Below are 57,671 nucleotides of genomic sequence, written 5' to 3'. Positions count from 1 at the left end.
CTTACGAGCATGGCCTGGATGTGATGGATCTGAAAACCAATAAAGTAATCCGGCATTACACCACCAGCATGCCCAACACTTTCGGGAGCAATTTTGTGGTGACGCTTTATAAAACGAGGGCAAATGAAATCCTTGTCGGAACGTGGTCGGGCCTATTTAAATACAATCGCAGCACCGATGATTTTGCACCGATGACCTTCGTCAATACGCAGGTGCAGAGCATTCACGAGGATAAAGAGGGCACATTGTGGGTGGCAAGTTATGGCGGCGGGATTTTTTATTTTAATCCAAAAACAGGAAAAAAAGGAAGGATACAGTATGATGCCGGCAAAAAAGGCGGACTGCTGGACAACTACATCAACAGCCTTTATCAAAGCAAAAATGGTGACTTCTGGTTCTGCACCGAACATGGATTATCGCGGTATAATGCTGTTACGCGGCAATTCAAAAATTACCGCATTGAAGATGGCTTACCCGATAATCAGGTTTTCCGGGTTTTGGAAGATGATATGGGCAATTTCTGGATCTCGACTTCGCGTGGTTTGTCGATGCTGAATGTCAAGACTGGGAAATTTACCAATTACAATGAGGCGAATGGGCTGCTCAGCGAACAGTTTAACTACAATTCTTCTTTCAAAAATGACGACGGAACGCTGTTTTTCGGCACAGTAGCCGGGCTGATCAGCCTTAAACCCGCTTTATTTAATAAAAATACGTACGTGCCGCCGGTGTACATTACGGGTATCCAGGCCAATAATCAGGAGCTGCATATTGGCGGTAAAAATTCGCCGCTCACCGAATCACCGGTTTATACGGGTTGGATCAAGCTGCCTTATGATCGTTCGAGCCTCAGTTTTGATGTAGCAGCGCTCAGTTATGTGATCCCGGAAATGAACCGTTATAAATACAAAATGGAGGGGCTTGAACCGCAGTGGATTACATTAAGCAACAGCAAAAAAATCTCGTTTTCAAAACTCCCGCCGGGTCATTATGTGTTAAGGATCATGGGGTCGAACAACGACCAGGTGTGGAATGACCGGGAAACCAGGCTGAACATTGATATTCTGCCGCCGTGGTGGGCTACGGGATGGGCTTACATGTTGTACAGCACCATTGTGGCCGCCATCGGCATTACGGTTTTCCGCTATTATCACCTGGCAATGGGCGAAAAGAACAAGCGTGAGATTGAAGCCATTGAAATTGGCAAAGAACGCGAAATTTATAATGCTAAAATTGACTTTTTTACCAACGTTGCCCACGAAATCAGAACGCCGCTGACGCTCATTAAAATGCCGCTGGACAAGTTGATGGCCGACGAAAATGCCGGTGCAGAAACATTTGAGAACCTGAACATGATCAATAAAAATACCAATCGCCTCATTGACCTGACCAATCAGCTGCTTGATTTCAGGAAAGCGGAGGCGAATAATTTTAGCCTGAACTTTACGAAAACTGACATTAACGAGCTCCTGAGCGATGTTTTTTCGACGTTCCGGCCAGCAGCCGAACAGAAGAATCTGGCTTACAATATGGAGCTTCCCCGCATCACCCTGAATGCCTTCGTCGACATTGAAGCCTGCAAAAAGATCATCAGTAACCTGATTAACAATGCGATAAAATATGCCGATAACTCGGTTAAGGTAAGGCTGTTACCATTCAGCAGCGATGACCTGCTTTTTCATATTGAATTCACGAACGATGGCCTGGTCATTGGCGATAATGAAAAAGAGAAGATTTTCGAGCCGTTTTATCGGGTAGAGGCGAGCCAGAAACAGGAGGGAACCGGCATTGGTCTTCCGTTGTCGCGTTCGCTTGCCGAGCTCCATAAAGGCAGTCTAGAACTGAAACACCGGGATATGCATTCCAATACATTCCTGCTTTCGCTGCCGATCCATCAGGACTATGAAATGGACCTGAAAGGGGTGAGTGAGGAAGTATCAGGTGATTTTCTGGTAACAAACGAGCAAAACGAAGCCGCCGATCCGGCCCGGCCTGTGGTCCTGATCGTGGAGGACAATGTTGAAATCCTGGGTTATCTGAGCCGGGAGCTGAGCGGTTCTTATCATGTCATGCGCGCGCTGGACGGTCAGCAGGCCATTGAAATTTTGCAGCACGAGAACGTCCAACTGGTGATCAGCGACATTATGATGCCCGTTATGGACGGCATTGAGTTGTGTAAAAAGATTAAAAACGATGTGCAGTTCAGCCACATTCCAATCATTCTGTTAACCGCCAAAAATTCGATCAATTCCAGGATCGAGGGGCTTGAAGTGGGCGCGGATGCCTACATTGAAAAGCCGTTTTCACTGGATCATCTGGCTGCGCAGATCACCAATCTGATCAACAACAGGAACATTATCAAGGAATATTTCGCCCGCTCGCCGCTTACCCACATCCGGGGCATTGCATTCTCGACGGCTGATAAGCAGTTTTTGGAACAATTAAACACCATTATAGGCCAACGGATCGCGGACACCAACCTGGACGTGGACCTGCTTTCGTCCCTGATGAACATGAGCAGGCCCACATTATACCGCAAGATCAAAGGCATTTCGGACATGACGCCGAATGAGCTGATCAACCTGTCGCGGCTGAAAAGGGCCGCTGAGCTGCTCGCTGAGAATAAATACAAGATCAACGAAGTGGCTGATATGGTCGGATACAGCATTCCCACCAACTTTTCGAGGGATTTCCAAAAACAATTCGGCATCAGTCCGTCCACTTATGTTCACGAGCTGCGCGGTCGTCATGTTTGAGTTTAGCAGGTTGGATCAGCTTATTGACCTATTTTTTCAAAATCCCTTTTACGACGCTGTCATTGATCAGTTGCTCGGCATACTGCCAGATTGATTCGGAACCCTGCTGAATGACCTGCTTTTTGGCATACACCTTTTCATAACTGACGCCGAACTCGGCCCAGGTGCCGCCGTTATTAGAAGTATTTTGGAGCAGAGGTTCCAGGCGGTCCATAGCCCGTGCAAATTTTGCTTCATGGGTCTGCCCTTCCTCAAACTCTTCCCATATTGCGATCAGCTCCGTCGCTTGCTCCTCCGGCAATAACCCGAAGATCCGGTTTGCAGCCAGTCTTTCTTCGTCGGTGTTGGTGTGGTTTTTCTGCGTATCATAAATAAATGTATCACCGGCATCTATCTCGACAATGTCGTGGATCAGAAGCATCTTGACAACCCGGAGCAGATCAATGTCGGAATTGGCATGCCCGGCCAGGATAATGGCCATCAGCGACAAGTGCCAGCTGTGTTCGGCGTCATTCTCATTCCGGTCGCTATTAAAAAGTTTCGTTTTGCGGAGGATGTATTTGAGCTTATCCACTTCCTTAATGAACTCGATTTGCTTTAACAGGCTGCTGGTTTCCATCTATGAATATGAAAAAAGTGGTTGAATGTCTACTTATTTCCCTTCCGTCACCTGCCGGATGACGCGCAGCCAGTTCAGGCCGAGGATCTTTTTGATCCGCTGGTCGGTATAGCCCAGTTTTTGCATCGCCATGGTAATCTGCGGGAAGTCGCTGATGTCTTTGATTTCCCGGGGCAGCTCGGGGCCACCGTCCAGATCGGACCCCAGTGCTATGTGGTCTTCGCCGACTAAAGTAACCCCATAATCAATGACGTTGGCAAGCTGGTCCACATGCATCCAGTATTCATCGGGAATGGTCCCGTTGAAAGTGAACGGCAACTCACGCGCAAATTCCTTGTCGACGTCTTCAATAGTTTGAGTGGTATTTTGGACGCTCAGGATGCGTGGTATTTTAGGCTGCGGACTCGGCTGCACTTTGACGGGATTGTTTGGTTTTTGCCAGGCCCAGTATTTTGGGTTATTAAAAAGGCTGCCGAAATGCACGCCGATAACACCGCCTTTTGATGCGATTGCTTTTGCAGCTTCGTCTGTAATGCAGCGCGGATGGTCAACGATCTTGTGAAAACCGCCGTGACTGTAAATGACCGGATGCCGACTCGCCGCCGCCGACTGCATAATGGCATCATTCGATGCATGAGCCACATTGATAACCATGCCGAGATCGTTCATTTCCTTTATCACCGCTTTTCCATGTGTATTAATGCCGCCCCAGGTGTACACGTCATTGCAGGCATCAATAAAAGCATTTGTAGTGCTATGCGCAGTCAGCTGCATGGAGCGCAGGCCCAGTTTGTAAAGTGCGCGCAGCAAATCCAGGTCACCATGCAGGTCGTAACCACCTTCCAGATCCAGGAATGCGGCTATTTTACCCTTTTTATTGATACGCTCGATGTCGGACGCATTGAGCGCGAGCTCAATCAATGCATGGTTCTTTTTGATCTGGTCCAGCGCAAGGTTTACGACACGAAAAGTATTTTTGATCTCAAACCTTCCCGGATAATAGTTTTCAGGGGTGTAAACCGAAAAAAACATCGCATCCAAGCCGCCTTCTTTTGCCCGGGGAAGATCCACCGTCCCATCTTTATAACGCTGGCCAATGTCGGTTTTCAGAATCAGCTCCCGGCTCATTACATGCGTATGCCCATCCATCACAAACGCATCCCGGTGCAGATCGGGCATCGAAGTATGCTGTGAAGCAACAGCCGGCTGTTTTAATAAAATATCACCCGCCGCGGGTAAAAGGGTCAGGCTTTTGATAACGTCTCTACGATTCATTGTTGTGTTGGTTCGGTCATTCAAATGGTCATTGGGTCATTGGTCGCCACCCGACCGCTCATTCATCGCAGCGGCGACCGCACATTAAATCATTCACTAAACCCCCGCATATAAGGAACATCCGGCGGCCGCTGGCCTGTGCTGAACTGCGCTCCCCGCGCGGAGCGGTATCGCATGTTCATAAACGGCGTGTCGATGCGCCGTCCTACTGCTGAATATTTGCCGTTTTCCCAATTAGATTCCATATTATAAGCCATAATCCCGGTGGACAAAAGCAACCGTTCTGCATTGAAAGGCTCTCTGCCGGTCACCATCATTTCAGTGATCCAGTGCGGCTGCGCATTGGACGCATGATATTGGGAAAACGGGCCGGGCCAGTCTAGCATCGACATTATAGCTGGTTCCTTACGACCTTCAATGTCCCCTGCAAAGGTCCAGCCCACACCCTGGCCTGAATACACTGCTGCTTTTGTGCCATCATTGTATTCAATGATGCAGACATTCGGTTTCCCGATCTCCTGAAAATGTCCCGGTTTCAGGTCAAAGCTTTTACGCACCGCTTCCAGCAATGCGGCCGCCCAGGGGTTTTGTTCGGTCCACTTCCACGTCTCCGGGCCGCGTATGCATTGCACCGACTTTACGCCAGTTTCGCCACCCTTCCGTCGCTCGACAAAAGCCTGCAATACATCTACACAATGAAAAAGGGCACCTTCATCGGGAGCACCGCCGATCACCACCGATGCTTTTAAAGGCGTGTCTATATCCAGTTCTATTTCCGGCTTGCGGAAGTAGACCGGTATGGAAGAGCCGCCGGTTAGCGGGAAATTCAGTTCACGGGATTTATCAAACATCCATTTGGCTTCGTCCCAGCTATAAGAAAGGTGTTTGTCATTAAAAACGGGCACAGAGCGCTTGCTCTGCTCAAAAACCCGGATCACTTTTTCATAGATCCACCAGCGCGGCAGGAGCCATTGCCCTTTGAGATTGGTAGGGTATTCCCCGTGCTCGCCCACGATCACCACGCCATCCACTGCCAGTTCCTTTCCGCCCAGTGTAACCGCTTCTCCGGCTATTTTGAAAATCGGAATGTTCTTGGCCTTGCATATTTTTTGGCCGAGTAAACTTGTTTCAAACTGATGAATATAAACGGATACAACTTCTACCCGCGAGGGAGTGTGAGCACCTTGCCACCAGTAGCCGTCGAGCAGCTTGGTGATGATCCAGTCGGCGTGCGACCTGGTGGCGCCCCAGTATGTAACGAGGCAGGCAATGCGTGGCCGTTTTGGTACGGAGTGCGGGGCAGCGACGGCAGGAAAGCCTGTTAATGCGGTCAAACCAGCCATGCCGGTTATTCCAAGCATTTCACGCCGGGTCATGGATAAGTCTATTTTCATGGGTTTAGTGATTTCAGGATAATATACCTCCAAAGCGGCTTAAAATGCAAATAATGATCGAAAACTTAGGGATACGACCAGTGGGCAAAAAATTTTTTACACTTTATTTCGTCCACATTTGCACGGATAAAATATTTACATAATATTTGTCTATTAAGTTAGTAGAGTAATCTTATTACCACCAGTAAGATCTCGCATTAGATATTCGCTTTTGAAGAAAAGTAAATATTTAAACCTGCATTCATGGAAGCCTCCTCGGCCTAAGTGGATGCTGAAAAGTAATTCCCATAAAAGTTGATAATAAGCTTTGAAGACCCGTGCGGTCTGTTCAAAAGACAGCTATATCCGCTTTTATCGATTCTGATAGACTATTTAATCTATATACTAAGGCAAATATTTTATTACTTAAACGACTCGAATGTATGTTTTTTACAAAAAAGGAGCCATCGCCTGGTAAACTGGCAGGTCGCCTTATCAAAACTGCGACAACTATGGCTATGCTGCTTTTTACCCTGGCCGGTTACAGCCAGCAGCAGGGCCCGGGGAAAGTTCAGGGCAATGTGACCGACGCTGGCGGCGAAGGGCTGCCGGGCGTTAATATTCATTTGAAAGGGACCAATATCGGGACCACCACCGATGCAAAAGGCGGATTTAACATTGATGCTGAGGCAGATGCAGTCCTTGTTGTCTCGTACATCGGCTATGCGACGCAGGAAATAAAACCGGGTAACAAAGGAAAGCTGTCCATCACCCTGACATCCGATCAGCGCCAGCTGAATGAGGTTGTGGTGGTGGGATATGGCACGCAGGAACGTAAAAATGTAATTGGTTCCATCACAAAAGTGGATCCTACGGATGTGAAAAACATCCCGGCGGGAAGCTTTGATGCGCAGCTGCAAGGCAAAGTGCCGGGCGTGCAAATTACATCCAACACGGGCGTTCCCGGCGAAGCGGTTACCGTCCGGGTGCGGGGCGCCACTTCCATCAATGGTGATAATGACCCTTTGTATGTGATTGACGGCGTATTTATGAACAGCAACAGCATGCAGACCATCGGAACCGGTGGGAAAGCAACTTCACCGATTGCCGACATTAATCCGAATGACATAGAAAGCCTGGAAGTCCTGCGCGACGCCGAAGCCACTGCACTTTACGGCTCGCGCGGTGCCAACGGTGTGATCCTAATCACCACTAAACGAGGCAAATACAACCAAAAAGCAAAGGTTAGCGTGAATGCTTCCTATGGCCTTGCCAAAGCGGAAAAACTATGGGACCTGACCACCGGCCCGGAGCACGCACAACTCGTGAACGAATGGTGGATCAACACCGGAAAAGATACGCCATCCTTAAACCGGACGGAGGCGAACAGACCATTTCGCCCCGCTTCCGAAGGCGGCCGCGGCCTGCCCAAAGAGCAGCAAACGTACGATAGACTAGGCGAAATATTCCAGACGGCGCCCGTCCAGAATTACGATTTGTCCGTTTCAGGCGGGACGGCTACAACGACATATTACATCGGCGGAGGCTACAACAGCCAGGAATCGATTTTGAAACCGATTAATTTTAACCGCGCCAGTTTCAAGGTTAACCTGGATCAGAAGATTTCGGACAAAGTGCAAATCGGGGTGAGCAACAGTTTTGCCCGCACATTCCGTAACCAGGCACGCGCCGGCGATGGTCCCGCGGGCGGGCTTCTGCAGGCTGCATTGCATACGCCTACTTATTTGTCGCCAACCAATGAAAACGGTGAACTCGTGGGCCGGGCGGGATTTGACAATGTTACCCTGCTTTTGCAGCATTACGATGTCAAGTCGGTGAGCTTGCGATACATTGGCAACCTGTATGCGGAGGCCGATATTCTTCCTAACCTCAAATTCCGCACAAGCTGGGGATTGGATTACAACAATTATGACGAAAATGAATACTGGAACACATTCCTCATTTCCGGAAGCCCGAACGGGCTGGCAACGGCAAACAATGGGCAGGCTACGACCTGGATTAACAAGCAAACGCTTACTTACCGACAGAAAATCGGCACCAAACACAACTTTGGCATCCTGATCGGTAACACCATTCAAAGCGATCTGAACACCGGAACAACCTCAACGGGACGTGGTTTTGCGAGTAATTCTTTCAAACTGATCTCTTCCGCAGCTACAACTACGGGCTCCAACAGCTGGTCTAAAAAGAACCTTGCATCCTTCTTTTCACGGATCGACTACAATTACGGCGGCAAATATCTGATCGATTTCAGCATTCGTGCGGATGGTTCTTCCAGTTTCGGTGCCGACAGGCGATGGGGCTATTTTCCTTCGGTGGGCGGAGCATGGCGGGTTAAGCAGGAGAATTTTTTCAAAAATGTGGCCGTGCTAAGCGATTTGAAGATCCGCGCAAGCTATGGCGTTACCGGCAATCAGAATGGTCTGGGCAGTTTTGCAGCATTGGGCCTTTGGGGCAGCGGCTTTCCTTACCAGGGCAATCCTGGGATCGCCCCGCAGCAACTTGCTAATCCGGATCTGCAATGGGAGCGGACCAGCCAGTTCAATGCGGGTGCAGACATTGCCTTCTTTGGCGACAGGCTTGGTATTGAAGTGAATGTTTACAGCAAATACACCAGCAACGGCCTGCTATCACTCACACTGCCTGCCACAACCGGCTTTGCCAATTATCGCAGCAACACGGCCGAGATCAGCAACAAAGGATTTGAGCTGGCGATCCGTTCAGTGAATTTCCAGAACAATACATTTTCCTGGACTACGAGCTTCAATGTCGCCCGGAATATCAACAAGATCGAAAAGCTGGAAAATCCGCTCGAATATGGCAGCCGCAGCCTGATCCTATTACAACAGGGCCAGCCACTTTATTCTTTCTGGGTTTACAAGCAGCTGTATGTTGATCCGCAGACGGGTAACACGGTTTATGAAGATGTGAATAAGGATGGCAAGATCACCGTTGCCGACCGTCAGATCAACGGCAGCATATGGCCTAAATTTTTCGGCGGACTTACCAATAGCATTACTTACAAAGGGTTCGATATCAATGCTTTCCTTGCGTTTCAATATGGGAATAAGGTTTATAACCATAACAAATTTTTCGGCGAGGGTGGCGGTGCGCGCGATGCGGCGCGGATCATTTTTGCCAGCAATAACGACCGCTGGCAAAAGCCCGGCGACATCACGGATGTGCCTCGCCCGGATGGTGTGAATGTCAATAACTATCGTGATGGCGGAAGTCGCTGGCTGGAAGATGGGTCATTTATCAGGCTGCGTTCGCTTGCCATTGGCTACACGATTCCGGTGCGCGGGATTTCTTCACTACGCCTTTACGTAACCGGGACCAACCTTTTCACGATCACAAAATACACTGGTCTGGATCCTGAATCGAGCTCTTCCAGCGCGCAAAATGAACAAGGCATCGACCTCGGCACACCGCCGCAGCCCAGAAGCGTTCTGGTTGGCGTTAACCTGACATTCTAAAATTTACCCACATGAAAGCACTTAAAAATACCTCCGTACTCGCGTTTTTGCTGCTCCTGACGTCCTGCGACCAGTTCCTGGACGTGCAGCCGAAAGCATCCATTTCCGATCAGCAAACCATTGTCGACAAAGCTTCCTCGGAAACTGCTCTGAACGGGGCATATGACTCATTCAGAAGCTATTATAGCGTAAATCTGCAATCCATTGGCTATTTATCAGGTGATAACATTCAATGGACTGGCTCGCAATCGCAGGTGCAGGAGTTTATCAATCACCGGGTTAATGCTGAGAACCCGACTGTTTCTTCGGTTTGGACAGGCATTTACAGCATGCTCAACCGGGCTAACCACGTGCTTGATAAAGTCCCTGCGGTGCAGGATCCGTCATTGAGCGAAGCGCAACGAAACAAGATCATCGGAGAGGCTTATTTCCTCAGGGCGTTTGCCTATTTCGATCTGGCAAGGATATGGGGCGGCGCGCCCATCATTACCAAACCTACCTTAACGCCACAGGATAATCGGGGCATTGCACGCAGTTCGCAGGAAGAAGTTTATGCGCAGGCACTGGCCGACCTGAACGCCGCTGAACCGCTTCTTGCGGAAACAACGGACCGTTTCCGGGCCACGCGCAAAACGGTGTGGGCGTTGAAATCGCGGTTTTATTTATACCAAAAAGATTACGCAAAGGCAGCTGAATATGCCGACAAAATTATCGCAGATGCGGGGAACTATCAGCTTGTGAAGCCTTATAATGCATTTTTTGCCAATGATGCCAGAGGCACAACCGAGTCGGTATTTGAGATTTTTTACAACATCAATGAAACCAACAGCCATCGCGGACAATGGCAGCCGCAGGAAAAAGGAGGAACGCGGCAGTGGGCGCCTAATGATGCGTTAGTAGCATTGGCCAATGATCCGAAAGTGGGCGGAAACCGCAGCGCGCTGGTAGCCAAAGACAACCAGGGAAGATGGTACGGAAACCTGTATTACCGCAGCCCGGCCACGGATCCGACATTCGTGATCCGCATTGCAGAACTATACCTGATCCGCGCTGAGGCAAGGGCGCAGACCGGAAACCTTACGGGCGCTTTGGCTGATCTGAATGCAGTGCGTGAACGGGCCGGGATCGCGAAACTCGCCGCCACAAACAAGGCAGCATTGCTGCTTGCGATCGAAAATGAGCGTCGGATCGAATTTGCGCTGGAACCGGACCGCTGGTTCGACCTTGTCCGCACAGGCAGGGCCACACAGGTCCTGAACATCACCGACGAAAGTAAGTTACTGCTTCCGGTGCCCGCCGAACAGCGTTTGATTGACAAAGCATTGAAACAAAATCCAGGTTATTAATCCAAAATCAAAACCCTATGTCCAGCGCAGCTATTTATGAAGCCCAGGTCCGCTCCGGCGGGGCCGTGGCTTCTGCTCCCGGTGAATGGAAGCCGTTTGAAAAAGTGCTATTCCGCATTGCATTCATCTATTTTATCATTCAATGCGTTCCGCTTGACTGGAAATTCTATCGCCAGGTTTTTCAAATAAACTGGCTCGCCCTTACTTATGGGGATATTTTTGAGCTTTCGAGGTATCAGCCGCGCTTTTTCTCGGGGCCGGACACTTGGGCCAACTGGGCGGTGATCTTACTCATTGCGATCGTGGGAGGCATTGTTTGGGGCAACAGGGATAAGGACAAGAAAGAATACAACCAGCTCTATTACTGGCTGCGCGTGATCGTGCGTTACCGGCTCGCGGCGGGGTTGATTGCCTATGGTTTTATCAAATTTTTCCCTTTACAGGCGCCGCCGCCTTCTCTGAGCAATCTGAACACGGCTTATGGCGATTTTAGCGCATGGAAATTATTTGCATTAAGCCTGGGCGTTGTGCCTGATTATCAGTCATTTTTGGGTCTGGTTGAATTAGCCGGCGGTTTGCTCTTATTGCACCGTCGTACCACCACATTGGCCACGCTGATCATTATTCCGTTTACTGGCAATGTGTTTATTTCAAATCTCGCATATGAAGGCGGGGAGTACATTTATAGTTTTTACCTGATCGTATTGGCATTGTTCCTGTTTGCTTTCGATGCCAACCGGCTCAATAATTTGCTTACGCTCGGAAAGCCGACTTTTCCGAACCGTTTCAAACCTGTTTTTACCCAAAATAATGTCAAACAGGCTCGTATCGCAATTAAATCGGCATTTATCCTGTTTTTCGTGGTCATTTATGGATATAAAAGTTATGCAGGATATCACAATTATTCTTATCAATACCCAACCAAGCCAGGGTTAGCCCAAGCCGCGGGGCTTTATAATGTGGAGCAGTTTGTCCTCAACGGCGACACGCTTGCTTACTCGCCGCTCGATAAGGTGAGGTGGAAAGATGTTGTTTTTGAGAGCTGGGCCACATTGAGCATCCGCTCATCGCCACCGGCAATTATCGATTCAGCCAATGTTGAGCACATTGACTTTGATGACGCCAGGCGGAACTACGAGCAGGCAGGCTCGGGAGGCAGACATTATTACAGCTACGAGCATGATCCGGGATCAAAAACTTTGAAACTGACCAACAAAGTGGATGCTTCGGACCGACTGACATTGCATTACTCCCGGCCCGATTCCACGACGATCCTGCTTTCGGGGGTGGGCAAATCAAACGACTCGCTGTATGTGGCTTTGAAAAAAATCAATAAAAAATACTTGTTCCAGGAAGTTCAGAAAGTGGGACGCCGTGGAGAATTCAAACTTTAATCATTGGTCAAAACCGAATTGAATATGTTGTCAACGATCAAATTAAATACAGCAACAGAATTGCCCGTGGTTGAAGAGACCAGGCCTGTGGACGTGCAACCAGAGCGTGCGGGATCGGCAAGGTGGCCCGAGTGGCAGAAAACGCTGTTCCGCATCGCTTTTGTTTTCTTCATCGCCATGAGCATTCCGAACAGTGCAGAATGGTATACGGCGCTGTTCAATTTTGAATGGACGCGGCTGCATTACCGCGATGTGTACGACATTGCCAGGTTCGGCAGCGGTCTCGATCTCTTCGGCCGCACCCTGTTCGGAAGTCCGCTTAACGGTTATGCCACCTGGATCATCACATTCTTCGCTGCAACGGTCGTCGGCCTAATCTGGACGGGGATAGACCGGCTGCGCAAGCCCCAGCCGGCCAATTACAATCTGCTTTACTACTGGCTACGGGTGGTGGTGCGTTACCGGGCGGGGATCGGCATCATTGGTTTCGGTTTCACCAAATTGCTCCCTACGCAGATGCCATACCCTTCGCTGGGGTTGCTGAATACGAATTTCGGTGATTTCACATTGCAGAAAATTTATTGGCTTTCGGTCGGCATTGTGCCCTGGTATCAGGTGTTTGCAGGCGTCGTAGAACTTGCCGCCGGGATTTTGCTCTTTTTCAGAGGCACAACCACATTGGGTGCAATACTTCTGCTGGGTGCACTTGGAGACATCGTTTATGTAAACTTCGCCTACGACGGCGGGGTGCATGTTTACAGTTCCTACTTCGTGCTGCTAGCCGCATTTCTACTGATCAAAGACACCCCAAAACTCTGGAACCTGATCGTCCTGGAACGCTTCACAACCCCCGACAACACATTCCCGTCCTTTTCAAAGGACGGAAAATACTTACGATATGCGTTGAAAATCAGTGTATTCACCTTATTTCTAGTGCATTTATTTTATCTACAATATATAAATTTCAAATACGATCCTTACAAGCAGCCATCCACTGCCGGAGTGAAGACATTGCGGGGAAATTACAATGTGACGGAATTCAAAATCAATAATCAAACCATTCCATATTCACCCACAGACACTCTTCGGTGGCAATGGGCTACTTTCGAGAACTGGACTACGCTGACTTTCAAGGTGAACAAGCCGCAACCGCTGGATCTTTCCAATGGCGGCGGCGCACCAATGCGCGACATCGGACGCACATTTGAACTTACGGGTACGGCCGGAGGGCAGCGGGTTTATCATTATCTTGCAGACACCATTGCGCATACATTGTATTTAAGAGATAAATATGCGAAAGGCGGCGCCAGGGACGGAGTAGGGCAGGAGCAAAAACCGCAACCAAGCCGTGCTGAAAAGGGCAAAGAGGCGCGCGGCGAAGGCGATCGTGCGGATAAAAATTGGATCAGCAAAGCCGCGCTGGCGCGTATCGGGGATGAGAATAAGATGATTGATCCCATTGCTTACTCGGCCAGGCGTGATAAGGAATTTGCAGCAAAGCCCCGCCGCGACAAGCGCAACCGAATGATTTTGAGTTACACCACACAAGACGGCTCTCGCGTGATTTTAAGCGGGATCAATGAAAATAAAGATTCGATTTACGTAGTCTTGGATAGGGTTGAGAGGCCTTACGTTCTGGCAAAAAGTACATTAAATGCGGGAAAATACGATTAGATACGGCATATGGCCGATCCTGGCCATGCTCTTGCTGGTGGCCGCTGTGAAGCGTGAAAATCATTTTGATAAAACTAGGAAAAATGCCAGCGACACCCTCGACTGGCCCAAGAGCTTCGGCTTCGGTAAAAAGGCTTCTGCAATACAAATTGCAGCATGGGACATTGACATCTCGCCCGACGGAAAGGGATTGCCTGCGGGCGAGGGCAATGTGTTACGGGGCCGTGAAATCTATGCATTAAAATGTGCAGCCTGCCACGGAGCAACCGGAACCGAAGGTCCCAATGACCGCCTCGTAGCAGCGCCGGATTCTGCTGGCAAAAGCACGGGCGCCACAGGTGATGCCAGGCGCACAGACGTAAAGCGGATCAAAGCCATTGGCACTTACTGGCCATACGCCACAACCGTTTTTGATTACATCCGCCGTGCTATGCCCTTCAACCAACCTGGTTCCCTGACCGACCAGGAAGTGTACAGCCTCACTGCTTTTTTGCTTAATGCCAATGGGTTATGGGATGAAAAAGTAACATTGAATGCTAAGAACCTGCCAAAAGTAAAAATGCCGGCAAGAAATAACTTCGTCCCGGACGACCGGACGGACGGGCCGGAAATCAGATAATAATGGATAAAAGAGACGATAAAAACGCTTCTGCAGGAATCAAGATCAGCCGCAGAAATCTCCTTGCCGGGGCGGCTGCGGCGACTGTTGTGCTGGTGCAAACTGCGCAGGGGAAGGCGTTTCAGGCAGCGCTTACCCAAGCCGAAAGCATTAGCGACGACCCTGCCAAAGTGCCGGGTGTGCCTCCCGGAACATTAGGGACGAGGTCGGCATTTGAAAAGCCGGTCAAGACACCATCGGACACTTCTTCGCGTACACCTTTACAAGATTTATACGGCACTATAACACCGTCTGACCTGCATTACGAACGGCATCACGGCGGCGTTCCCGCCATTGATCCGTCCAAATACGAACTCGTCATTCACGGCATGGTCGATAAGCCAATGGTTTTCACCCTGGCTGATCTCAAACGTTTCCCGTCCGTGTCGCGGACTGCCTTTCTGGAATGTTCGGGCAATTATCGCGGCAGTAATGATGGGAAGCTCCGGCCGCAGGAGATTTGCGGGCTGGTAAGCCAGAGCGAATGGACAGGCGTGAAGCTCTCGACCTTGTTTCGGGAAGTGGGTGTGAACCCAAAAGCAAGCTGGTTCCTGGCCGAAGGAGGCGATGCCGCAGTGATGACACGCAGCGTTCCCGTCCGGAAAGGATTCGATGACGCCATCATTGCATATGCGCAGAATGGCGAGGCTGTGCGGCCCGAGCAAGGTTACCCTGCAAGGCTTTTCCTTCCGGGATGGGAAGGGAATGCAAGCGTCAAATGGCTGCGCCGCATGGAGCTTTCGGACGCGCCGTTTATGACCCGTGAGGAAACTTCCAAGTACACGGAAACGGTTGCCGGCGGAAAAATAAGGCAATTCAGCTTCACTATGGATGCCCGGTCTGTGATCACTTACCCGAGCTATCCGGCCAAAGTAGAAGCAGGCTGGATCGAGATACGAGGCATTGCCTGGAGCGGTCGAGGCAAAATCGTGCGGGTGGAAGTGAGTACGGATGCAGGAAAAAGCTGGAAAACGGCTGCGTTACAGGAACCCGTTCTCGACAAAGCAATTACGGCATTCAGGCATCTCTGGCAATGGGACGGCAACCCCACTGAGATCATGAGCCGTGCCGTAGACGAAACGGGCTACGTCCAGCCCTTTCTAAAACAATTATTAGCAGCAAGAGGCGGTAACATGGGTTACCATTTCAATCCCGTAACGGCCTGGTATGTGCAAAAGGACGGACAGGTTTTGTTTAAAGCGACTTGATGGGTAGGGCTGCTTCTGTTACTTGCGGTTGTTGGTTCGACTTAACTACAATCATTTGAATGCAGGGAGGATGTTGGTTTCCATTTCCTTCCATAAAATACTCCGTCTGCCGTTTCCTTCGGTTGCATTGTGGTGTAAGGTCAAAATCACTAGGTCCAGATCCGGAATGACACACAGCACCTGGCCTCCATATCCTGCTGCATATATTGTTTTAAATACCTTATTCTCAGCCCGAAGCACGCCACGCCACCATTGATATCCATATCCCCACTCCTTGTTTGCCTTATTTACAGGTAAATTAAATGCCGTGGATTCTTTGATCCAGGATGCTGAAACAATCTGTTTGTCATTCCATTTTCCCTCGTCGAGCACCAGCTGGCCCAACTTCAATATATCCCGCGGCTTCATGAACAGTCCGCCGCCTGTATGGATTTGCCCGTTCATAGCGGTCCAGGTAAATTTGTTTATTCCCAGATCTTTGAAGAGCGTTTGCGTTGCGTATTGATCGGCTGGTTTTCCGGTTGTATTGGCAATAACACCTCCCAGCAAAATGGAGAGTCCGCTGTTGTATTCAAATACTTCTCCTGGTCGGACCGTTGGGTCAGGTTTTTTAGATAAAACATACTGAAACATATCCTTACTCTGGTTCATCAGGACTGCATCGTTTCGCAGATCTGAATAAGGAATATCCTCACGCCAATCCAATGCTGCTGACATGGTTAATGCATTGCGCAGAGTAAACGGAGGCATTTTTTGTTTTGTGGAATCCCCGTAAGCCGGAAAAAAGGTGTTCACAGGCGCATCGAGATTCTTGATAAGGCCATCGTCATGCGCAATACCAATTAATAGCGAGGTCACACTTTTCGTGCACGACTGTATACTGTGAATCCTTTCCCGATCGCCCATATAAAAGTATTCCTCCAACAACAATTTTCCATTCCGGGCAACCAGGATTGCATCGAGCCCATTAAAATTACCTTTCAGGATATTCTCAAAAAGATCCCTCAAAGGCTTTGAAGCTTCGGTTGATGTGTTGACCGTGCCAACTTTCCATCCGTCGTGAATTTCCGGGGGCGCCTGATATGCCCAGATTTTTACAGGTTGATTATCCCTGTCGCTCCTTGCGGGCCGCTGCGATGACCATTTTTCTATTTTGGTAAAACGCAGTGTCTGCTTCTCGATGCCGGGCACGTGGAGTACACCCGATATTTCCTGCTTATTATTTGCAAGATTGCCTTTGAACATGGCGCCCTGGCCAAGATCAAGCGTTATTTTGGAGCCATCAATATTTACACTGGATAAGTTTCCTTCGGTCATGGTTTCGGCAATTTCGAACCGCCCGCTCCATTTATCCCCGAAAAAATCGTGATTCAATTCCAGATCAAATGCGCTTTTTAGTTGGGGTATGGCTTCCAGTTCGGTATGCCAGATGCCGGTAAGTTTTGACTCGTCTGATGAACAGGACGCAGCCGATGACAGCAAAGCCAGACTTATCGCGCATTTGTAAATCACTTTCCGCATAATAACGTTATTTGTTTCGGTTCGATGTTGTTGTCCAGCGTAATCTAGTTGCCACGTGTATGCACGTGACCTGATCAGACGGACAGCATTTTTTTGAACTTATCGATACCAGCAGTCCTGATTTTCCTGCATTGATTTTGCTGGATGTAAATATGCCGCGGATGGACGGACTGGAAACACTCAGCAAAAACTGGCCCGGCCGTGTTTAATCCAACGCGGTCAATTGTTTCAGCTCACCAACCAGTTCAGGAATTGAACCGGTCTTCTCGATAAACTGGTCAACACCGATTTGCTTAAAACGTTCCCGCCACTCTTCCGGGATGGGGCCGGAATAAATGATGATGCGGGGGCTGTCGAATTCCTGCAACTTTTGCAGGTGCACCAGACATTCGTCCCCAGGTATCCTGGGCAGGTTGAGGTCAATAAACACATATCCGGGCGCAGAGGCCGACTGCTGGCTGAAATATGCGACGGCCGACTCACAATCCTTGAAAAAAAGACATTTCAATGGCTTGACAAGCTCGGATAGCGCCATGCTGAATATTTCATGATCGTCTGTGTCATCATCAATCATGACAAATAATTTTTTATCTCCCATAATCTCGTTCGTGTGTCCGTTAAGCAGATATCCTGCTTTCGCGGATGCATATTAATAGTGTGCCAACAAACGGGTGATTATTGATCCTCAGCAGGCGATAAGCCGGTTTTTTTGTTTTTTTTGTCTAGTGAGCTCAGCCAGATGTAACCGATTATTCCGGAAATGATGGAGGCAGTTAAAATGGAAAATTTGGCTTCTGAAAGGATCAGGTCCTTGCCGGCAAAGGAAAGCAGCGCAATGAAAATGGACATGGTAAAGCCGATTCCACCCAGCATTCCGACGCCTATAATATGGAGCCAGGAGGCGTTATTGGGCATTCTGGCAATCCTGAGCTTCACTGCAACCCAGGAGAAAATGGTAATTCCAACGGGCTTTCCTATGACAAGCCCGGCCATGATTCCGATGCCAAGTACGGTGGTCAATCCTTCCAGCATACCCGCTTCAAACTGAATGTTGGTATTGGCCAGGGCAAAAATGGGCATAATCACAAAGTTGACGGGGTTGACGAGAAAATGTTCGAGTTTTTCCAGCGGGGACTCGGTTGCGTCCGGGGTTGTGGGAATTGCAAATGCGGTCAAAACACCCGCAATAGTGGCGTGTACGCCAGAGTGGTGAATAAGATACCAGATAAATAGCCCGGGAATAAGATATGCCGCGAGGCTTTTTACCTTCAACTTATTTAGCAACAAAAGGAATAGGAAGATCCCAAACGCGTATAAAAGGTAAGTGTAATGTATATCAGAGGAATAAAAAATGGCTATGACCAGGATCGCCATCAGGTCGTCGACAATGGCCAGCGCCGAAAGGAAGACTTTGAGGGACGACGGCGCACGCTTTCCAAGCATGGAAATGATCGCAATGGCAAAGGCAATGTCCGTTGCCATGGGTATGCCCCAGCCGCCAGCCGTTTCCGTGCCGGCATTGAATGCATAATAAATCAGTGCAGGCGCCAACACGCCGCCTATGGCTGCGAGGATCGGAAGAGAGGCTTTTTTGAAAGATGAAAGTTCACCTTCCACCATCTCGCGCTTGATTTCCAGGCCTACTAAAAGGAAGAAAATGGCCATTAACCCGTCATTGATCCATAGCAGAATAGGGTAGCGTAAGTGAATGCTGCCCAGATCAGCTCCGATTTCCCTAGCCAGAAATGCTTCAAATCCCGGTCCCGCGCCGGAGTTGGCTATAAACAGTGAAATGATCACGCAAATGATCAGTATGAAACCGCCGATGGAGCTCGACTGAAAAAATTTCTTAAACGAATGGATGTTTATCAATTGTGCCATAGCCGTAAAACTAGTGAGTATGGCTTAGAAATGCACCCAAATTGAACAGTGTTAGACTATTTTGTTTTGTTAAACTGTTTTGAGATACAAACTTTCCAGCTCGTTGGCAGAGATTGAGGAAGCATCAAGCACCGATTGTAAAGTTCCTTCTTTCATAATACCGATCCTGCTGGCTACTTCTTTTGCCCTGAAAATATCATGCGTTGCCATCAGGATCGCGGTTCCATTCTTGGAGAGGGTTTGGATGATCTGAGAAAATTCATTGGATGCTTTCGGATCAAGCCCGCTGGTAGGCTCATCGAGAAGCAGAACCTTGGCTTTTTTGGCTACTGCAATGGCAATGCCGACTTTTTGCCGCATTCCTTTGGAGTATCCCGCCAGTCTTTGTTCATATGCCTGCGATTGCAGGCCGGCACTTGCAAGTAATCCGCCCAGCTCTTTTTTGGAGTAATCAAAACCGGCCAGCGATGAGAAATATTGCAGGTTTTCGATGCCGGTCAAATTTGGATAGAGCATAACAGTTTCGGGAATGTAAGCCAGGTATTGCTTGATCGCCTGGGGATGCTCTGCAACGGATATGCCATCGATCGATGCGGTTCCTTCCGTGGGTTCAATAAAACCCAGAAACAAATTGATAGTTGTGGTTTTCCCGGCTCCGTTTTGACCCAGCAGCGCAAAAATCTCGCCTGGCTGGATACTCAGGTTAAGGCTGTTTAAGGCTGTATGGTTCCCGTATCTTTTGGTAAGGTTTCTGGCTTCAAGCATTTTGAATGTCTTTAATTTGAATAAAATTTCTTTTGAAAAGCACTAGCGCTGCTACCAATGAGCCCACAGCCCATACGAAAATCGCCGCCAGGCCATTAACGACCGGTTCGCTGACATATGAGGTTGGCTGATAAGCCGGGTAACCGCTCCAATTAATACTTTCCGTGGGTGTTCCTTCAAAGATGAAAGGGTAAAAATATTCGCGCACCTGCCTGTGATGGTTTTTAACCGATTGCAAATAGCGAATGTGGCTGGTAAGGTCCGTATTGGCGATCTTATTGAGAGACTGCTGGGCGGCGATAACAGGATTAAATACAGCGATGTGCTCTGACCATGTTTGCCTTTGCATCAGTTTATCAAATAATTTTTCCGAAGAATGAGCCGATTCCAGATCCCCGGAGAACTGCATGGCATAGTACCAGCCTGGCGAATACTTATCTTCCGGAATCGGGTATTTGCGATACTGCGGATACACGGCGTAGAATTTTTCCATGGTCGGCATTTTGGGTTCGTCCCACTTGGCATGGTAACCTTCCCGTTGCCGGATGGCCGTTTCCGCTGCTTCAGGCACGGGTATGCGCTTGTTGACAGCGATGTTGGCAATCCCGGGAAAAAGAATAGCCAGAAAGATCCAGATGCAGACGAGCGTGGTTGCGTTGAAGGCAGAACTTTTACCAAGGGCAACAACCAGCAAAGCGACTATAAACCAGAACAACACATAAAGCATGACCATCGCCAGAAGCTGAAATGTCGGGACGGAAAGGGGCAGGTGCAATGTCACGACTGCGGCTCCGAATACGATAAGCGCTACTGCTGTAACAATTCCAAACCGGATCAGCATTTTACCCGCTATGGCTGCACCAATGCTGTCGCTGGTGGTCCTGACGATCTTCCAGACGCCGTTTTCCTGTTCTTCGGAGAGCGCATTGTAGGTAAATGCAATGATCAGCAATGGAAAGAGAAATATAAATACAAATGATGCATCCAGGTTCCCGACCAGCAAGGTAAGCGGGTTGGTCAATTCCGAATCATAAAGCTGCCCTTCAATGGCCAGCATCTTTACCTTCAATGTAAAAGGGTTTACGTCGCGCTGACCAATGGAGAATCTGGCCCATGGAGAGGCAGGATTGGCGGTGTAAAAAAATGGATAGTATGCCGTTGTACCAACGGCTTTTCCCGTTCCATGCGCAACGATTTCCTGTAAATGTTGCTTTTGCACCGCCGGTACGGAAGCGATGGTCTGTTGCTGACGGCCAATCACCTGGCTGCCATGATAAAATCCGTAAAAGCCAAAAAGAAGAAGGTTGATCGCGCCAATAAGCACGTTACTTCCTAACAGAAAGTTTTTAGCTTCCAGGAGCAATACTTTTTGCCGGGTTTTCATAATTGATATTTGCGTTTGGAAGAAATGTAAGTTAAAGCGGCCAACGCGGCCACGATCCAGAAGCATAAGGCACCCAGGCTGAACTTGCCGGCAGAGAGGTTTTCGGTGATCGTTACGGGCTTAAAAGCGAAGTCGGGCTGTTGCTGCCAGTTTTTCGCGCTCACTTTTTGTTTGCTGTCATTCTGAAATTTGATCTGCGTCAAATGAATGTCGTTGAGCTTCTTTGTTTTCTCAAACCGGTATTTCTCCGTTTGCTTCTGGAATGCTGTGAAATTGTCGAAGTCGGTGCCTGACAAATTCATCGAAATATTGCGGATCGCCAGATACGGGTCGGCAAAGCCTAATATAGTAGACACCGCGTTCTGCGATTGGTAAATGCCGATCAGGTGATCAAAATGCTTGTTGAAGATATGGGATGTGATATTTTCCCCTTCCTGCATCACCAGCGCGCCATAATTGACGGGCAGGGCCGAAATCGAATCCACGCCGTATTTCTGTAATGTTTTGGCTTTCAAATTGGCGAAATGCGGGTCGTCGGGATTATGTGAGTCACCCTGCTTGCTCACATCCGCTTCGATCGCCTGCTCGAAAGCGATCTTGTCCGGTGCAGGAAAGAAGCTGCCACCGAATGTCTGTGCGCTTTTTGGAATGACTATAAAAAAGAGCATCCAGATGAGGACAAGGACCATCAACGCACTTTTTGAGGATTTGCTCATCGCCGACACGATAACAACCAGCATGGTGATGATCAGGAAATAAAGAGCATATACAGTAGTCAGCAGCGCAATGCGTACCAGGGCATCCTGGCTGATCTGGCCGTCAATGAGCAGGTTGCCGGCGATCAGGACCGAAAGCAGCAAGGGTAGGAACAAAACCCAGACTACGGCAGTCAATCCTGCTGTTTTTCCCATCAGGATATCCAGGTAGGACGCCCTTTGGCATAACAGTATTTTTAGCACACCATTCTGTTTGAGCCCCGCTACCGTCTGAAAGCCAACGAAAATAATAAACAGTGGAACGAGCAGCTGTAAAACCATGGCCATACTCAGCTCCCCAAAACGCAGCATCCCGTTGGAAAAGCCTGCTTCGCTCATATTCACCGTATTTTGCCGGTGAGCCTCCAAAAAGACAGAATTCCCCACAAAGCTGTCGAGGCCAAAATCGAAGAAGCTCAGCGGCGATTTCTGCCGAAAAACCATATAGCCGTAATGCGCAACGCGGTGCGGGTGTCGGTTGGGCTGGCTCATCCATTGATCGTGGACTTGCTCATGAGCAGCCTTTTGCTGGGTATTGAACTTGCTCACATACTGCCATCCCGTGAAGGTGGCCAGGAGAGACACAATCAGTAATACGGTAAAAAGGGCCAGCGGGATTTTACTTCGGAAGACAGACGCCCATTCCTGCCGGGCGATAATGGTAATGAAATTTAAATGCATCATATAAATATATTCGTCCTTTCGCTGCTGAGGCGGTTTCACAAATCATAGCATACCTTTTGATGTACAAAAAGTTTGTGCAACGATGTTGCAAGTTAGTAAATCAAATCATTCCTGCATTATATTGCCTTGCAATACATCGAAGAAAAAGACATATTTCCATTTACTAACCACTTTAACATTGACTTCCGTACAATCCTTCATGACCCGGATCATCGATCGGAATCCCGGCGAAAATGAATTCCATCAGGCCGTCCACGAGGTTGCCGAAAATATTATCCCTTTTATTCAGGACAAGCCACATTACCAGAAAGCCAAAATTCTCGAACGGATTGCGGAGCCGGAGCGGGTCATTATTTTCAGGGTGCCTTGGATGAATGATCAGGGTGAGGTGGAGATCAACCGTGGTTACCGGGTTCAGATGAACAGTGCGATCGGACCTTACAAAGGCGGTCTGCGTTTTCATCCGTCCGTCAACCTGGGTACACTGAAGTTTCTTGCTTTTGAACAAATATTTAAAAATAGCCTGACGCAGCTTCCGATGGGCGGAGGCAAGGGCGGATCGGACTTTGATCCGAAAGGCCGTTCCGACCGTGAAGTTATGTTCTTTTGCCAGAGCTTTATGACGGAGCTTTTCCGTCACATCAGCTCGGACAACGACGTGCCGGCGGGCGATATCGGTGTAGGCGCCAGGGAAATCGGCTTTTTATTTGGCCAATATAAGCGGCTTAAAAATGAGTTTACAGGTGTCCTCACGGGCAAAGGCGCCAGCTATGGCGGAAGCCTGATCCGCCCCGAGGCGACCGGTTATGGTGTGGTTTATTTCGTAGAACAAATGCTGAACCAGCGCCGCGATAGCATTAAAGGTAAACGTGTGGTCATTTCGGGCTCGGGTAATGTGGCGCAGTATACATTGGAAAAGTGTATCGAGCTGGGCGCCAAAGTTTTAACCCTTTCTGATTCGTCGGGATACATTTATGATGAAAAAGGGATCGATGCAGAGAAATTTGCCTATATCATGCATTTGAAAAATGAAGCACGCGGACGGATCAGCGCTTATGCAGACCGGTTTGGATGTGAATTCATTGCAGGCAAAACGCCCTGGGAAGTTCCATGTGACATTGCATTGCCCAATGCGACTCAAAACGAATTGAATGGCGATGACGCCCGCATGCTGATCAAAAACGGCTGTATGTGCGTAGCAGAAGGAGCAAATATGCCCTGCACGCCGGAAGCAATCTCTATATTCGAAGATAATGATATCCTGTACACTCCCGGTAAGGCGGCCAATGCGGGTGGAGTGGCCGTTTCGGGCCTGGAAATGTCTCAGAATTCGCTGCGTTTGTCGTGGTCGCGTGAGGAAGTGGATAAAAAGTTGCAGGACATTATGTTCAATATCCATTCAACTTGCCTGCGCTACGGACACAAGCCCGACGGGCGCATAAGCTATATGCAAGGCGCTAATATTGGCGGCTTTGTGCGTGTAGCCGACGCTATGCTGGCGCAAGGGCTGGTGTAGGAAACCATTATCCATCATGGGCTTTGCATTGCAGTCGGTTAACCGGCACAGCGCAAAGCCCATGATTTTATTCAGCCCATATTAATTCCAATTGTCGATTTTGATATCCCGCGGATCCGGCTTGCCTTCACCTTCTTCGATCAGGGATTTTAAACTCAGCAGAAAAACAGCCCATTTTGTACTGCAATGATGCATGAATTCCACCGGTTCACGCCAGTTGGCATGTTTGAAAAGCAGGATAGCGTAATCATTTTCTTGCCTTATGTCGAAGCTGATGGTTGTGCCCACCCATTCAGCAGGCCCGTCCACGACTTCCCATGAAACATGCGTAGGTTCTTCCAGCGCCGTCACTTTCATATCAAAGCCTCCTGCTCCGAATCGGAATGCAATGATATTGCCCAACTGGTTGCCCTGTCCCTGCGTATTGCTGGTCCACCAGCCTGCAAGGCCAGCCTCTGTTGTCAATGCATCATAAATGTCCTGTAACGACTGCGATCTGATCCCGACCCTGTGCAAAATATCTGCCATAAGTGCTAGTTTTTTGGTTTGAAGTAAAATGTTTGATCTGCTAATGTTTTCCCAAAAGTATAGGCTTAGCCGGAAATTTGTTGAGTGTGAAATGGACATTATCACGGGTTGATTTGGACAAAGCCAGTTTATAACTTGCGGTTAAAAACGGATGAAAAATATCACGATCCTTGTTCCCGACGGAGAGAACAATCTGAGCAGCATCGTAGGCGCTTATAAGATTTTAAAGCGAGCGAATTCATATTGGGAAGAAAAATATAAGAAAACATTATATCACATTCAACTGGCCGGGCTGTCCGGGCAGGTGGGCTTTCATGAAGGGTTGTTTTCGGTAAAGCCTCATGTCCATATTTCTGCTGTTTCAAAAACGAACCTGATTGTCATACCTTCCTTAAATCACCAATATGAACAGGCCATAGCAAAAAACCAACCCTTAATTGAATGGATCAGCGCCCAATATCGTGGCGGGGCAGAAGTGGCGAGCATCTGCACCGGTGCGTTTTTGCTGGCGTCTTCGGGCCTAATCAACGGAAAAACCTGTTCTACGCACTGGGCATTCGCGGATCGGTTTAAAACAATGTTCCCGGAGATCAATGTGCAGAAAGACAAATTGATTACGGATGAAAATGGGATCTACACCAATGGTGGCGCGTATTCATTTCTGAATCTGATTATTTACCTTGTTGAAAAATATTTTGACCGGCAAACGGCCATTTTCTGCTCCAAGGTTTTTCAGGTCGATATAGACCGGGAAACGCAGTCGCGTTTTATCATTTTTGCCGGACAGAAATCACATGAAGATGAAGTCATCAGACAAGCGCAGGCTTATATTGAGGAAAATGTGGAGAATAAGATATCCATCGTCGAACTGGCGTCTAAATTTGCTGTGGGAAGGAGAAACTTTGACCGGAGGTTTATCAAAGCAACGGGTAATACGCCTACCGAATATGCACAGCGCGTGAAAATGGAAGCAGCCAAAAAATCCTTTGAAACCAATTCCAAAAACATCAAGGAGGTTATGTATGAAACCGGATATTCCGACATGAAGGCCTTCCGGGAAGTGTTCAGGAAAATCACCGGGATATCTCCGCTCGAATACCGCTCAAAATATAATAGACAGGCGTAGGATAAACCGGAAGCAGTTCAATATCGAATGAACAACTCTGATCATGCGGCTGTCTGCTATGGAATTTGACTTCTGTCATTTTGGATCGTTTAAGGTGTGGGTTATTCATATTTCAAATCACTTACTCACCCGATTGGGTAACGATTTTCACATATGCTTCTGCCACATTGCCAATGGCACTTGGATGTCCGTCGAGTTCTTCGGACGTGGCGTCGTTGTAGATCAGGAATGCTGTTAAGCCTCTGAAAGTGACGGGTTTGATCCCGGAGCCGGAATCGGCAAGTCTGTAAAGATAGGATAGCTCAAATGGCTGTTCTATGGTTCCGCCGACCGGGACTGTGAGCGGGACCGACATGCCGATCTGATAGCTTTCGCCCGGCGTGGTCAGGGCCAGGACGCCTGAGGGATGCTGTGTGTAACGCAACTGATATCCGGCAACAACCGGAAATGATGGCGTCGCAATCCGCCTGATGGTGGCCTTCACATCATATTTTAATAAACCGACCTGATCCACAGCGACGGCCGAGGGATTGGAGTCATCCTTGGCAGCCGACCGGGGTAAAATGATTTCACTGGCAGCAGGCGTGACCTCACCGAGCACAGCGCCGTCTTTGGCATAAAATGTAAGCTTTTCAATCTTGAATTCGCAAGGGTAAGCGCGTGGCGTTGTCATGTTGGTTGCGAGCATGCATTCGGATTCAGGCATGTTCGGAATTTCCGGTATTTCATGGTCAGTACAGGCTAATACCAAGCCGAACACGCAGATGGTGCCCATAGAGATTGCCTTGCGAATGGTGGAATTGGTTTTCATAACATGATCTGTTTAAGTTTTTAATGAGATACGTTATGATAATGATAATCAAGTCTTTACACTTATTCAAGTGATTCGTGGTGGTATCTTTGACATTCTTATTTTACGGCCCGGCTGCGTTGCCGATAACTAAGTCAGGCATCCGATCCGGTGGTCAATAGTCGTTTATCGGGACAGAGAAAATTAAAGTATCTATTAACCAAAACGAAAATACAATGAATGCAAACAAAGCACTTTGGGAAAAAGGTGATTTCACTCGTCTGGCGGCAACGATGCGTGAAAGCGGTTCGGCACTGGTAGCAAAGTTGGGAATCAATGCCGGCGCCGATGTTCTGGATCTGGGTTGTGGCGACGGCACTACTGCCATACCCGCAGCACGGTTAGGGGCCAATGTTCAGGGAGTGGACATTGCGAGAAACCTCGTGGAAGCAGGCAATGCACGGGCAAAGGCAGAAGGCCTGACCAACATTACGTTTCGGGAAGGCGATGCCATTGATCTGAACGACATTGCGGATGAATCGTTTGATCTGGTGGTAAGCGTTTTCGGGGCGATGTTCGCGCCCAAGCCATTTGAAGTGGCAAGAGAAATGTTCCGGGTTACGCGCCCCGGCGGGAAAATAGTCATGGGAAACTGGATACCCGGCGATCCGACGCTGGTCGCGCAGATCCTGAAAGTGAGCTCCGCTTACACGCCGGCACCGCCGGAGGGATTCGTCAGCCCGATGCTCTGGGGTGTTGAAAGCAATGTAACGGAACGTTTCGTTGCGGCAGGCGCATTGCCGGAGAACATTTCATTTGAAAGGGAAACATTTACATTTCAAGCGCCTTATTCACCGGCAGTTTTTCTTGAAACATTCAGAAAATACTATGGCCCGACGATGAATGCTTTTGAAGCTGCGGAAAAAAACGGACAGGAAGGAGATCTGCAGCGTGAGCTGGAAAGCTTGTTTGAAAGCCAGAATCAGAGCCCGGACCGCAACCAGACTTCCATTCCCGCTACTTTCCTGAAAGTCACGGTTCTGCGTTAATAATCGTTCTTTTTCTTAGGTCTGTTCACATTTTGCGTCTGCAATTTGTTGGACAGACCTAATATTTTGAGCGTTAAAGCCTATATTTGGGTTTTAGGCTCGAATATGAATGTAATAAAACGAAATAACGTCAGGATTTTTGGCCACGGTAAGCAAGCTATGGTCTTCGCACATGGGTTCGGATGTGGTCAGAACATGTGGCGCTACATTTGGCCGGCATTTGAAGAGGATTACAAAATTGTGTTGTTTGACTACGTTGGAAGCGGTAATTCGGATGTGGCCGCGTATAATTACGAGCGTTATAGTAACCTGAACGGCTATGCCCAGGATATCATGGATATTTGCCGGGAGCTTGGTTTGATCGACTGCATTTTTGTTGGCCATTCGGTGAGCAGTATGATCGGGGTGCTGGCCTCGATAAAAAAGCCTGAATATTTTGAGCGTTTGATTTTGATCGGCCCGTCTGCCCGGTATATTGACGATCATGAATATGCAGGTGGTTTTCAGCAGCAGGACATTGAGGAGCTTCTGGAAACGATGGAAAAAAATTACATTGGCTGGGCTAACTTCCTCGGGCCTGCTATCATGCAAAACGCGGGACGTCCCGAACTCGGTGCCGAACTAACCGAAAGCTTCTGCTCGACTGACCCGGTTATCGCAAAACAATTTGCACAGGTGACTTTCTTATCCGACAATAGAAGGGATTTGCCCAATGTGACACACCCGACTCTGATTATGCAATGTTCTGAAGATATCATCGCGCCCGTTCAGGTGGGAGAGTTTGTGCACTCACAAGTGGGCACAAGCGCTTACCGGCTCATGCAGGCAACAGGACATTGCCCGCACCTGAGCGCGCCGGAAGAAACTGTGAAGCTGATGAAGGAATTTCTGGATTCATAAACTATTCTGTTTGGGACAAGCTGAGCACATTTTACAGGACCTACCCTGCGGCTGCGTCGTTTTTGATGGAGTCGGGACGATCACATTTGCTAACCGCACGCTGTGCTTGATGCTCAATTACGAGCCGGAAGCGATTCTGGGGCAAAGCATTGAGAAAATCCTTACGATATCAAGCCGGATCTTTCACCAAACCCATTTTTTTCCATTACTTAAATTAAATGGCACGGTCAGCGAAATATTCCTTACCCTGAAACCACTGACTGGCAGCTCAATCCCGGTGATGGTCAATGCTAAAATACAACATGAAAGCGATCCGATTTGTTACGTTTGCGTGTTTGTGTCTGTTTGGGAACGGCGGAAGTACGAGGAGCAGCTGCTTGAAATGAACCGCGTCCAACAGAAAGCACTGGACGAAAATGCTTTGTTGAACAGACTCAAAGATGAGCTGGAATCAAACCAGTTTGCACTTGACAGGAAGATTTCGATTTTGAGCGAGCGCAGTCAGGAGTATTTGCAAATGGGGAAGATATTCATGCATGATATGCAGGAGCCCGTGCGTAAAATAAGCCTCTTCTTCGACACCTTCATGCGCAAAGCCAATATTCCCGAAAACACGGATGATCTCAGACATTTGGCCGTAATAAGAAAATCAATAATGCGTCTGAGATTCATGCTCGGCTCGATGCTCGACTTCGTGCAGGTTAGTAATGCGGCCGATCCGATGACCTTGCTCAAACCCGCAGAGCTCATCACAGAGGCACGTGAACAACTGCTAACGGAACAAAACCTTGCCGATTTGGATATCAGAATTGGCGAACTGCCGGAATTTGATGGCAGGAAGACGCAGATAAAACGGGTCTTTTACGAATTATTGAAGAATGCGGTTGAAAGTAAAGGCCCCAACCGTGAACTGATCGTTCAGGTAACCGCGATCATCTCAGAAGAAAATATTTATAGGAACCATCTGTCAAAATACAAATACGCAGATCATATTAAGATTGAATTTACTGACAACGGAATTGGGTTTGACAGCAGGTTCGATGACTATGTTTTTGGTTTGCTGAATAAGCTTAATGCGGGTTCGCCGGGCTTGGGGGTTGGTCTTGCTTTATGCAAGCAGATCATTTCAAGCCATTACGGGACGATGAAAGTCAAGTCCAGGGTAGGAGAAGGAACCAGCATTATCATTATTTTGCCTCTGAGACAAATACCTGAATACACAAATTAACATTCCGGACATTACCTGGCAGCATAATGGCTGATATAGAAATCCTTGATATTACTGGCAAGTTCACCGATTTGCTCGTAAGTAACGGGTTTTTCAAAGTAACCATACGCCCCGCTTGCAATCACCCTGTCAATTAAAGTTTTGTCGGTAGCTGTTGAGATTGCCAAAACAGGAACGAGCCTGCTGGCCGGGTCAGATTGCATTGCTTTGATCACGTCGAGACCGCTCATGCGCGGCATATTAATGTCCATCAGAACCAATGTCTGTTCGGAGGGCCAGTGACCAACTAAATTTTCAAGAAAGTCGTAACCACTACTGAATTCAATGATATTGACTCTGTCCATTAGCTCACGGACTGCCTGCCTTATAATCATCCGGTCGTCATCGTCGTCATCTACCAGATAAATTGTTCTTTTGTCATTGACCATTTGCATTGTTTTTAAATACCAATTTCACATGACGGCTGTTACAAAGGAGGGGTAAACCAACAGCATCCAAACCACTTGAAAGCAAATTGCGGAATCTGCGCTATTTAGCAAAGCTACTAAGAAATTTCAGATAAGACGTGAAAATGGGTATAGAATGCATTGCGGCGAGGCATTGCCGTTAGTATGTGACCCAATATAACAGGGTCATTGTTTGATCCGTAGGCGGTTGATATCGCTGGGTTTAATTCCGCTTTTATTGGTTGAAAAATTCGACCGGGCATAGGATAGCAGGGTCGCCAACTGTTCATCACTCAGGAATCCGAATGCGGGCATTGCTTCTCCTGGGGGCGATTGCGAACCTTTGAGCAAAAGCGCGATAAGTGCTTCATTGTCACCGGATAGCCGGGCAGATGTTACAAGCGAAGGAAATGATCCCGCAACCCCGCGGCCATCGGCTTTATGGCACGACTGGCAAAAGTTCTGATACAATTCAGAAGCGCCTGTATGGCTTGTTTTCTGCTTGGTTTTAACAGTACGCCTGCTTTTCGGAATAACGCCGCTTTTGCTGATCCGAATGATCCGGTCATCGGTTTTGAGCGGGAAACTGGCTGGCGGGTTCCAGTCGCGGTTGCTGGTGGAGATGTAAATGTCGCCCGAAGGAGAAACGCATACATCGCGCAGCCTGCCAAATTGCTTACTGAATGCAATGTCTTCCTCAACCACTTCTTCCTGCTCCGCGTCCAGTTTCAGGATGCGCAGACTTTGGTCCTTTAATGTACTGAGCAGCAATGCATTTTTCCATTCGGGAATGTTACCATCATAATATTCCATTCCGGCCGGCGCAATGGTCGGCGTCCAGGCTTTCGCAGGAAATGTGCTTTTATGGGCTTTTGCATGTTCCTTTTCCTCCGGCAAATCACCGAATCCGGCCATGTAGGGCCAGCCATAATCGCCATTTTTAACGACCAGGTTAACCTCATCATCGGTGGCATCGCCATGCTCGGCGATGAAAAGGTTGCCGTTTTTGGTAAAGGTCAGTCCCTGCGGAACACGAAATCCCATAGCCCAGGACGCACTTCCGGGATGCGGGTTATCCTTGGGAATTGTGCCATCCAGATTGAACCGGAGCACTTTGCCATTGGCGAATGCCGGATCGTGAATCGTTTCTTTTTGTTTTAAATCACCTGTTGCCCAAAGTAGCTTCCTGTCCTTTGAGATCACAAGCCTGGAACCGTTATGACCCAGGTAGCCGGGAATTTGCTTCAATAAAACCGGATCAATCAGCACCTTACCATTATAGGTATACCTGACGAGTTTTGATACAATGACAGAATCGGGTTGGATATGGGTATAGTTGATAAAAACCTGCGGATGCGTTTTCCAGTCCGGATGCAGGACCATGCTCATCAGTCCAAGGCGTTTTCTGTAATAATCTTTGATCTGCAAAAGCTCCGTGACCTGGCCGGTCTTAGGATTGAGCTTGCTGACCTTCCCGTCGTGATCGGTAAACCATATCATGCTGTCCGGCCCCCATATCATTTCCCACGGCACATTCAGATTTTCAGCAATCGTCGTTACATCCAGAATGGTTGAATCGAGTTCTAATTTTTCTGTCTTAAAGTCGGGCAACGGTTTTGGCGTGTAACCAAACGAGGCCATTACGAATGCAGCCACGCCCGAAAGCGCGGCTAACATATAAATCGGTTTTTTCATCCGGCTATTTCTCAAAATAATGGTAAAAAACTTCCGGCAATTTACCTCCCAGGGAAAGCCAGTCTGCGGCTAGCGGAGCCTTTTTCAGGCCTTCCACCCATTCGTAATTGAGCTCGTACACGAGTGCTTCAATGCCAAATCTTTCCATAAAACCCTCGCCTAATGTTCCCGGGTTACGAAACCCCGGCTTGGTGGAACCTTCGGTATACCAGGTGTATTTCCTTAACAGACTGTCCAGCCTCGCCATATTGGCCCGGTATGCGGTGATATCACCGTCGGGGCGGCTGATGTGCAGGTTACCACCCGCATCGTTATGGACATCAATGCCCAGGTCTGGTTTTTTGCCTGCGGCACCCATTTTGGTAAGCCACTTTTCCAGATAGTAATTTTCTGGCGCAATCAGGGAGTCGGCGGCCTTGTCCCATTTCCGGTTCAGGTCATAACCATTCGCATTGAAACGCGTTTTCCCACGCGCAACGCCATCCTTATTCGTCATAGGCAGAATATACACACAGTAACGTTTGAGATAAAGCTTCATGTCGGCATCATCTTTCAGCAAACGGTCGATGAGGCCTTCCAGCGTCCAGTTGCCACCCGCTTCAAATGCATGCGCGCGGCCGCGGAGAAATATCCTTTTGGGTGCCTTCTCGTTGCCGATTTTGATGATTTCCAGCGAACGGCCTTCGGCTGTCTTGCCAATGGGCGTGATCGTTACCAGTTTGTGGTTTTTGATTCTGGCCAGAAGTTTGTCCAGGTCGCTGATCCGGTATGGTTCAATGCTGGCAATGTAGGCGCTAGGAGCGGTCATTTTGAGTCTGATCAGCATCCGGTTTCCTTCGATGTATTCGGTGGGGCGGCTTTCCCAGGTTTTACCATCGAAGGAGATCACGGCAGGCGACTGTTTGGATATAGGGCTGGCGTGGATGTTGTTCCAGATGTTATCAAAGTTTTGCAGGATCAAAGTCACCTCTTTTCCAACCGGGGCCTCCACCTTGAAATGCCAGTGGTTGTTGGCCCGGTTGAGTGAAAATCGCTCATGGTCATAAACAAGACTGATAATGATCCTGCCGGCGGAATCGGCTTCCCAATTGAGCGGCGAGGCGTTTTCGAAACCTGTATGGATGAAAACGTCGGGTGCAGGTTTGTTATCCTGGGCTGTTTGCCCGATGGCAGCGCTAACGATTTTGAACAAACAAAAAATGAAAACGGCCAGCGACTTGAAAGCATTTTTGAAAAACATATCAGATCTTTTTTAGAAAGTATAACCAGGATTTTGCTTGATCCCCTGCGGGTTCACATCGATCTGCGTCTGAGGAATGGGGAAGACCGCATTGAATTCGGCCACGATGGGCGCTTTGAAATGCTGGTTCATGACCGCAACCTCGCGGCCCGTACGCACCAGGTCAAACCAGCGGTGGCCTTCGAAAGCCAGTTCCACTTGCCGCTCATGCTCAATGGCGAGTGCAAACGCGGCTTTCGACAAGCCTGCCGCAAGCGGCGCCAGTTTCGCCCGCTTCCTCACTGCATTGATGGCTTCGTAAGCTTCGGCAGTAGGGCCGTTACCTGCCTGGCTGATGGCCTCTGCATACATGAGCAGCACGTCCGCATAGCGCAGCACGGTCCAGTTATTATCCGCGTCGCCTTCGGAAAAAGGCGTGTCCTGGTATTTCAATGTGTAGGGATCGGCAACGAACTTGCCGGTCGCAGCGTCGGTATAGCCGGTGGCCAGCGATGCGGCTTTTCGGGCGTCTCCCGGTTCATACGCTGCCACCAGATCGGCCGTGGGGTTGTTTCTGCCTCCTGCAAAACCGACTTTGATGATATTCGTTCCCGAGTTACGAGGCATAAAATTATTATAAAAACTGCTTCCGGTTCCGGTTCCGCCTTTTTTAAATTGAACTTCAAAAATGGATTCCTGGTGGTTGGCGTTGGCTACGGGCCAGAGGGCGGCATAGTCGTCCAGCAACTTGTAATTTCCCTGGTCGATCACTTCTTTCAGCTTGTCTTTGGCTTTCGCAAATTCACCAATGGTCAGGTAAACTTTGCCTAACAGTGCTTTTGCAGCTCCTTTTGTTGCTTTACCAATGTCAGCTCCGGTGTAAGCGACGGGAAGTTTTTGTTCCGCTTCCGCCAGATCGGCGATAATCTGGTTGTAAACCTCCGCCTTGGCTACTCTCGACTGACTGTAACCCTCAGAAACGGACTTGGTTTCGGACAAAACCAACGGAACGTCCCCGAATGTGCGCACGAGGTTGAAATATTTCAAAGCCCGCAAAAATTTCACTTCCCCGATAAAGCGCTCGCGCAGCGCCTGATCCATTGTGGCACCATTGATGTGATCCAGAACCGTGTTGCAAGCCAGGATCCCGCGATAAGTGTCGATCCACATGAGCCGGATGATTTCATTCGTAGACGCCATTTTGAACTGGTCGAGCTCAGCGTCGGGCAGGTTGCCGCCCACTTCGAAGTTCATTGTGTTGTCGGACCTCACTTCGGAAACATTATAATAGGCATAGCCATATTCTCCCGCCGAGGCGAGCATTCCGTATGCTGCATTCACGGCAGCCTGCATGTCGGACGCGTTTCTGTAAAAATTGCTCACGTTGGTAGCATCCCTGGGTGCGAGTTCAAGGAAATCCGAACAGCCGGTGCCAAGCATGCTGAGCGCGCAAAGGATATATGCATTTAATTTCATGTTCGTGTCAGTTTAAGGGCTGGTAATTAAAAGGTCAGGTTCAATCCAAGCGTGAATGTCCGGGCAAGCGGATAACCATTGAAATCCACGCCGGGCGTCAGCGAACTGCTGCCGTTCAGGCTTTGTTCGGGGTTGTAACCCAGATATTTGGTGAATGTAAATGCGTTTTGAACAGACAGATTAATGCTCGCAGCACGTGCATAAGCCACTTTCCCGATCTTTTCCGGCAGCGCATAACGCAGATTAATGTTTCGTATCCTAAAAAACGAGGCGTCCTCCACCAGCAGGCTTGATACATAGCTCACATTACCGCCGGTAGCAACCGTGTTGGCGCGCGGCGTGCGTCCGTCACCTGGTTTGTCGGCAGATTGCCATCTACCCAACACATCCCTGCGGCTGTAACTGCCATTCACAAGCCCAAGGTTTCTTCTCGAACCATTCAAGAGTTCAAGTCCCTGTACACCGTCTGCAAGAATGCTCAGGTTTAGCCTTCCGAAGCTGAAATTGTTGGTAATGCCGTAAAAGAAGTCGGGATGGTTGTTTCCGATGATGGTAACATCGTTGGGTGTAATGGTGCCGTCGCCGTCCACGTCCTTATATTTCAAATCCCCAGGCCGCGAGCTGCCTTTTACCGACGGCAGGTTATCTACTTCTTCCTGCGATTGGTAAACGCCAATCGCCTCGTATCCCCAGTAACTGCCAATCGGCTGGCCGATCTTTGTAATGTGCGTATTGGGACTAAATGAAGGGCTTTTTGAAATGATCGGATTGCCCTCGGGCCCTAGTGCGATGACTTTATTCCGGTTGAACGAAATGTTGAAATTGGTCGACCATTTAAATGCTTTCACAAAATTTTTCGAGCTCACACTGAATTCCCAACCCTTGTTATTGAGCTTGCCGATATTTTGCAGAGCCGTTTCGTAACCCGTAGAGGCGGGGACGGGCACATTCAGCAGCAGGTCGGTGGTATTTTTATTGTAGTAATCAATGGTGAACATCAGGCGGTTACGGAGTATACCAAAATCAATTCCAATGTCCATTTGATGCATGACTTCCCAGCCCAGCTGCTCGTTTGTGATGGAAGAGGGGTAAAGACCGTACACGACGCTGCCGGTCCCCGCACCCAAGCTGTATCGCCGGTTGGACAAAAGGCCTATGTGGCTGTAATTTCCAATGGTGTTATTGCCGGCGAGTCCGTAACTGGCGCGCAATTTCAGGTCGGTAACCACGTGCTGACTGCTCAAAAAAGGCTCTTCTGACAAATACCAGCCCAGCGAAGCGGAAGGGAATGTTCCCCATTTGTTTTTGGACCCGAAGCGCGACGATCCATCCCGCCGGACCGTGGCCGACAGCAGATATTTGCTCGCAAATGTATAGTTAACCCGCCCCAGGTAGGAGAGCAGCGACCATTCTGACATGCCCGTTCCTCCGCTTGTAACCTGTCCTGCATTCAATGTAGGCACAAGGTCCGTCGGGAAATTGGTGGCAGCAAGAGAAGTATACTCGTATTTCGCTTTTTGGGAAGTAAAACCGGCGAGCACATCCAGCTCGTGTTTGCCATTGAAGGTCTTTTTGTAACTCAGCACGTTTTCGTTCAGCCAGTTGATGTCCCTGCCGTTGCTGGCGGATGCTCTGGCTTGCACCGGTGCGGGAACGCCGTTGCTTCCGAGGTCAGAAGGGTAAAAGGTGTTCTGGCGGGCGTCGGAGTAATCAATCCCGAAAGATGTCCTGAATTTCAGGTTTTCGAGAATGTTGATTTCTGCATAAATGTTGCCTAATGTCCTGAAAACAGTCTTTTTATCTTTGATCTTACTTGCAATCGCAACCGGGTTATCGATCACGCCCAGGTTGTAAGGGGAAGTTCCCAACAATGTGGTGAAGGTGCCATCGGGGTTGTAGACGGGGACGGTTGGCGGCATGGAAAGCGCTGATGCCAGGATGCCGCTTGAAAAAACCTGGTCTTCAACGGGTAGTAATTTATTGGATGAAAATGAAGGCGCAATGTTAACACCCACTTTTACGGCCTTTGAAACCGAATGATCCAGGTTAATGCGCGCGGAATATCGGTCAAACCCCGTGTTCATGACCACACCGTCCTGTTTGAAATATGCCCCGGAAAGAAACAGCTGCGTTTTTTCGCTTCCCGCGGATACGGAGAGCTGGTGGTTCTGGATGGGCGCAGTCCTGAAAACTTCATCCTGCCAGTCTGTTCCTTTTCCGAGCGATTCCGGGTTTTTGAACATTTCTGGAATTTGGAGTGTGGCTGGTCGTAAGTCGTTGGGGTCAGTGGGTTTGCCGCCGCGGTCTACCCATGCATTGTTCCTGGCCTCGGTGTTGAATTCGGCATATTCCCTGGCATTGAGCATATCGATTTTGTTGGCGACCTGCTGCACGCCGTAATACGTATCGAGCTGAATCGTGGACTTGCCCATCTTGCCGTGTTTGGTTGTGACGAGCACCACACCATTGCTTCCGCGCGAGCCGTAAATGGCTGCTGCCGAGGCATCTTTCAGTATTTCAATGGACTCGATGTCATTGGGATTAATCGTCGAAAGGGGATTGAAGCTGCTGTTGAAATCCCCTGAAACCGGAAATCCATCGATCACATACAAGGGCTCGTTGCCTGCGCCAATGGAACCTGTTCCGCGCACACGGACAGAAACGCCGCCGCCCGGCGCACCCTTGGATTGAGAAACGCTCACACCGGCAATCTGCCCGGCCATGGCTTGATCCAGGCTTGTTAATGGTTGATTTTCAATGCTTTTCATGGGGACAGATGCCACAGAACCGGTAATGCTGCTTTTGTTTTGGGTTCCATAACCCACCACCACCACATCATTGAGTGACTTGGTATCAACAGTCATGCCGAAATTGATCTCCGTCCGGCTGCCCGCAATGACCTCCTGACTTTTGTAACCCACAAAACTGACGATCAATGTCACATCACCGGCTTGCGTGGCCCCGTCGGGGATAATGAGCTGATATTCACCATTGCCGTCCGAAGTGGTGCCCATTTGTGAATTTTTAACCAAAACACTTACCCCCGGAAACGCATTGCCATTTTCATCGGTGATCTTTCCTCTGATCCGCCGGTCGATGGGCTGGGGCACAGGTTCGATGCTTTTTAAATTAAGGTTTATATCCTGCCTGATAGCCGGAATTTTTAGCGGCTGCACGTTTTCCCTGGCTGCGTTTTTTACCGCTTTTTTTACAACAATGTTCTGATTGAAAATCTTGTACGTAAGCGGCAGGTCCCTGAAAAGTGTCGTCAGCGCCTGGTCGATGCTGGCGTTCTTTACCCGGAGTGATACTTTCTGTGATTCCGGCAAATCGAGTTTGTCGTACAAAAACAGGTAACCGCTCTGTTTTTCAATGGTTTTCAAGACATTTTCAACGGGTAGGTTTCGGGCATGAAACGATATTTTCTGACTGTATCCGTCCGCAGTGACCTGCGTGAGGGTGACAATGAGCAAAAGGAAAATTCGAGTCATAATGGTTACTATTTTTGCAGGGAGGCCCGCCTGCTCGTACCCGCATAGGACGGACAACAAGTTTATTTTCATAACTTTGTAAAGTTTAGGAATAGCAAATTGACTTTTGAAGAGAAGCTCGGTGGTGCGCCTGAACATCCGGGGAAAATGTTAGCGCATTTTCCCTTTTTGTTTAAACGGCATCACGCTCACGGCGAATAATTTGGAATTGGTGTCATGATGAGAAAAGGTTTGGGTTTATAAAATGTAAAACGTTTAACTATATACGCGTCAAGGATCAATGATCATTCTGGAACCTTCTATGCGGCAGTTCACACCTGCATACCGAAGCATTCCCGACACTTCCGACAAGTTCACATGGCGGGAAACGCGTCCGGTAAACTGACGCACCGGGATCGTTCCGGCATACAAAACCTCTACGTCATACCACCGTGAAATCTGCCGCATGACTTCTTCAACACTGGCGTCTTTGAAATAAAACATGCCATTTTTCCAGGCAACCGCCTCATCCAGTGCAATGTACTGGGTCTTGATCTTTCCGGTTGAAAGCACCGCTGCCTGCTGCCCGGGTTTGAGTTTTGTATTTTGGTTCACATTCCTGATAAATACCGAACCTTCCACCAGCGTCGTTTTGGACGGGCCTTCTTCCGGGTAAGCCATAATGTTGAAGCTCGTTCCCAAAACCTGCACCTCAGATTTATTAAATTTCACCCGGAATGGCCGGCCCTTGTCTTTGGCAACCTCAAAATAAGCCTCACCTGTAATCTCCACTTTTCGTTCCGAGGAAGGAAAAGTAGATGGGAAGCGAATGGATGACGACGCATTGAGCCAGACCTTACTTCCGTCGGGCAGGAGCACTTCGTACTGTCCGCCCTTGGGTGTGGAAAGGGTGTTTATACTGACCTTCTCCGTTGCATTCCCTGGTTTTGCATTATAAACCAATATTCCTTCCTGTGATTTGCTCACTTCCGCAGCGCCTTGTCGTGTCAGGAAGCCGCTTTTTGCGCTGGCTAGTTCTATGGCTGAGCCGTCAGAAAGCGTCAGCAGGGCCTTGGCTCCGCCTGGTTTGACATCGCTGGTCTTTGTTTGAGCCCTAAGAACGATTTTCGTTGCCGGATCAGGGGTTAATTTCCACCAGGCTCCCAGACCAATCAAAACAAAAACAGCGGCGGCAGCGGCGTACCGAAGCCAGCCTATGCGGATCACCTTTGTTTGTTTTTCGTCTTTTAGCGTTGCATCGAGGATGGAACTCAGCATAGCATTGCTTGTCTCATTGGTAAGAATGCCATCGCTGGGGTTCAGTTCTTCCCAGCCTTTTTTTAGAAATCTTTCCAAAACCGCATCGTCTTTGGATGAACGTATAAACGCCATTAATTCCCCTTTTTCCGAGGCTGTTGCCAACCCGTTGTAATAGCGGTTAAACAATTCCTCCAGACGCATTTCGGGATTCTCCATCAGCAGCAACATTACTTGTGGTATGTGCTTATAGGACAATCACCCGCCGGAAAAGGGGGTATGCTTTTTAGTAAAATTTAAAGAATATTTTGAATAAAAAATAAAGTGCTGATAATGAACTTTTTAGTGATGTATCCCGAAATAAATTCCGTCGCGATTTGCAGATATTTTTTGACAGTCTCCTTCGAAAGTCCCATTCTCATGGCTACCTCCGTGTAGGTAAGCCGCTCGTGGCGGGCGAGAAGATAGGCCTGACGCTGCTGGGGCGGCAGCCGGTCAATCGCTTCATCTATCAGGATATAACGGTAATCTTCCTCGGTTGTCTCCGGTAACGGCATCTGGTCCAGGGCCGGGTCGAGGTCGGTTGTCAGCGCTTTTTCGCGCGCCGTTCTTTTCAGACAATTTAATGCGGCGTTTTTTGAAATGACGTAGAGATACACCGGGAAGTTTCCGATCCCGGTCAGCGTTTCCCGGTTGAGCCATATTTTCAGGAACACATCATGCACGACTTCTTCGGCCAACTCGGTGGATTTGGTGATCCGGTAAATGTGGACAGCGAGTCTTTGATGGTAACGATTGTATAATGCTGTGAAAGCCCTTTCATCTCCCTGAGCAACTGCCAGTAAAAGCGCAATGTCCTGATCCAAAGGAGGTAGATTGGGTTTGTGTAATAAAACATGTTAGTCTCCGCTTCTTGCAAAAGCGCTTCAAGGTAAGCAAAGAATCCAATTTATAAATTCTAATTGAAACAGGGCATGGAATCGCAAATGCGCACCATAACTTCCGGTTTTGCCTCTCCCAACGGATCCCGATAAGTCACTTGCAGTGGACAGGCATGAAGGCGGTAGCGTTTTTTTTTCTATTTTCGCTCAAAATTTGAGCTGTCCTTCAACGTGGCAACTCTTACATATTAAATTCCAAAAACAGATTTATGAGACCCCAAGTTGATGTTGGCATTGCTTTCTACGGCAAACCCTATCAAACCATTGTGACAATCAAGTCGCTCATTCAGCATAGTGGACAATACATCGACAAGATCTATATTTCCCGCGAACGCAAGCAGCCGCACGAAGATTATGTCGGGATTTTCAAGGTGATTGATTACTTCCGGAATGACCCTAATGTGCGCCTCGTTATCCAATATCCGCATTACCATCTAGGCCTGGGCGTGATGGACCTGGAACGGGCAAAAACCGATGCCCGGTGGAGACACAGCATTATGTACCAATATGCGCTGGAAACCACGGATAAGAAATATATGTGCATTATGCACAACGACATGCTGTTCCACGCCGACATGATCGGGATCATGCTGGACCAAATGATGGCCGGGCCTGAGAATCTGATCGGGATGGGATCCATTGGTCAATGCTGGAGTTGCCCGGCGGGAATGGATTGGTCCGGCAAATGCAATCCTTTCGTTTTTCAGGATTATGTTCCTTCTTACGAGGAAGCCATGGAAATCACCGAGACTTATAACACGCCGCGCCAGCAGATCCAGAAGAACGTGATCAACGGCGGCAGAGTGCATATCCTTCCCGAATGCCGGTTGAATGAATATTGTGCGCTTATTAACGTGGAAAGTTATCAGAAAGAAACCGTTCCCAATGGTGATGTTGCGTGCTATGGAGGCAACTGGGGTGGGGTGGACAACGCCACAATATGGTCACACGATGTATATAAAAGAGGATATCGGTTCAAGCACATTACCCTAGAAGATTATACAACGCATGCGCCTTTCGATAGCACGAGCAGCGGCACACAGGCGAACAATAATCGGAATCTTTACCATCAATCGGAAGAAAGAGCAAAGGAGTATCTTGAAAAAACCTACGGTCCGATCCGGTTTTCGAGCTATGTGTCCCGATCCAATTTCATTGATTCGGTAAAAAGAAAAGCATGGCTGTCCGTTATCCATACATACGGCTATTTCAAAAACTTAGTTAAAAAATAATGCAGAGCACCTTGAACCGTGGCTTGAAATTGCTGTTCAGATCCGTCATACTAGCCCTGATTGTTCTCAGTGTTATTGAATTAACCTACCGTGTTATCACGGCCTATTATGCCAAAAATGCATTTACTGCTGCGCTTATAGACAAACATGCTTATGCAAAGTCAATTTCTTCTCCCAAAATCATCCTGGTAGGAGGCTCAAACCTGGCTTTTGGCATCAATTCCGCCATGTTGAGTAAAATGACCGGAATGCCGGTGGTCAATATGGCCCTGCTCGCGCCGCTTGGCATCGACTTTATTTTGTCCGACGCGCTGGGCTACATCAACAAGGGAGACATTGTGATCATGTCGTTTGAATATGATGTTTTCCCCAAAGGGGATGTGGAGTCGCAACTTTCCGTCGTGGATTTTGTGCCGGAGGATAAGCATTTTGTCACTTACAAGGATGGTTTGGCAGAGAAATGGAAAGCGCAGTTTTTGCATCGTTTGCAGGCTCCGTTAAGTATTGAGATCATTCTTCAGAATCCCACGGTCGAAGATCCTTACGCTATTTATTTCCGCAAAGCGTTTACCCCGCAGGGCGATATCGTCAGCCATCTCAACAACATTACACGCACAGTGGATGCAGGTCCGAACACGACGAGCCTCTTCCCGTACGAAGGGCAGGCTGAGACAATGAATGCCTTTACGGAGCGGTTCATACAGAAAGGGGCGAAGGCTTATTTTCTGTATCCGACGATAGCCGAAAGCTTTTATAAAAACTCAGCCGTGGCGGTGGGGAAGCTTAATGAGCGTTATAAAAAACATTTGAAAGCACCCATCTTATCCGAACCCAGGCAGTCGGTGTATGCAGATAGCCTGTGTTTTGACACGGTGTATCATTTGAAAGGGAAAGCGAGGGACGAACATACGGAAAAGGTCGCGGGTACTTTGCTCCGTCTCGGCAAGTAATTCATTCAAGTCAATTAAAAGATTATAATGCTATTCAATTCTATTGAATTTTTAATTTTTTTTCCTGTCGTAACGATTCTGTATTTCCTGCTGGAACATCGGTATCGCTGGATGTTGCTGCTCGCGGCAAGCTGCTATTTTTACATGGCATTCAGGCCCATCTACATCCTGATCCTGGCCTTTACCATTGTACTCGATTACTATGCAGGCATTTTGATAGAAGAATCGACGGCGGGAAAGAAAAAGCGGTATCTGATTTTAAGCATCTTTGCAAACGTTGGCGTACTTGCTGTTTTTAAGTATTATAATTTCTTCGCCGCGGAACTCAACACAACATTCAATACTGACACACCCTTACTGAACATACTGCTGCCCGTAGGCTTGTCTTTTCACACTTTTCAGGCCATGAGTTATACGTTTGAAGTATACCGTGGGAACCAGAAAGCCGAACGTCATTTCGGGATTTATTCACTTTATGTGATGTTTTATCCGCAATTGGTAGCAGGGCCTATCGAGCGTCCCCAGAACATTCTGCACCAGTTTTATATCAAGCACAAGTTTGACTATGAGCAGGTAAGAAGCGGATTGCTGCTGATGGCATGGGGGATGTTCAAGAAAGTCGTTATTGCGGATCGTCTGGCTATTTTCGTCAACCAGGTCTTTGATTATCCGACGCAGTATTCCGGCCCTTCGCTGGTAGTGGCAGCCGTCTTCTTTTCATTCCAGATCTTTTGCGATTTTTCGGGCTACTCCGACATTGCCATCGGATCCGCGCAGGTGATGGGCTTTACGCTGATGAAGAATTTTGACCGTCCTTATTCCTCCAAAAGCATCTCGGAATTCTGGCGCAGATGGCACATATCCCTGTCGACCTGGTTCCGTGATTATCTCTATATCCCTTTGGGCGGCAATCGTGTGGGGAGAAACCGGGCTTTACTCAATCTATTTATCGTTTTCCTCGTCAGCGGGCTCTGGCACGGGGCAAACTGGAATTATATAATCTGGGGCGCGCTGCACGGCTTTTATCTCGTTTTTGCACTGGCTACCCAAAAGCCGAGAACCTACATCCAGTCGCTGGTGGGATTGGACCGGGTTCCCTGGCTTCATAACGGCATCCAGGTCCTGACCACCTTTGTGCTGGTTACATTTGCCTGGATCTTTTTCCGCGCCGACTATTATAATACGGATATAATGTGGAATCTTGTAAAAAGTTTAGGAAAGGGTTGGCCATCGGTCCAGGAGTTTTTCAGCACACAATATTTTATGGAAAACATTTGTCTGGGGCAAAAGCGCAGAACGTTCTTTACAGCCATTGCTCTCATTGTCTTTTTGGAAATGGTCCATCATTTTCAGAAGAAAAACAGCCTCAGACTTTCGCTTTCCTATCAGCCTCTGTGGGTGCGGTGGAGCTTCTATTCCATTTTCGTGCTAGCCATTTTATATCTGGGAGTTTTTGATAACACACCTCAATTTATATATTTCCAATTCTAGATCTTAGACCGTGATCCGGGAAAAACAGAAGCAATTCCTCATTTATCTGCTAATGGCTGCTCCGGTCATTGCGTTTGCTGTTTTTATCTTCAAACACGCGATTAATGTGCCTTTTATGGACGATATGGAACTTGTTGATTCCATCAATGTCCTAAAAAACGGAACGGCGGATGTATTTACCACGCTTGTCAGGCAGCAGAACGACCACCGGTCTACGTTTCCGCGGTTGGGTATAATTCTTAGTTACTTGCTGAGCGGCACGCTGGATTTCAGGCTCACGATCCTGCTGGGTTACTTCAACCTGATACTTTTGGGTTATGCTTTTTACTTGATTTACAGGTCTGCCAATAAGGAGATTACGCTCTTTCTGCCCGTAATGCTGTTGCTGTTTTCGCCCCTGGTGTATTATGTTCATCTTTGGAGCCTTACCGCTTTCCAGCACACGCTTTCGATTGCGTTTTCCATTTTGTGCCTGTATTTTTTGCAGCCGGAGAAAAAATCCTCCTGGCTTTTCGCATTTCCAATCGCCGTTGCAGCCACGCTCACCAACCTCGACGGCATCAGCGTTATGCCGGTTTGTATATTCTGGCTGCTCACACAAAAGCGCTGGAAAGACAGCCTGATTTTCACAGGGCTGACAGTCGTATATCTCATTTTTTATTTTACCGATTTCAAACTTTCTTCTGCCAGCCAGATAGGCTTTACAATGACCAGCCTGCCGGTTATGGCGCATGCTTTCATCGTTGTTACGGGCTCGTTCGCCAGATTTATTTCGGATACATATGGCATATTGCTGTCTACGATCCTGGGATCCGGCATTCTGCTAACCTTTCTTGCATTTAAATTTTTCCCCCGTTCCGAAGGTGGCTATCGCTTCTCATTTCCTGAAATCTGGAAGCTGGACCTGACCGATATCTGCTTTTTGAGAATGCTGGGCAGTATGGGGATGATCATGATCGGCCGCTATGCCGAAGGCGTGGGAACGATGATTGCGCCCAGGTTTCAGATTTACGCTGTCAGCGTTCTTATCCTGTCTTATTTGTTTTTAGTTAAAAGCGCGCCCTTCAGTAAAGCTGCTTTTTTCAAAATCGCTGTCATAAGCATCGCATTGGTTTTAAGCGTTTACAGTTACAGAAAATATGACAAGGCTGTTAATTTCAACGACGCCGGACTGAAAGCGGATAGTTATAATTACACCAGGAACAGGCTCTTCCTGCATCAATATTATAACCTGCCCGACCCGGAGCCCTCATTTTATGAAAACTACACCTTTCCTGAATATTTCGGCAAAAAGGTGATCGATACGTGGAAAACTGCTTCTGGGGGCGAAAGTGATCTGGGCATACAGGTGACCGAATATCCGGATCTGCCGAGATATAAAACTTACCTCTACCGGGTGAAAGCGATCAAAGTTTCCAATGTTGGGGGAGAAGTTCCTGGTAAGGATGTATATCTGGGCCTGACCGAAAATGCAGATCCCAACCGGTTCTATCTCGTGGCGCTTAAGGACGACCGGCCGTCATGGAAGAGCGGAAAAGTAATGGCGGGGGAATTTAATGTAGAAATTCCTGGCAAAATAAAGGCGGGAACTTATACTGCTACATTGTGCTGGCTGGACGACGATCAGCCCCGGTTCAAGATGATTTCCAAAAATGTTTCGCTTTGAGCAGCTTTAAACATGCGCTAAATAGCTTTATGTTTGTGCAAATCGGGCTCATTGGATGAATGAAAAAATAAGATATTTCCGGAAAACGCTGGACCACATATTGATAGCGATGAGTGTCGTTTGTGCAATGGTGGTTGTTTTTCATTTGGGCTACAACAGAGACCCGAAAATTGAGCAGCTTACCAACCGCATTTTGGAATGGTGCTTCTTATTTTTCACCTTGGCACTGGCTGCCAAGACTTTCACGGCGTTTAAAAGCAAGTCTTCGATTATTTCCCGAGTGGGAGAGGCGCTGCTGCTGTTTTATTTTCTCGCTGTTATCATTGCCGACAGTTACCATTTTTCCGGAACGGACGGAACAGAAATTGTGAAACCGGAATGGATGTATGTGGGCATTTTCGCGATACTCATCATTGAAGTTTCCAAGCAGACGCTGTTCTTTGATAAGTTTTATTTCAATCCCACGCTGCTTTTCGTACTGAGCTTTCTGACATTGATCCTGATCGGCACGGCGCTGTTGCTGCTGCCCAAAACCACACACCATCAACAGCTTACATTTGTAGACGCGCTTTTTATTGCAACGAGTGCGGTTTGCATTACCGGACTTTCTGTTGTGGACATTGCCTCGGAGTTCACGCGCTTCGGCCAGACCATTCTGCTTATGCTTGTACAGATCGGCGGGCTGGGTATCATGACATTTACGGGGTTTTTCGGCTACTTTTTTTCGGGTGGATTTTCCTATAAAAACCAGCTGATGTTTACCGAGCTGATCGGTGAGAATAAGGTGAGTTCGGTGATTTCCACGTTATATAAAATCATCCTGGTTACGTTTTTTTTCGAAATTGTAGGCGGTGTGCTCATCTATCTCAGCCTGGAACCGGACGATTTTGAAGGCCATGCAGAGCAGCTTTATTTTACTGTGTTTCACGCCATAAGCGCCTTTTGTAATGCGGGATTTTCTACCGTTCCGGATGGCATGAACAATGCGGCGCTCCGGTTTAACTACGAGCTGCATCTTTCGCTCATTCTGCTATATGTGATGGGTGGATTGGGCTTCGGGATCATTTTCAATTCCTATGAATTTATCCGGCGCTGGGCCTACAACCTTTATCACAGGGTACGGCACGGGCGTCATTTCATTTACAGGGCGCGCGTCATTGCTTTCAACTCTAAAATCATCGCTTATACGAGCTTTTTTCTCATATTATTTGGGTTTACAGTGGTTTTCATTCTAGAGTATAACCACACGCTTCTGGCGCATGAGACTTACTACGGCAAGATTGTGACGGCCTTGTTTATCGGCACGAGCCCGCGGTCGGCAGGATTTAATACGGTTGTAATGAGTCAATTGGCTTTTCCGACTGTGATGCTCATTTTTCTGTTAATGTGGATTGGTGCTGCGCCTGGTTCTACCGGCGGGGGGATCAAGGTTACTACATTTGCATTGGCGATCCTTAACATTGCCACATTATCAAGAGGAAAAGGAACGATTGAAGTATTTGGGAGAAAAGTTTTGCAGGAGTCGATCTCTAAGGCGCTGGGAATTATCTCGTTATCGCTGATCTTTCTTGGCATTGCCATCTTCTTATTGTCGGTCACAGATCCCGATAAACATCTCATTTCACTTGCATTTGAAACATTCTCGGCATACAGCACCACCGGGCTCAGCCTGGGAGTGACGCCGGAACTGAGCAGCGCCGGCCGCCTCGTGATCATCGCAACCATGTTCATAGGCAGGGTAGGCTCGCTGACATTGCTCGTGGCCATTGTCCGGAATGCAAGACCAACAAATTATCAGCTCCCGGGCGAGCAGATGAACTTTTAAACCCGTAAAAAATGAAATACATCATATTTGGATTGGGGAGTTTCGGTAAATCCCTGGCAACCCGCCTGACAGAACTGGGGCACGAGACCATCGGCGTGGACAATAACATGCAAAAGGTGGAACAGCTGAAAGAGCGCATTACGCATACGGTTTGCATGGATTGTACGGATAAGAATGCAGTGAGTTCGCTGCCGCTCAAAGATGCAGATGCGGTAATCGTGGCCATTGGTGAGGACGAAGGCGCATCGCTGCTGGCGACGGCATTGCTCAAACAACTGGGCGTGAAAAAGATCATCGGCCGGGTCGTATCGGACCTTCAAAAGACTGTTCTGGAAGCGATGCAGATAGAAGAATACATTCTGCCGGAAGAGGAATCCGCGGAACGGCTCGCAATGCGGCTGGATAATTCGGGAATTGTCGATTCATTTAAAGTGTCGGAAAAATACAGCATCATTGAAACACGCGTCCCATCACGTTATGTGGGAAAAACGCTCGCAGAGGCCGATCTCACAAACCGTTACAATGTAATCGTATTAACCGTGCTGACCTTGTCGAAAGGATCTGAAAACGGGCTGGCGAAGATATTTAAAAGGGCTTCGGGCATTGCTACGCCCGGCACCATTATGCATGAGGACGAAGTGCTGGTCCTTTTTGGGGAATTGAAAGACATCGAAAACCTGATGCACTGACGTTATCCGGAACAGCGCAAATTTTCTTACTATACCAAAGGTTACTGCTAACCTTTGGTATAGTACTATACTTTCCATAGCATAAGTAGCTAAGTTTGTACGGCCATATCAATCATGGTTTGTATCAATTTAACTTTTATGCAATGTCAAAAATAACCTGGAATGTCGACCCGATGCACTCGGAAGTGCAGTTTAAAGTAAAACACCTGGTGATCTCAACCGTAACCGGATCATTCAAATCATTCAATGGCAGTGCTGTTACGGAAGGGGAGCAGTTTGAAAACGCAGCTATTGATTTTACAATCGATGTAGACAGCGTGGACACCGGTCAGCCGGGACGTGACGAACATTTACGAAATACAGATTTTTTCGAAACAGCAACTTATCCGCAGTTTCATTTCAAATCGACAACATTTACAAAAATCAAAGGAGATTTATATAAACTGACAGGTAACCTGACCATTAAAGGGATTACCAAAGAGGTGGAGCTGGAAGCAGAATATGGCGGAACGGAAAGGGATCCGTGGGGCAATACCAAGGTGGGATTCGAGGTGACAGGAACTATTGACAGGAAGGATTTCAATGTCACTTTTAATTCGCTGACGGAAACCGGTGGTTTGGCCTTGGGCGAGAATATTAAAATTATCGCAAATATTCAGCTTGCGAAAGACGTTGTAAATGAAGCGGTTGCCGCCTGATACATTACATTAGCATACCGATCAGCAGAAGTTTAAAACGCGCGACTTACTTGCTTCAACGGCTTAAATGTTGGAGCAAGTAACTCGGTGCGGATTTTTTTATTGATGGTCAGCCATATCTTACTGCGTTGTCAGAGCAGTGTGAAGCTGGAAACTGCTAGTCAATTCTGCCTAGTTCTTGTCTCATGTCATACCACGCCTGAATGTCATTGTCTGCTGCATCAGTGTGATTGGCTTTCAGGTATTCCAGGAAGGTAAATTTTGCATCGTCTGATTGCAAATGCAGGTTATCTTCTACTCCCTCCGCATGAACGAGATATTCATAACCGTCATTCGTGACTTCTTTGGACGTGTAGAATTTTCCGGATTTCTCAAAGTTGTTTACCGAACTATATAAATCATATACATCTTGATCGCCCCTCAAATCCACACTGGACAGCCAGGTTTCATAATCTGTCGTTTTTGCCATTTCAATTATAAGTTGTTTGCCATTCAAACGATAAAAATTGTACCAATCCCATAAAGCGTTTTATCTGCTGTTACTGGCATGGTTTTTAGAACGACTGCTGATTTTCAAACTTAAACCAGATTTTCAGATGAAAGCGATTCTATTATTAGTGACTTGTGTACTGCTAAGCGCCGTGCTGGCATTTTCTGACCGCTTTGAAGCAGACTCACCGGACGCGAAGTTCGTGCTGGCGGCCGCTGATGGCGGGATGCTTGAAGTGAAATTAGGTGAACTTGCTGTAAAGAAGGCCACTGCTGCGAAGTGCAAGGATTTTGGCAAATCGATGATTAAAGACCATACGAAGGTAAATAATGAGCTGAAAGCGCTGGCAGCCAAGAAGCAGGTGAGCATTCCAGCCCAGCTCAGCACTGCAAAGCAGCAAATGTACGACAGCCTGAACGCGCAAACCGGCGAGCAATTTGATATGCTTTACATGAATATGATGATTGCTTCCCACGAAGAAACGATCGGCTTATTTCAATCTGAATCCAACGAAGGAAAAGATCCCGATTTTAAAAAGTGGGCGGATTCTAAAATCCCGGCTTTAAAGCACCATTTAGAAATGGCAAAAGCACTTTTCCCTGCAACACAAGCGGGTTCAACAGTGAAGTAAAATCCGGATTAATGCTAAAAGCGTCCAGCCGACAAGGCTGGACGCTTTCTTTATTTGGCGGGTCCGGTTTTATTTAAAAGAATGCAGCCCTAGCTTGTTCCCCTCGCTATCCATGAACGTTGCGAAGAAGCCGTTTTCGGGATCTATCTCAGTTTTTGGAACAACTATCCTGCCTCCATTCGTTTCTATTTTGTCGAGGATTGTCTGCAAATCTTCCCCTCCATTCAGATATACCAGCGTGCCGCGCTCGGATGGTTTGTAGTCGTTTCCGTGCACCAGCGCAACATTGACAGAGCCTTCTTCACCTGTAAATAAACCCATCTGTGTCCCCTCCACATCAATGACCTGTATGCTGATACTAAGAATGGATTGGTAAAAGTCGATGGATCGTCGGAAGGAATTGGTCGGAATTTCGACGATTGAAATTAGATTATGCATAGCTATGTTATTTTTTGTACGCTGCAAATCTACCTTCGACCAAAAGATCAAAATTGTAAAATTGCGACACTAGTCCTTTGCATAGAGCAAAGCCGAAAGGGCAAGTGATTCTGCCCCAAGGAAATGCTTGGGACTTATGCCTGTGAATTCTTTGAAATCTTTTATGAAATGTGCCTGGTCATGATATTCACTTTCATATGCGACCTGTGTCAGGCCTTCGGTCTGCTGGCTAAGCAGCATTTTTAACACGGCTTGTAAGCGTATAACCTTACTCAGTTGTTTGGGGCTTAACCCGATTTGCCGGGAGAATGCGCGTTCGAGTTTTCGCTTTTTCGTGAGGTCGTTCTTAACTATGGAAGTTATGGATTGGCTACCCTTGGCCGTAAGCAGCGCTTCCACGGTCAGTTTAACGGTCTTATTAATCGTCGCCCGGTTTGTCATTCTTTCGAGCAGGAAATCCTCAATGACCTTGATCCTTTGCTCCGTATGAATTGCATGATTTATTTTTCCAGATAGATCGTCTGCTATGGAAGGACCAAAAAGCGCTGAAATCGGAGTTTCCTTGTTGGCCAGCTGGACGATAGGCGTTGATATCAAATTTGCAAACCCATAAGGATAAAAGCGAACCGCGAAGGACTTTACATGACCAATCGGTTGAATGTAATATGGCTCGGTAATCTGCCCGAGGACCATTTCGCGCGGCTGGATCACAAAGTCGCTTTCGGAAGTAAACCTTTTAACATCGTCGCCGAGCATAAAACATAGTTCAATACAAGCGTCCGGCAATATACGTTGCTTGGCAGCGTCGTCATTTGCGGGCACTTCCAGTGTCCGGTAACATTTGACGAATGACGCCAGATCAGGCTGTGGCTGAAAAGTTTCGTATTTCAATGTTTAGGAGGTTATTTGAAAAACAAATATAAGGTTTGCAATTCGAGCTGGTGTTGGAATGCTAAAAAGACAAATCCCGGTGATTCTCACCAGGATTCGCCTTTTTTTTCAAAATTTAATGCTAATTGATCATTATTGCGCTGCCAGAGGTTCACTATAAAAGAAATCATCCATGATAACTAGGTCATTTTCAGCATTATCTGCATATTTGTTGCTGATTGCCGCTGATCCGGTGGTGATGGTAACTTTTGTAACTTTGCTATCTGGAAATACCACGCCAAGGAATGAAAAGCCGTTGGCGTCCTTCCGGATCGGCGCCTTGAATTTGCCGAGGCTTTTATCTCCTTCGAAAAATTCAAGGGTAGTAGAGTTTGCCTGATCCACGTCCGATAACACAACGCCGAACCCTTTAACAAAAGCATTGATAGCTGTGCCCGGAACCTTGAATGTTACGTCCATTTTATTGCTTCCGACTGCTGAGAATGTGCGGGCAGGGCTGAATGAGCTGAATTGCTCGCCATAGCTGGAAACGAGGTCACTGAAATTTTTGTCACTAATCCGTAACCCTTTTCCAGGCGTGGAAAAAATAGCGCCGCGTTTTCTTCCGGCGGCAACGGCCGGATCTGTGCTATTGAAAAAATCGCCGGGGAAGTTGTCTGTATTGGTCTGGTTGTCGGGAACGGCGTCCCAGTTAATTTCACGTCGTCCGGTATTTTGATTTGGTGTTGTGTTCAATTGGTCTCCGAGTAAAGTTCGGAATGCCGCGATCTGCGTAGTAATGTCCCCGCTGCCTTTCACTTCGGTGAAATTGAGTGAGGGAGATGGTGTTTCCGGTTCATCACTGTCGGAGTTGCATGCGGACATGAGTGCAATGCAGGCAAAGATTGCTGCATTTCTGATTTTTGTTTTTAATTGATAAGATTTCATAACTAAAATGGTTTGGACTTGTTTTGATTTTCTGTTGACAAAGGTATAGGGCACCCGGACGCTCAACTTGAAAGAAATGCTAAAAACTATTAAAAAGTATAAAAAGGATTGGGAGTATTAGTGCTTGATAAACGACCTTTTAAGCATGCCTATGAGCCGATATACCAATGCGTTCCTCGTTATGCTTCCCATTGTGGGCTGTATATTGTGGTATTTACTTAAAGTGTTCCAATTTCAAACAAGCCCTGAGCAGTATCCCGACGGCATGGTGATCCTGCAATTGAGCCGGGGCTGGTTGGAGGGCCGACCATTGCTGTTTGATACGATCTACGGAAACCATGCGCTGCAGCATAACTATTATCTCATTCCCATTGCAGGCATTTTTACGAAGCCGATGGGCGTTTATGGGCTTTTTATAGCCTATGTATGTCTGGTTGGCGTCTTTTTTTGGAAATACTATCAAAGTCTCCCGCACTTTAATGCGTTGGAAAGCCGTGCTTCCTGGCTCACGGTCCTGTTCTACGTTTTTGGGCCGATGGCGTATTTTATGTATCTGGATTATTTTGGCTGGCATCCCGAGCAATACCTGATTCCGCTGCTTGCCTTGCTTGCATTAAGTCTGGCGCAACGCAAGTGGGGGATGAGCCTGGTGTGGCTGTCACTCGCATTTTTGGCCAAAGAGTCTGCCATTGTGCTCATTTGCTGTTTGTTATTGTTTTGCTCGGTAGTGGATCTGGTTCTTCGCAATCCGGGCAAACCGGGTTTGAGCTATATATTAAACAGAAGAAATGCGACCATCACCGGCATCTCTCTCATATTGTTTGCCCTTGGTTTATGGTGGCTTTCGCATTTGAACGGACCGCAAACGAGCCGTCTTGCCCAGGCGTTTGCAAAAGTTGAGTTTAACATGATGTTCGTTTATTATGTTGTGTTTTCGGGCTTGGTCGGGTTAATGACTTTTGGCTTGGGGCTGATTCCTTTTGTCCCTTGGCTACGTACCTTTGTGCGTAAGCGTCTCATTGTTGGGTTGTTGGCAGGTTGCTATATGGTCTTGTTTGTGATGTTTGCTGTGGAGTCGCTATATTACTTTCCAACCATTTACCCGGGGATTTCGTACCCGCCGAGGATAAGCGGTTTGTGGGCTTTCATGTTTGGCGCTTTCCTGTTTTTGAGTCACCGGTTCGCGCAGTCAGGCATGTTAATCGGTCCAAATGCACTGTCCTGGACGCTGGCGGGCTGCGTGTTGCAATTTGTTATGGCGCCGTTTTTGGTTGCGCATTATTTTACATTCGAGTCCAGGCCTGCCGGGTTAAGTGCTAATGTATCTTACATGATCAAAACACGCCTCGGACTGGATCCTTACCCGGATGGCATTGCCAATGAACTGCATGATCTGGCCGGAAAGCTGCCGCCCGGCTCGGAGGTGATTGTTCCGTTTCAGCACATACGCTATTTCGAAAATGTTTATCCAAGCTTCTGGGATTACGGCGGAAAATACCCGCGCCATATTCTTGGCAAGCCCCTTCTTTATGTCTACGAAAAGGATTTGGTCAAAAGCGGCTTTTACCGCACATTTCCCGGCAGTGATTACCGAATTATTCCCAATGAGCATCTTTTGATTCTGGCCGATCCCGGCTGGTATAAACTGCACTTCAAATGACAGGGGAGACAAGAGAAAAATGGATCAGGAAAAATGCGTATTACCATCGGACTTTGGTAAAGCATTTGAAATTCATCGTGCCGGAAGGATCCTCCGTGCTGGAAATTGGTTGCGGCACAGGCTATCTGCTGGAACAGCTCCGGCCGGCAAGGGGCGTCGGCATTGACATCTCGGACGAAATGATCCGTTTTGCGAGAATCCATCGCCCGGGCAACACCTATCTGGAAATGGGGGCGGAACATTTATCATTGAACGAAACCTTCGATTACGTGATCATCAGTGATGCAATAGGAGGTTTCAGGGATGTTCAAATGGTGTTTGAAGCAATTCACAAAGCATTCACGCCGCAGACCCGCCTGGTGATCACTTCCACCAATTTCATATGGAGGCCATTGCTGAACCTTGCAGAAAAGCTTGGTTTGAAAATGCCCCAGAAGCGTCAGAACTGGCTCGATATCAGCGACATTATCTCGCTCCTTAATCTCTCGGATTTCGATCTGATCAGCTACGACAAGAAGATGATCTTTCCTAAATATATTCCCTTTGTATCCAATTTCCTGAACCGGTATGTAGCAAATCTGCCCATCATCAATTCCCTGGGACTGATCACTTGCCTGGTGGCCAGGAGCAAGCGCGTGCTTGTAAAGCCAGCCGGCGAGATGAGCGTAAGCGTTATCATTCCCGCCCGCAATGAGAAAGGCAACATTGAAGCCCTCATGCAGCGCACACCCGAGATGGGCCGTCATACAGAACTGATTTTCATAGAAGGCAATTCCACGGACCAAACCTGGCCTGAGATCGAGCGGTTGGGCGCTCATTATAGCGGATTTAGGGACATAAAATGGGCGCAGCAAACGGGCAAAGGCAAAGGCGACGCGGTCAGGAAGGGTTATAGCATGGCGAGCGGGGACATTCTGATGATCCTGGATGCCGATATGACGGTGGCGCCCGAGGAACTTCCCAAGTTTTTCAATGCCATTGCGTCGGGGAAAGGGGAGTATATCAATGGTTCGCGGCTGGTGTATCCCATGGAAAAGGAGGCAATGCGTTTCCTGAACTTGCTGGGTAACAAGTTTTTCAGCCTCGCATTTTCCTGGCTTTTGGGCCAGAACTTGAAGGATACATTATGTGGTACCAAGGTGATTTCAAAGGAAAACTATCTCAAACTAGCTGTTAACAGGTCTTATTTCGGTGATTTCGATCCATTCGGCGATTTCGACCTGATTTTCGGTGCTGCCAAGTTAAACCTGAAATTTGTCGAGATCCCGATCCGTTACCGCGCCCGCACATATGGCGAAACGAACATTTCGCGCTTCAAGCATGGCTGGCTTTTGCTGCGCATGACTGCATTTGCCGTGAAAAAAATCAAGTTCACCTGAACCGCAGCATTGCTTCACATCCGCATCCGGAAAGCAGTTGGCGTAGCGCCGGTGTATTTTCGGAATTGTTTACAAAGATGGCTTTCGTCCGTATAGCTGAACTCGTCAGCAATTTCACTCAGGGTAAGCTGGCTGTACAGCAGGCGCGCTTCTATGAGTTTGATCCTGTGCTTGATAATGTATTGTTTTAAAGATTCGCCGGTTTGCTTCTTGAAAAAGAGGCTGATATAGGCAGGCGCATAATGGAAAGTTTCGGCCAGATGTTCAATAGTCAGTTCTTCGGGCCGGTAAATGTGCTGCCGGATATACATTAAAATCGCTTCTATTGAATCCTTCGTAACTGGCTTTCCGGGCGTCTGACTGAACAGGTTGCGTGCCAGGATAATGAGCATGCTGCGCATGAGACTATCGCGGATGATCTCAAAATACTGCGACTGGTCATTGGCCGATTCTGCTTCCAGGACCGCCAGCAGATGATGCAGCTTCTGTTTCTCCTGCTTATCTGTGACAATTGATCCGCGACTCTGCGATGAGGTGTTCAGCAAATTCCGGATCACCGGCTGCCAGGGGCGCTCCTTATCGCCAGGCAGCTGCTTCTGAATAGACTCATTGAAACGGACAAAGCTGAATTCTGTCAGTTCCTGAATGTCGAAATGATGGAAATCCTCCGGGCCCAGCAGAAAAACATCTCCCTCGGCATATTGGAACGCATTGCCATTGATATGGTGGACACCATTTCCTTTCAGTATAAAAATAATCTCAAAATACGTATGCTTATGGACCGAGTGCGTCCAGGTTTCGGCCTCGAAATGATAAATGCTGAATGGTGAATGAAGGACGTAGCGTTTCATGGGGTTTGAAGAACACCATAAACATACCAATTAACAATGGATTTTTACAATAGAATCGGCGGGGTCATTTCTAAATTTGTGTCCATAAAACCAATCAACCGCCCAGACGACATCAAGCTATGAGACTTCTACTACTCACATTAACCGCTATAATCGCGATATGCACTCTGTTTTCCATGCGTAATGCAGACGAGTGGACCCCGATGCTCGATAAAGACCTTTCGCAGTGGGAAAATTATCTGAGCTACAATCACAAGCCCGGTTATAATGGAAAAGTACCAACTGATGCGAGCGGAAAACCCATTGCGCCAATTGGCTATAACAAAGATAACGGCAGGGTTTTCTCAGTAGATAATACTTCCGGATCCCCGGTATTACACGTAAGCGGCGAGACTTACGGCTGTTTGTTTACCAAAAAATCCTACAAGAATTATCATCTCAAATTGCAAATGAAGTGGGGCGAGAAAAAATATGAGCCCCGAAAAGACAAGCTCCGCGACTCGGGTATTTTATATCATTCCAATGGCGAGGCAGGCGCTGAATACTGGCGCTCATGGATGCTTTCGCAGGAATTTCAGATTATGGAGGGGCATATGGGAGATTTCTGGTGTCAGGCCAATTCGGCCATCGATATTCGATCCTTTCCCTCGGAAGGCGTAATGAACCGGGTTGCGGATCATAAACAACCCTTTGGTACATTCAAAACAGGAAGCGATTACTATTGCATGCGCTCTGAAAACCATGAAAGTCCAGCTGGCGAATGGACGACGCTTGAACTGATTTGCTTTGAAGGAAAAAGTTTGCATATCGTTAACGGCCACGTGGTTATGGTGCTCAATAATTCGCGTTACATTACACCGGACGGTAAGAATGTGCCGATGACCAGCGGGAAAATCCAGCTGCAAAGTGAAGCCGCAGAAGTATTTTATCGCGACATTCTGATCAAAGAACTTACGGCATTGCCCAAAGATTACGCAAGCTTATTTTAACACTTTATAAAAGCAAATAGACTCCGCAAGGATATAGCGGAGTCTATTTGGCTTTTTCAGTTTGAACAATATTATCTGGCTCGGCCTATGGTTGGGTTTTTCTTTGGTTTTACCAAATACCAAACTGCCAGAACCACCGGAATGCCCAGAGTAAGCCAGGACAGCAAATCGTAGAAACCGTCTCCGGTAAGCGCCGATAAAAGTCCTATTGCAGATAAAATTCCGATAATGATGGGAAGTCCCCAGACTTTCCAGAAAACACTTTTTACCATAATCCGGTACATTTGAAGTTAAACGTTTTCACTATGCGCCTGAACTGTCAGGATTTCAGTATCATTCTTGTCCAGCCTTTTGATATGCGCTTTTGTGGCTTTATTTCGTGCAAACCATAAGTACAACCCGCTGCCCAGGATCACAATTGTGGCTATGTCAA

48 protein-coding genes (2 of these 48 running past the window's edge) are annotated in these 57,671 nt (G+C 47.9%); 23 read left to right on the top strand and 25 right to left on the bottom strand.

Annotated elements, in window-relative coordinates; translation table 11 throughout:
• Positions 1–2,756, top strand: partial view of a hybrid sensor histidine kinase/response regulator transcription factor gene (locus G395_RS0104850; RefSeq protein ID WP_051349991.1) — the 3' portion only. Its footprint begins 1,216 nt before the window's first position; 2,756 of the gene's 3,972 nt are visible here — the last part of the coding sequence; the start codon falls outside the window, past its left edge; the stop codon is at positions 2,754–2,756.
• 28 nt (positions 2,757–2,784) lie between these two features.
• On the opposite strand, the gene G395_RS0104845 is transcribed toward G395_RS0104850, so the two are convergent.
• The 3 genes from G395_RS0104845 to G395_RS0104835 all read right to left on the bottom strand — a co-directional run bounded on the left by G395_RS0104845 (position 2,785) and on the right by G395_RS0104835 (position 6,044).
• Positions 2,785–3,375 carry an HD domain-containing protein gene (locus G395_RS0104845; protein ID WP_026629038.1) on the bottom strand — a complete coding sequence of 197 codons (591 nt, stop codon included), beginning with the start codon at positions 3,373–3,375 and terminating at the stop codon, positions 2,785–2,787.
• A 33-nt stretch (positions 3,376–3,408) separates the two neighbouring features.
• The gene (locus G395_RS0104840; RefSeq protein ID WP_026629037.1) at positions 3,409–4,650 is read right to left on the bottom strand and encodes a dipeptidase; all 1,242 of its coding nucleotides are present in this window, start codon (positions 4,648–4,650) and stop codon (positions 3,409–3,411) included.
• Positions 4,651–4,739: 89 nt separating this feature from the next.
• On the bottom strand, positions 4,740–6,044 hold the full coding sequence (locus tag G395_RS0104835) for a hypothetical protein (RefSeq protein ID WP_035360394.1): 1,305 nt from the start codon (positions 6,042–6,044) through the stop codon (positions 4,740–4,742).
• Positions 6,045–6,541: 497 nt separating this feature from the next.
• Here G395_RS0104835 and G395_RS0104830 point away from each other — a divergent pair, with 497 nt between their 5' ends.
• Genes G395_RS0104830 through soxC form a run of 6 tightly spaced genes read left to right on the top strand, consistent with a single transcriptional unit; the run spans position 6,542 to position 15,800 of the window.
• On the top strand, positions 6,542–9,520 hold the full coding sequence (locus tag G395_RS0104830) for a SusC/RagA family TonB-linked outer membrane protein (RefSeq protein ID WP_374754371.1): 2,979 nt from the start codon (positions 6,542–6,544) through the stop codon (positions 9,518–9,520).
• A gap of 11 nt (positions 9,521–9,531) precedes the next feature.
• Positions 9,532–10,866 carry a RagB/SusD family nutrient uptake outer membrane protein gene (locus G395_RS0104825; RefSeq protein WP_026629034.1) on the top strand — a complete coding sequence of 445 codons (1,335 nt, stop codon included), beginning with the start codon at positions 9,532–9,534 and terminating at the stop codon, positions 10,864–10,866.
• Between the two features lie 17 nt (positions 10,867–10,883).
• Positions 10,884–12,260, top strand: a complete 1,377-nt coding sequence (locus tag G395_RS28575) for a hypothetical protein (RefSeq protein WP_051349990.1) — start codon at positions 10,884–10,886, stop codon at positions 12,258–12,260.
• A 24-nt stretch (positions 12,261–12,284) separates the two neighbouring features.
• On the top strand, positions 12,285–13,934 hold the full coding sequence (locus G395_RS0104815; protein WP_229203988.1) for a hypothetical protein: 1,650 nt from the start codon (positions 12,285–12,287) through the stop codon (positions 13,932–13,934).
• Positions 13,915–14,553: a c-type cytochrome gene (locus tag G395_RS0104810; protein WP_026629032.1), complete on the top strand. Its 639-nt coding sequence runs from the start codon at positions 13,915–13,917 to the stop codon at positions 14,551–14,553. Before G395_RS0104815 ends, G395_RS0104810 begins: the two co-directional genes overlap by 20 nt.
• Positions 14,554–14,555: 2 nt before the next feature.
• Complete coding sequence (gene soxC, locus G395_RS0104805) at positions 14,556–15,800, top strand: sulfite dehydrogenase (RefSeq protein ID WP_026629031.1); 1,245 nt, start codon at positions 14,556–14,558, stop codon at positions 15,798–15,800.
• 51 nt (positions 15,801–15,851) lie between these two features.
• Here soxC and G395_RS30965 read toward each other — a convergent pair whose 3' ends face one another.
• The 6 genes from G395_RS30965 to G395_RS0104775 all read right to left on the bottom strand — a co-directional run bounded on the left by G395_RS30965 (position 15,852) and on the right by G395_RS0104775 (position 22,790).
• Positions 15,852–17,321, bottom strand: a complete 1,470-nt coding sequence (locus G395_RS30965; RefSeq protein ID WP_051349989.1) for a serine hydrolase domain-containing protein — start codon at positions 17,319–17,321, stop codon at positions 15,852–15,854.
• Between the two features lie 205 nt (positions 17,322–17,526).
• On the bottom strand, positions 17,527–17,895 hold the full coding sequence (locus G395_RS0104795; protein ID WP_035360392.1) for a response regulator: 369 nt from the start codon (positions 17,893–17,895) through the stop codon (positions 17,527–17,529).
• A 101-nt stretch (positions 17,896–17,996) separates the two neighbouring features.
• Positions 17,997–19,202 (bottom strand): Na+/H+ antiporter NhaA, encoded by a 1,206-nt coding sequence (nhaA, locus tag G395_RS0104790; protein WP_035360390.1) that lies wholly within the window; start codon positions 19,200–19,202, stop codon positions 17,997–17,999.
• 69 nt (positions 19,203–19,271) lie between these two features.
• Positions 19,272–19,967 (bottom strand): ABC transporter ATP-binding protein, encoded by a 696-nt coding sequence (locus G395_RS0104785; RefSeq protein ID WP_026629028.1) that lies wholly within the window; start codon positions 19,965–19,967, stop codon positions 19,272–19,274.
• Positions 19,960–21,351, bottom strand: a complete 1,392-nt coding sequence (locus tag G395_RS28565; RefSeq protein ID WP_051349988.1) for an ABC transporter permease — start codon at positions 21,349–21,351, stop codon at positions 19,960–19,962. The genes G395_RS0104785 and G395_RS28565 overlap by 8 nt, the downstream gene beginning before the upstream one ends.
• Complete coding sequence (locus G395_RS0104775; RefSeq protein ID WP_026629027.1) at positions 21,348–22,790, bottom strand: ABC transporter permease; 1,443 nt, start codon at positions 22,788–22,790, stop codon at positions 21,348–21,350. Before G395_RS0104775 ends, G395_RS28565 begins: the two co-directional genes overlap by 4 nt.
• 178 nt (positions 22,791–22,968) lie before the next feature.
• On the opposite strand from G395_RS0104775, the gene gdhA reads away from it, so the two are divergent.
• Entirely contained in the window at positions 22,969–24,306 is a 1,338-nt protein-coding gene (gene gdhA, locus G395_RS0104770) for an NADP-specific glutamate dehydrogenase (RefSeq protein ID WP_026629026.1), read from the top strand.
• An 81-nt stretch (positions 24,307–24,387) separates the two neighbouring features.
• Here the strand turns inward: gdhA and G395_RS0104765 are convergent, their stop codons facing one another.
• Positions 24,388–24,834, bottom strand: coding sequence for an SRPBCC family protein (locus G395_RS0104765; RefSeq protein ID WP_026629025.1), 447 nt, complete (start codon positions 24,832–24,834; stop codon positions 24,388–24,390).
• A 151-nt stretch (positions 24,835–24,985) separates the two neighbouring features.
• On the opposite strand from G395_RS0104765, the gene G395_RS0104760 reads away from it, so the two are divergent.
• Positions 24,986–25,960, top strand: a complete 975-nt coding sequence (locus G395_RS0104760) for a GlxA family transcriptional regulator (protein ID WP_026629024.1) — start codon at positions 24,986–24,988, stop codon at positions 25,958–25,960.
• 121 nt (positions 25,961–26,081) lie between these two features.
• Here G395_RS0104760 and G395_RS0104755 read toward each other — a convergent pair whose 3' ends face one another.
• Complete coding sequence (locus G395_RS0104755) at positions 26,082–26,771, bottom strand: hypothetical protein (protein WP_026629023.1); 690 nt, start codon at positions 26,769–26,771, stop codon at positions 26,082–26,084.
• A 215-nt stretch (positions 26,772–26,986) separates the two neighbouring features.
• On the opposite strand from G395_RS0104755, the gene G395_RS0104750 reads away from it, so the two are divergent.
• The 3 genes from G395_RS0104750 to G395_RS0104740 all read left to right on the top strand — a co-directional run bounded on the left by G395_RS0104750 (position 26,987) and on the right by G395_RS0104740 (position 29,927).
• Positions 26,987–27,799, top strand: coding sequence for a class I SAM-dependent methyltransferase (locus G395_RS0104750; RefSeq protein WP_026629022.1), 813 nt, complete (start codon positions 26,987–26,989; stop codon positions 27,797–27,799).
• A gap of 105 nt (positions 27,800–27,904) precedes the next feature.
• Complete coding sequence (locus G395_RS0104745; RefSeq protein WP_026629021.1) at positions 27,905–28,699, top strand: alpha/beta fold hydrolase; 795 nt, start codon at positions 27,905–27,907, stop codon at positions 28,697–28,699.
• A gap of 10 nt (positions 28,700–28,709) precedes the next feature.
• The gene (locus G395_RS0104740; RefSeq protein WP_084439387.1) at positions 28,710–29,927 is read left to right on the top strand and encodes a PAS domain-containing sensor histidine kinase; all 1,218 of its coding nucleotides are present in this window, start codon (positions 28,710–28,712) and stop codon (positions 29,925–29,927) included.
• 11 nt (positions 29,928–29,938) lie between these two features.
• On the opposite strand, the gene G395_RS0104735 is transcribed toward G395_RS0104740, so the two are convergent.
• From G395_RS0104735 to G395_RS0104705, 7 genes are all read right to left on the bottom strand, one after another.
• Entirely contained in the window at positions 29,939–30,355 is a 417-nt protein-coding gene (locus G395_RS0104735; protein ID WP_169719998.1) for a response regulator, read from the bottom strand.
• A 204-nt stretch (positions 30,356–30,559) separates the two neighbouring features.
• Positions 30,560–32,068 carry a PQQ-dependent sugar dehydrogenase gene (locus G395_RS28560; RefSeq protein ID WP_051349985.1) on the bottom strand — a complete coding sequence of 503 codons (1,509 nt, stop codon included), beginning with the start codon at positions 32,066–32,068 and terminating at the stop codon, positions 30,560–30,562.
• A 4-nt stretch (positions 32,069–32,072) separates the two neighbouring features.
• Positions 32,073–33,308 (bottom strand): M14-type cytosolic carboxypeptidase, encoded by a 1,236-nt coding sequence (locus G395_RS28555; protein WP_084439385.1) that lies wholly within the window; start codon positions 33,306–33,308, stop codon positions 32,073–32,075.
• A 12-nt stretch (positions 33,309–33,320) separates the two neighbouring features.
• Positions 33,321–34,763, bottom strand: a complete 1,443-nt coding sequence (locus G395_RS0104720; RefSeq protein WP_026629018.1) for a RagB/SusD family nutrient uptake outer membrane protein — start codon at positions 34,761–34,763, stop codon at positions 33,321–33,323.
• 26 nt (positions 34,764–34,789) lie between these two features.
• Positions 34,790–38,254 (bottom strand): TonB-dependent receptor, encoded by a 3,465-nt coding sequence (locus G395_RS0104715; protein WP_229203986.1) that lies wholly within the window; start codon positions 38,252–38,254, stop codon positions 34,790–34,792.
• Positions 38,255–38,524: 270 nt separating this feature from the next.
• Positions 38,525–39,709: a FecR family protein gene (locus G395_RS0104710; protein WP_229203985.1), complete on the bottom strand. Its 1,185-nt coding sequence runs from the start codon at positions 39,707–39,709 to the stop codon at positions 38,525–38,527.
• A gap of 77 nt (positions 39,710–39,786) precedes the next feature.
• Positions 39,787–40,356: an RNA polymerase sigma factor gene (locus tag G395_RS0104705; protein ID WP_026629015.1), complete on the bottom strand. Its 570-nt coding sequence runs from the start codon at positions 40,354–40,356 to the stop codon at positions 39,787–39,789.
• Between the two features lie 284 nt (positions 40,357–40,640).
• On the opposite strand from G395_RS0104705, the gene G395_RS0104700 reads away from it, so the two are divergent.
• The 7 genes from G395_RS0104700 to G395_RS0104670 all read left to right on the top strand — a co-directional run bounded on the left by G395_RS0104700 (position 40,641) and on the right by G395_RS0104670 (position 48,982).
• On the top strand, positions 40,641–41,663 hold the full coding sequence (locus tag G395_RS0104700; protein ID WP_026629014.1) for a hypothetical protein: 1,023 nt from the start codon (positions 40,641–40,643) through the stop codon (positions 41,661–41,663).
• Positions 41,663–42,613, top strand: a complete 951-nt coding sequence (locus tag G395_RS0104695; protein WP_026629013.1) for a P-loop NTPase family protein — start codon at positions 41,663–41,665, stop codon at positions 42,611–42,613. Before G395_RS0104700 ends, G395_RS0104695 begins: the two co-directional genes overlap by 1 nt.
• A gap of 27 nt (positions 42,614–42,640) precedes the next feature.
• Entirely contained in the window at positions 42,641–44,104 is a 1,464-nt protein-coding gene (locus G395_RS0104690; protein ID WP_026629012.1) for an MBOAT family O-acyltransferase, read from the top strand.
• 10 nt (positions 44,105–44,114) lie between these two features.
• Complete coding sequence (locus tag G395_RS0104685) at positions 44,115–45,770, top strand: hypothetical protein (RefSeq protein WP_026629011.1); 1,656 nt, start codon at positions 44,115–44,117, stop codon at positions 45,768–45,770.
• Positions 45,771–45,825: 55 nt separating this feature from the next.
• Entirely contained in the window at positions 45,826–47,595 is a 1,770-nt protein-coding gene (locus tag G395_RS0104680) for a TrkH family potassium uptake protein (protein ID WP_026629010.1), read from the top strand.
• Positions 47,596–47,606: 11 nt separating this feature from the next.
• On the top strand, positions 47,607–48,284 hold the full coding sequence (locus G395_RS0104675) for a potassium channel family protein (protein ID WP_026629009.1): 678 nt from the start codon (positions 47,607–47,609) through the stop codon (positions 48,282–48,284).
• A 143-nt stretch (positions 48,285–48,427) separates the two neighbouring features.
• Positions 48,428–48,982, top strand: coding sequence for a YceI family protein (locus tag G395_RS0104670; protein ID WP_026629008.1), 555 nt, complete (start codon positions 48,428–48,430; stop codon positions 48,980–48,982).
• Between the two features lie 157 nt (positions 48,983–49,139).
• Here the strand turns inward: G395_RS0104670 and G395_RS0104665 are convergent, their stop codons facing one another.
• Positions 49,140–49,451, bottom strand: a complete 312-nt coding sequence (locus G395_RS0104665; protein WP_026629007.1) for a hypothetical protein — start codon at positions 49,449–49,451, stop codon at positions 49,140–49,142.
• Positions 49,452–49,578: 127 nt separating this feature from the next.
• Between G395_RS0104665 and G395_RS28550 the strand changes: the two genes are divergently transcribed.
• Entirely contained in the window at positions 49,579–50,103 is a 525-nt protein-coding gene (locus tag G395_RS28550) for a DUF4142 domain-containing protein (RefSeq protein ID WP_035360468.1), read from the top strand.
• 69 nt (positions 50,104–50,172) lie between these two features.
• Here G395_RS28550 and G395_RS28545 read toward each other — a convergent pair whose 3' ends face one another.
• The 3 genes from G395_RS28545 to G395_RS0104645 form a co-directional block, all read right to left on the bottom strand.
• Complete coding sequence (locus tag G395_RS28545) at positions 50,173–50,541, bottom strand: VOC family protein (RefSeq protein ID WP_051349983.1); 369 nt, start codon at positions 50,539–50,541, stop codon at positions 50,173–50,175.
• A 69-nt stretch (positions 50,542–50,610) separates the two neighbouring features.
• Positions 50,611–51,432, bottom strand: a complete 822-nt coding sequence (locus G395_RS0104650) for an AraC family transcriptional regulator (RefSeq protein ID WP_026629006.1) — start codon at positions 51,430–51,432, stop codon at positions 50,611–50,613.
• Between the two features lie 132 nt (positions 51,433–51,564).
• The gene (locus tag G395_RS0104645; protein WP_035360388.1) at positions 51,565–52,359 is read right to left on the bottom strand and encodes a hypothetical protein; all 795 of its coding nucleotides are present in this window, start codon (positions 52,357–52,359) and stop codon (positions 51,565–51,567) included.
• A gap of 145 nt (positions 52,360–52,504) precedes the next feature.
• Here G395_RS0104645 and G395_RS0104640 point away from each other — a divergent pair, with 145 nt between their 5' ends.
• Together G395_RS0104640 and G395_RS0104635 are read left to right on the top strand one after the other, a co-directional pair.
• Entirely contained in the window at positions 52,505–54,019 is a 1,515-nt protein-coding gene (locus tag G395_RS0104640; protein ID WP_211237743.1) for a hypothetical protein, read from the top strand.
• Positions 54,016–55,398, top strand: coding sequence for a bifunctional class I SAM-dependent methyltransferase/glycosyltransferase family 2 protein (locus tag G395_RS0104635; RefSeq protein WP_026629003.1), 1,383 nt, complete (start codon positions 54,016–54,018; stop codon positions 55,396–55,398). The genes G395_RS0104640 and G395_RS0104635 overlap by 4 nt, the downstream gene beginning before the upstream one ends.
• 14 nt (positions 55,399–55,412) lie before the next feature.
• Here G395_RS0104635 and G395_RS0104630 read toward each other — a convergent pair whose 3' ends face one another.
• Complete coding sequence (locus G395_RS0104630; RefSeq protein WP_026629002.1) at positions 55,413–56,249, bottom strand: AraC family transcriptional regulator; 837 nt, start codon at positions 56,247–56,249, stop codon at positions 55,413–55,415.
• 119 nt (positions 56,250–56,368) lie between these two features.
• On the opposite strand from G395_RS0104630, the gene G395_RS0104625 reads away from it, so the two are divergent.
• The gene (locus G395_RS0104625) at positions 56,369–57,238 is read left to right on the top strand and encodes a 3-keto-disaccharide hydrolase (RefSeq protein ID WP_026629001.1); all 870 of its coding nucleotides are present in this window, start codon (positions 56,369–56,371) and stop codon (positions 57,236–57,238) included.
• Positions 57,239–57,309: 71 nt separating this feature from the next.
• Here G395_RS0104625 and G395_RS0104620 read toward each other — a convergent pair whose 3' ends face one another.
• Positions 57,310–57,510 carry a hypothetical protein gene (locus G395_RS0104620; protein ID WP_035360465.1) on the bottom strand — a complete coding sequence of 67 codons (201 nt, stop codon included), beginning with the start codon at positions 57,508–57,510 and terminating at the stop codon, positions 57,310–57,312.
• Between the two features lie 18 nt (positions 57,511–57,528).
• Positions 57,529–57,671, bottom strand: the 3' end of a protein-coding gene (locus G395_RS0104615) for a PepSY-associated TM helix domain-containing protein (protein WP_026628999.1). The gene runs 1,033 nt beyond the window's last position; the window shows 143 of its 1,176 coding nt (coding positions 1,034–1,176); its start codon lies off the right edge, out of view; it ends in the stop codon at positions 57,529–57,531.

Origin of the sequence: Dyadobacter alkalitolerans DSM 23607 (assembly GCF_000428845.1) — a bacterium.
Taxonomy (GTDB): Bacteria; Bacteroidota; Bacteroidia; order Cytophagales; family Spirosomataceae; genus Dyadobacter; species Dyadobacter alkalitolerans.
Note: the sequence above shows the minus strand (reverse complement) of the source record. Positions and strands in the feature narration are given on the sequence as shown.

What these genes read in the sequence shown, in the direction of transcription:
- G395_RS0104845 (WP_026629038.1), bottom strand. Translation starts at nt 3,375, where the DNA reads ATGGAAACCAGCAGCCTGTTAAAGCAAATCGAGTTCATTAAGGAAGTG.
- G395_RS0104840 (WP_026629037.1), bottom strand. Translation starts at nt 4,650, where the DNA reads ATGAATCGTAGAGACGTTATCAAAAGCCTGACCCTTTTACCCGCGGCG.
- G395_RS0104835 (WP_035360394.1), bottom strand. Translation starts at nt 6,044, where the DNA reads ATGAAAATAGACTTATCCATGACCCGGCGTGAAATGCTTGGAATAACC.
- G395_RS0104830 (WP_374754371.1), top strand. Translation starts at nt 6,542, where the DNA reads ATGCTGCTTTTTACCCTGGCCGGTTACAGCCAGCAGCAGGGCCCGGGG.
- G395_RS0104825 (WP_026629034.1), top strand. Translation starts at nt 9,532, where the DNA reads ATGAAAGCACTTAAAAATACCTCCGTACTCGCGTTTTTGCTGCTCCTG.
- G395_RS28575 (WP_051349990.1), top strand. Translation starts at nt 10,884, where the DNA reads ATGTCCAGCGCAGCTATTTATGAAGCCCAGGTCCGCTCCGGCGGGGCC.
- G395_RS0104815 (WP_229203988.1), top strand. Translation starts at nt 12,285, where the DNA reads ATGTTGTCAACGATCAAATTAAATACAGCAACAGAATTGCCCGTGGTT.
- G395_RS0104810 (WP_026629032.1), top strand. Translation starts at nt 13,915, where the DNA reads ATGCGGGAAAATACGATTAGATACGGCATATGGCCGATCCTGGCCATG.
- soxC (WP_026629031.1), top strand. Translation starts at nt 14,556, where the DNA reads ATGGATAAAAGAGACGATAAAAACGCTTCTGCAGGAATCAAGATCAGC.
- G395_RS30965 (WP_051349989.1), bottom strand. Translation starts at nt 17,321, where the DNA reads ATGCGGAAAGTGATTTACAAATGCGCGATAAGTCTGGCTTTGCTGTCA.
- G395_RS0104795 (WP_035360392.1), bottom strand. Translation starts at nt 17,895, where the DNA reads ATGATTGATGATGACACAGACGATCATGAAATATTCAGCATGGCGCTA.
- nhaA (WP_035360390.1), bottom strand. Translation starts at nt 19,202, where the DNA reads ATGGCACAATTGATAAACATCCATTCGTTTAAGAAATTTTTTCAGTCG.
- G395_RS0104785 (WP_026629028.1), bottom strand. Translation starts at nt 19,967, where the DNA reads ATGCTTGAAGCCAGAAACCTTACCAAAAGATACGGGAACCATACAGCC.
- G395_RS28565 (WP_051349988.1), bottom strand. Translation starts at nt 21,351, where the DNA reads ATGAAAACCCGGCAAAAAGTATTGCTCCTGGAAGCTAAAAACTTTCTG.
- G395_RS0104775 (WP_026629027.1), bottom strand. Translation starts at nt 22,790, where the DNA reads ATGATGCATTTAAATTTCATTACCATTATCGCCCGGCAGGAATGGGCG.
- G395_RS0104765 (WP_026629025.1), bottom strand. Translation starts at nt 24,834, where the DNA reads ATGGCAGATATTTTGCACAGGGTCGGGATCAGATCGCAGTCGTTACAG.
- G395_RS0104760 (WP_026629024.1), top strand. Translation starts at nt 24,986, where the DNA reads ATGAAAAATATCACGATCCTTGTTCCCGACGGAGAGAACAATCTGAGC.
- G395_RS0104755 (WP_026629023.1), bottom strand. Translation starts at nt 26,771, where the DNA reads ATGAAAACCAATTCCACCATTCGCAAGGCAATCTCTATGGGCACCATC.
- G395_RS0104750 (WP_026629022.1), top strand. Translation starts at nt 26,987, where the DNA reads ATGAATGCAAACAAAGCACTTTGGGAAAAAGGTGATTTCACTCGTCTG.
- G395_RS0104745 (WP_026629021.1), top strand. Translation starts at nt 27,905, where the DNA reads ATGAATGTAATAAAACGAAATAACGTCAGGATTTTTGGCCACGGTAAG.
- G395_RS0104735 (WP_169719998.1), bottom strand. Translation starts at nt 30,355, where the DNA reads ATGGTCAATGACAAAAGAACAATTTATCTGGTAGATGACGACGATGAC.
- G395_RS28560 (WP_051349985.1), bottom strand. Translation starts at nt 32,068, where the DNA reads ATGAAAAAACCGATTTATATGTTAGCCGCGCTTTCGGGCGTGGCTGCA.
- G395_RS28555 (WP_084439385.1), bottom strand. Translation starts at nt 33,308, where the DNA reads ATGTTTTTCAAAAATGCTTTCAAGTCGCTGGCCGTTTTCATTTTTTGT.
- G395_RS0104720 (WP_026629018.1), bottom strand. Translation starts at nt 34,763, where the DNA reads ATGAAATTAAATGCATATATCCTTTGCGCGCTCAGCATGCTTGGCACC.
- G395_RS0104715 (WP_229203986.1), bottom strand. Translation starts at nt 38,254, where the DNA reads ATGACTCGAATTTTCCTTTTGCTCATTGTCACCCTCACGCAGGTCACT.
- G395_RS0104710 (WP_229203985.1), bottom strand. Translation starts at nt 39,709, where the DNA reads ATGGAGAATCCCGAAATGCGTCTGGAGGAATTGTTTAACCGCTATTAC.
- G395_RS0104700 (WP_026629014.1), top strand. Translation starts at nt 40,641, where the DNA reads ATGAGACCCCAAGTTGATGTTGGCATTGCTTTCTACGGCAAACCCTAT.
- G395_RS0104695 (WP_026629013.1), top strand. Translation starts at nt 41,663, where the DNA reads ATGCAGAGCACCTTGAACCGTGGCTTGAAATTGCTGTTCAGATCCGTC.
- G395_RS0104690 (WP_026629012.1), top strand. Translation starts at nt 42,641, where the DNA reads ATGCTATTCAATTCTATTGAATTTTTAATTTTTTTTCCTGTCGTAACG.
- G395_RS0104680 (WP_026629010.1), top strand. Translation starts at nt 45,826, where the DNA reads ATGAATGAAAAAATAAGATATTTCCGGAAAACGCTGGACCACATATTG.
- G395_RS0104675 (WP_026629009.1), top strand. Translation starts at nt 47,607, where the DNA reads ATGAAATACATCATATTTGGATTGGGGAGTTTCGGTAAATCCCTGGCA.
- G395_RS0104670 (WP_026629008.1), top strand. Translation starts at nt 48,428, where the DNA reads ATGTCAAAAATAACCTGGAATGTCGACCCGATGCACTCGGAAGTGCAG.
- G395_RS0104665 (WP_026629007.1), bottom strand. Translation starts at nt 49,451, where the DNA reads ATGGCAAAAACGACAGATTATGAAACCTGGCTGTCCAGTGTGGATTTG.
- G395_RS28550 (WP_035360468.1), top strand. Translation starts at nt 49,579, where the DNA reads ATGAAAGCGATTCTATTATTAGTGACTTGTGTACTGCTAAGCGCCGTG.
- G395_RS28545 (WP_051349983.1), bottom strand. Translation starts at nt 50,541, where the DNA reads ATGCATAATCTAATTTCAATCGTCGAAATTCCGACCAATTCCTTCCGA.
- G395_RS0104645 (WP_035360388.1), bottom strand. Translation starts at nt 52,359, where the DNA reads ATGAAATCTTATCAATTAAAAACAAAAATCAGAAATGCAGCAATCTTT.
- G395_RS0104640 (WP_211237743.1), top strand. Translation starts at nt 52,505, where the DNA reads ATGCCTATGAGCCGATATACCAATGCGTTCCTCGTTATGCTTCCCATT.
- G395_RS0104635 (WP_026629003.1), top strand. Translation starts at nt 54,016, where the DNA reads ATGACAGGGGAGACAAGAGAAAAATGGATCAGGAAAAATGCGTATTAC.
- G395_RS0104630 (WP_026629002.1), bottom strand. Translation starts at nt 56,249, where the DNA reads ATGAAACGCTACGTCCTTCATTCACCATTCAGCATTTATCATTTCGAG.
- G395_RS0104625 (WP_026629001.1), top strand. Translation starts at nt 56,369, where the DNA reads ATGAGACTTCTACTACTCACATTAACCGCTATAATCGCGATATGCACT.
- G395_RS0104620 (WP_035360465.1), bottom strand. Translation starts at nt 57,510, where the DNA reads ATGGTAAAAAGTGTTTTCTGGAAAGTCTGGGGACTTCCCATCATTATC.